Raw genomic sequence first — 56,797 nt, 5'->3', positions numbered from 1 at the left:
TCAGCCATCAAATCCGCCAACTCGAAGAACACCTCGGCGTTTCGCTGTTCATCCGCGAAGGCCGACAGATTCGCCCGACCATGGCCGCCGGCCGACTGATGCAAAGCTTGCAGCAAGCCTTCGAACTGATCGGCGAGGCCTGCGATGAGCTGCGCGATCCGTCATCCCTGGCGGTGTTGCGCCTGGCCGTTACCGCCGAGCTGGCGCAAAAATGGTTGATGAGCCGCCTCACGGATTTCTATGCGCGCTACCCGCACATCACCCTGCACCTGTACGAACAACCGATTGACGGCACGGCGCCGGGTGAAGACATCGACCTGGCGATTACCTACGGCACCGGTCCGGTGGACAGCAGTGCGTACTTCGTCAGGCCCTTGCCGGCGTTGCAGTTTTTCCCGGTGTGCAGCCCCGGCCTGTTCAATCAGGGCACGCTGAAAACGCCGAAAGATCTGGCGCGGCATTGCCTGTTGCACGACGATCAGGACGGCAAGACCTGGACGGCCTGGCTGACCAGTCATGCCGGTGATCAACGTCCCGAACGGCAGCTGTATTTCGCTCATGCCGGCCTCGCGCTGGAAGCCGCGGCCCAGGGGCAGGGCGTCGCGATGGGCGATAACCTGACGGCGCAGGAAGATTTGCTCAACGGGCGTCTGGTCCGGCCTTTCACCTCGAGCATGACTGCTCTTGGCCAATACGCACTGGTGTGCGAGCGGGTGCGGCTGGAGCGTCCGGCGGTGGCGCAGATGCTGGAGTGGTTCAACGATCAGTTGATCGATTGATGAGTTGAATTCAACTATTCCGAAATAATCATCGTTGGCGAGGACGGCGCCAGCGACCTTAGCCTGTGGTCATTCCAATCCCCGCTGACGAGGTTTGACCATGGCACGTTTGCTCGATTCCACCCCCAAACAAGACGGTTTCCGCTTGCCCGGCGAATTCGAAACCAAGTCCGGTTGCTGGCTCGGCTGGCCGGAGCGCACCGACGTCTGGCGCAACGGTGCCAAGCCCGCGCAGAAAGTCTGGGTGCAAATCGTCACCGCGATTTCCCACAGTGAACCGGTCACTGTTTGCGCCTCGGCCGCGCAATTCGCCACTGCCCGCCGCCAATTGCCGCCGCAAGTGCGCGTGGTGGAAATGACCTGCAACGACACCTGGTTTCGCGACAGCGGGCCATGCTTCGTGGTCAATGACCACAGTGGCGAAGTGCGCGGTGTCGACTTTGAGTTCAACGCTTACGGCGGTCTCGATGGCGGTTTGTACTACCCGTGGGACAAGGATGATCAGATCGCCAGCAAAATCCTCGAAATCGAACGTTTCGACCGCTATCGCGCCCCGCTGATCGCCGAGCTGGGCGGCATCCAGAGTGACGGCCAGGGCAGCATCCTCACCACCGAACAATGCCTGCTCAACCGCAATCGCAACCAGCATCTGGGCAAGGAAGAAGTCACGCGGCGCCTGACCGATTACCTCGGTGCCGAGCAAGTCATCTGGCTGCCACGGGGCTGCAAATTCGACGAAACCGACGGCCATGTCGATGACCTCGCGTGCTTCGTGCGCCCCGGCGAAGTGGTGCTGCAATGGACCGACAACCGCAATGACCCACAATGGGAAATCTATCAGGAGGCCTACGACATCCTGCGCAGCACCCGCGACAGCCGTGGCCGTGAATTGATCGTGCACAAACTGCCGCAACCGGACGTGCTGGAGTGGACTGCTGAAGAAGCCGAGGGCCTGGATCAGCAGGACAGTACACACACGCGTCAGGCCGGGACGCAAATCTGCGCGTCGTACATCAACTACTACGCCGGCAACACCTCGATCGTGGTGCCGCTGTTTGGTGATCGCAACGATCAGGCCGCCATGGCGACCCTGGCCGAACTGTTTCCGCAGCACAAGATCGTCGGCATCGAAAACTCCCGGGAAATCCTCCTTGGCGGCGGCAACGTGGCTTGCATCACCATGCCTCAGTACGCCGCGCCTGCCAGCCACAAAAAGGGAGTATGAACATGGGCCTGCACAAACTGACTCAAGCGTTAATGCTGGTGCTTGCACCCCTGTGTGTGCAGGCCGCCGACACCGCCAAACCGGTGGTCAACCTGTACATCTGGGGCGAGTACCTGGCGCCGGATACGCTGAGCAATTTCGAGAAAAAAACCGGCATTCATGTGGTGGCCGATCACTTTGATTCACTGGAAACCGTCGAAACCAAATTGCTCACCGGGCGCAGCGGCTATGACCTGGTGCTGACCGCCGGGCAACATCTGTCCAGAGCGATTCAGAGCGGCGCGATCCAGACGCTGGACCGCAAGCAAACGCCGCACTTTCAAGGCGTCGGCGAGGAGTTCCGCCAACACATGGCGGTGTTCGATCCGGGCAACCGCTACGCCGGCATTTATGCCTGGGGCACCACCGGCGTCGGTTACCAGGAAGAAGCGGTGAAGCAGCGCCTGGCCGACGCGCCACGAGACAGTTGGGCGATGCTGTTCGACCCGGCGGTGGTGTCGAAATTTGCCGATTGCGGGGTCAGCCTGCTCAACGATCCCAACGAAGTCTTCGCAGCGGTCATGAAGTACATGGGCCTGGACATCAATCGCCAGAGCCTCGATGACCTGAAACTGGCCGAGCAGCAATTGGCCAAGATCCGGCCGTACATTCGCTACTTCGACAATGACCTGAACATCAGCGACCTGGCCAACGGCAACACCTGCGTGGCGATGTCGTGGAACGGCAACGTGGCCATCGCGGCGGGGCAGGCCGAGGCGGCGAAGAAACCGTTCACGCTGAAGTACCGGATACCCAAGGAAGGCACGTTGATCTGGTTTGACGCCATGGTCATTCCCAAGGATGCGCCACACCCCGAGGCGGGGCTGGCGTTGATGGATTACCTGATGACGCCTGAAGTGATTGCGCCGATCACCGACACCATTCACTACGCCAATGCGATTACGGCCGCGGACGGGCTGGTTGATCCGGCGATTCGCGATGATCCGGGGACGTATCCGTCGGCGCAGGTGCGAGCTTCGTTGTATAGCAAGAATGACAATGGAAAGGCGTTTAACCGGGCGTTGATCCGGGCGTTTAGCCGGTTAAAGTCGGGGTTGTGACATGAGGTGAATGTGATTCCGCCATCGCGAGCAAGCTCGGCTCCTACATTGGATCTTCGGCGTTCACGAAATCCTTGTGGGAGCCGGGCTTGCCCGCGATGAACGATAACGCGGTCTACCGGCTAGGCACCCGCCACAAATACCACGCCGCCACCGTCCGGTACGGGCTCCACCCCAACCCGATCTCCACCATCTGCTTGCGCGTCGGTTGCACCTCCAGCCCCTTCATCCGCCGATAGCCCTCACGTACGCCAAAGTCATCGGCCGGCAAAATATCCGGCCGTTCAAGGCTGTAAATCAGCAACATCTCAACCGTCCAGCGTCCGACCCCGCGCAAGGTGATCAAGCGCTCGATCAACGCCTCATCGTCCATGGCCAACGCCGTCGCATAATCCGGCACCACGCCGTCCAGCGTCGCTTGGGCAATCCCCTGAATGGTCGCGATCTTGCCCGCCGAAAACCCGCAACTGCGCATCTGATCAAACCCGGTCGCCAGAATCTGCTCCGGTCGTGGAAACGCCACTGACGGAAACAACCCCAGCAAGCGACCGACAATCGCATCCCCGGCCTTGGCGTGCAGTTGCTGGTAGGCAATCGCTCGCACCAGCGACTCGTACGGATCGCGAGCCGCATGGGGTTGATGCAGGCACGGGCCGACGGCGGCGATGTGGCGCGCCCAGTCGGCGTCGAGGGACGCCAGAAATTCGGTCGCGGGCCGATAGGGATCGGGCATGGCGATCAAGCGTTCCCGGCCGTTTTCAGCAGGGCGTTGACTTCACCGTACGTAAACGCCTTGAGGTGGCTGCTGTCGAGTTGGCCGGTTTCCAGAAAACCCTTGGCCAGCCCGGCCATGGCGCCATACAAAAACTCGGCGATGCCCGAACCGGCACTCAAGCGCCGCACGCCCAAGGCTTTCAGCGTTTCGGGCGATGGCAGGCTCGCAAGCCCCAGCACGTTCACCGGCAACGTCGTGCCTTGGCACAGTGCGGCGATTTCGTACTCCGCCGACACGCCCGCCGCGAACAACCCGTCGGCCCCCGCCGCTTGATACAACGCGGCACGCTTGAGGGTCTCGGCAACACGGTCCTCGGCCGGCACCAGTCCCTTGAGGTACACATCGGTGCGCGCATTGATGAACAGCTGCACATTGCGCTGATCCGCCACCTTGCGCGCCACTTCGATCTTGCGCACCAGCAACTCGGGCGGGGACGCGCCGTCCTCGATATTGATCCCGACCGCCCCGGCGGCAATCACTGCTTCAATCACTTGCGCGACCCGCGTCAGGTCATCGGAATAACCGGCCTCGACGTCCACGGTCAACGGCACGGAAATCACTCGCGCGATGGACTCGACGGTTGAGACCAGACGGTCGAGGGGCAGGGCGTTGCCGTCCGCATAACCATGGGCCCAGGCCACCGCCGCGCTGCTGGTGGCGACGGCTTTGCAGCCCAGTTGTTCGACGATGCGCGCCCCGGTGGCATCGGCGACGTTGGTGAGGATCAACAAGCCTTCGTGGTGCAGTTGGTGGAATTGCTTGTCCATCGAATGTCCTTCCTTATGACGATTGAGGCAATCAGAACGCCAGTTGTTGGGTCATCTGCAGCGCAGCGTTTTCCAGCCGGAGCAGAAACGCCTTGCGCGGTTGTCCTCCACCATAGCCGGTCAATGAGCCGTCTGCACCGATCACCCGGTGGCACGGCACCACGATGGCCAGCCGGTTGTGCCCGTTGGCCAAACCCACTGCGCGACTGGCGCCGGGCTTGCCCAATAACCTGGCGATGCTGCCGTAGGTGCTGGTCTGGCCGTACGGGATCTGTGCCAGTGCAGCCCAGACCTGCCGGGCGAACTCGCTGCCGGGCGTGTGCAGCGCCACCGTGAATTCGTTGAGTTTGCCGGCGAAGTACTGCGCCAGTTCGGCTTCGATTTGCTGCAAGTGCGCGTTATGCCCCGGCGCGACCGCGTAGCCGTAACGGTTCTGCAGTTCTTCGACTTCACGGGTCAGTGCCGGGCGGTCGAGGAACTCCAGCAACACCAGCCCGCGACGCTCGGCCATGGCAATCATCGGCCCCAGTGGCGTGGTCAGCCGGGTGAAGAGCAGGGGTTCACTCTGTGCGGCCCGGCCCGGGGTGATGTGGAACGACTTCTGGAACGCGTCACGAAAACCGCTGAGGGATTCATAACCCGAATCGAAGGCCGCGCTGTCGATGGAATCGCCCTGTTTGATCCCGCCCAGCGCCATGCCGAGACGGCGGGTGCGCAGCCAGGCGTGAAACGTCATGCCGAAATGCTGTTTGAACCAGCGCCGCAACTTCAGCGGCTCGATGCCCTCGGCCAGCAACTGGGCGTCGGTCCAGCGCTGCTCGGGGTCGGCGTCCACCGACTTCAGCAGTGTCTGTACCCAGTCGGGCGCGATGGCGGCTGCATCCAGCGGTTTGCAGCGCAGACACGCGCGATAACCCGCCGCCATGCATTCATCGGCGTGCGCAAAGAACTCGACGTTCTCCGGTTTCGGCGAACGCGCCGTACACCCGGGGCGGCAGAAGATCCCGGTGGTTTTCACGGCCGTGAAGAACACGCCTTCGTAGGCAGTGTCGCGTTCGAGCATGGCGCGAACCATTTCGGCGTGGGGCGGCAGCACAGCGGTTTGTATGTTCATGGGCTGAGCATAAAACCCTGCGGGCGGTGACTCCACCGGAAAATCGACAGTGAATTTTTGTGGCGCTGGACTACAGTGTCCGGGTTACCGGTCATGCAACCCTTCAGGAACTGATTTCATGCATCCGTTCACGATTCAACACATTGATCACATCGTACTGCGCGTCCAGGACCTGGAGCGCAGCATCACGTTTTACGCCCAGGTATTCGGCGCTGAACTGGTCAAGCGCCGCGATGATCTGGGGCTGGTGCATCTGCGCGCCGGGACCTCGATGATCGACCTCGTCAGCCTGGACGGTGAGCTCGGACGCAAGGGCGGCGCTGCCGCGGGTCAGGAGGGGCGTAACCTCGACCATGTCTGCCTGCGCATCGAACCGTTTGATGAAGCGGCGCTTGTCAGCCATTTGCAGTCTTTTGGTCTGACGCCGGAGAAAGCGGCTAAGCGCTTTGGTGCTGAGGGTTATGGCTTGTCTCTGTATTGCTTCGACCCGGATGGCAACCAGGTCGAGCTCAAAGGGTCGTCCACTGATCAGCCTTAAGCATCCTCGAGCCGCTCTCGTAAAAACTCGATTGGGGAACACGTGAACTTCAAGGGATCAAACTGGCCACTCGATAGGATCCGATCATTTTCTGAAATATGTCGTACGTTTCTTTGATCTTTTTTGAGGCCTTCACGCGTTTAACTTGGCGTGTTTAAAAACACTTGCGGTTACGTCCCGAAGGCTACAAAACCTTGCGCCGTTACCTACGGTTCAGAGAGAATCTGCCGGCTTGTGCGCCTGTGGCTCGGGGCTTATTGTTTCCGTGTCGCTGAATATCAGTGACCGGGTTTGGTAGCCCGTTTGTCCACATGACGCATAGCGTCACCTTTTGCAGATGCTGCTTTTTGGCCTGCGTTTTAATGGTGGCCATGCGCAGGGCGTCTTCGGGCGCGCCGGATTTTCCATGTGGGCCGGTCTACCAACCTTCGTATGGCCACCACCCTTCGTTTGGTAGCGAGGGCGATGGCTCCGACAATCCCACATGGAGTTTTCATCAATGTTCAAAGTGACACCCAACCCGCCAGACACCGATTCACCCGATACCGATCCGCCAAACGCCGATTCAGTGTCCCCGTACGAAACCCTCGACCCCAAAAAACTCCACGACGCCGCCGAGCGCGCGCTCAACTTCTATCTCAATCCGGCGGCGCTCATGAACAACACCCCACGTAAACCCAGCACCATTTACATGATTGCCCCAGACGTCGACCATGAAACCTTACTGGTTCAAACGTGCGAGAACATGGCGTCGGCCAGTGTCATGGCCAGCAACGTGGCGGCCTCGCTAGAGGGGACTCATCGCAGTAACGTCCTGGCATTGCAGCAGGTCATCATGCTGGGGGAGTTGGCGGTGAATCGAATGCTGGATAACTTCGTTCCGCCTAAGTAATCGCTGCATCACGTTGGCGGGGGAGCTTGCTTCCTCGCCAACGGTGCGTGGTGGGCGAGGAAGCCCGCGTGCTCAACTCAACACCGCTTGGCGTACCAGGTCTGTTCACTGCGCAGAAATGGTTATCTTCGAACCCGGTAGCGGGATCGTGACGCTGAAGGCCATGCACCGGGATGTGATTTTCGTGATCGGTTCAGCGGAACCTCATCAGCGGTTATTGCGCAAGATGGAAAAATTCAACGCCGCTGCCACGCAAAGCCACCCAAGGTAAGGCAGCAGAATCAAGCCAGTGATCACATCCAACTGCAACGCCATCACCACCATCACCGCGACCACCAGCCAGAGCAGCATCAGGATCACCATGCTGGCGAAAACGCGATGCGCGCCGAAGAATACCGGCGTCCACAGCGTATTGAGCGCAATTTGCGCGGCCCACAAAGCCAGCACCTCCTGACTGCCAGGGATCAGGGTCAATCGGTACCCGGCCCAGGCGAGCAAAAGGTAGATCGTCGACCAGGCGACCGGAAACACCCAGTTGGGTGGGGTGAAGCCGGGTTTGACCAGCGATTCGTACCACTGGCCCGGTTTGAAAAAGAAGCCTGTGCTTGCGGCGGCACCGCAGGCTAGAAGAAAAACGAGAAAGGTCATCGGCGATCCTTGGCTGAGGTCAGTTGTCTGGGAGCTGCGAAGCCCTGTCGGCAGCATTAAAGAGATGACGCCCGGTGACGCGAAAAGTTTGGAGGGAGGGATGACATTTTTCAGACGCAAAGGAGCGAAGGGGGCGATGCCGTGCTTAAAGAACCATCGTCCCCCCGTTTGATCACGCCCGCTTCGCCATCAACAACACCGAAGCCGCCGCCGACAACAACCCCGCGCAGCACCGGTTGAAAATCCGCTTGCCACGCGGCTCGGCGAACCAGCGACGCATGTGCAATCCCATGTAGGCGTACGCGCTGATGGCGATCCATTCCAGTATCAAAAACAGCGCACCCAGCAACGCAAATTGCGGCGTCACGGCGCGGGTCGGGTCGACGAACTGGGGCAGGAACGCGGTAAAGATCAGGATGGCCTTGGGATTGCCGGCCGCCACCAGAAACTCCTGCCGCGCCAGGGCCATCACACCGACGGGTGGCCGGGTGTCAGCGCGCTCAGCGCCCGGATCGGCACGCCACAATTGCCAGGCGAGGTAAAACAGATACGCCGCGCCGACGATCTTGATTCCGTAGAACAGCATTTCGGAGGTTTGCAGCACCACGGCCAACCCGGCGGAGGCGAGGGCGATCATGCCGGCGAAGGCCAGCAACCGACCGATCCCGGCCACGCAGGAGGTGCGGTAGCCGTAGCGAGTCGAGTTGCTGACCGACAGCAGATTATTCGGGCCGGGCGCCATGTTCAGGGCAAAGCAGGCGGGCAGGAAAAGGGTGAGGGTGGCGAGGTCCATGGCGAGTCTCCGCAAACGAGAACGCCATTTTTATCATGGGCGGTGGACGGACCGCCCGGTACAGCCATGGACACAAGCCGCAGTACACTTTTATTTGGCGAACTTCCTCGCGCCTGCCACGCAGAGAATCACCGCCACGGTGACCCCGAGCATGCCGAGGCTGACCTGTTCGTGCAGCAACGTCGCCGCCAGCGCCAGGCCGAAAAACGGCTGCAGCAGTTGAAGCTGTCCCACCGCCGCAATCCCGCCCTGCGCCAATCCGCGATACCAGAACACGAAACCGATCAGCATGCTGAACAGCGACACATACGCCAGGCTCAACCAGGCCGGCATCGTGATCCCGGACAATGAAACGGGCATCCGCCACACCGTCAGCGCGACCATCAGCGGCAGCGACAACACCAAGGCCCAGCAAATCACCTGCCAGCCGCCCAGTGTTCTGGAGAGTTTGGCGCCTTCGGCATACCCCAGGCCACAGGCCAGAATCGCCAGCAGCATCAGCAAATCACCGACAGGCGACGCGGTAAGGCCTTGGGAAACGGCGAAGCCGATCACCAGCAAACTGCCCAGCACCGAGAAAAACCAGAACGCCGGCCGTGGACGTTCGCCACCGCGCAACACGCCAAACGCGGCCGTGGCGAGCGGCAACAGACCGACAAAGACGATGGAATGCGCCGACGTCACGTATTGCAACGCCAATGCCGTCAGCAGCGGAAAGCCGACTACAACTCCCAGCGCCACAATGACCAAAGGCAACAATTGACTACGCGCCGGGCGCTTTTCCTTGAACAGCCACAGCATGCACAGCGCCAGCACGCCGGCGATGGTGGCCCGGGCGACGGTCAGGAACACCGGGTCGAGTTCGAGCACAGCCACGCGGGTGGCGGGCAGTGAGCCGCTGAAGATCAGCACGCCGATGAAGCCATTGATCAGCCCGCTGGCGTGCTTGTCCAGTGTCGGTCTGTTGAGCGTTGAGGTCCTGTCCATGTGGCGTCTCCGAGGCAGGTTGCGTGAAAGGCATCTTATGAGCCAGGATTAAGAACAATCAAAAAATTGTCATGGATACACCCCACGATGCCACGCTCCCGTTACAAGTCCCTGGTGGACACCCTGGCCGCCGATATTCACGCGGGGCGCTTGCTGCCGGGCACACGCTTGCCGACGCACCGTCAGTTGGCCGCCAGCGAAGGCCTGGCGCTGGTCACGGCCAGCCGGGTGTATGCCGAACTGGAAGCGATGGGATTGGTCAGCGGTGAAACCGGGCGCGGGACCTTTGTCCGGGAGACGTCGTTGCCGCCCAGCCACGGCATCGATCAGCCGGACATTGCGCCAGGGGTGATTGACCTCAATTTCAACTATCCCGCGCTGCCGGGGCAGGCCGACCTGTTGCGCAATGCCTTGCGCCAACTCGCGTTGTCCGGCGACCTGGAATCGCACCTGCGCTACCAGCCTCACTGCGGACGGGCGCATGAGCGCGCCTCCATTGCTCGACATTTGCTTAGCCGTGGCCTGACGGTTGAAGCCGACAACGTGTTGATTGTCAGCGGCGCTCAACACGGTCTGGCAGTGACGTTGATGGCATTGCTGCGACCCGGTGACGTAATCGCGGCGGACGCGCTGACCTACTCGGGTTTCAAAGTGCTGGCCGCCACGCTGCACCTTGAAATCGTGCCCATTCCCGTCACGGAACACGGTCCGGATCTGCAGGCGCTGGAGGACCTGTGCCGCCGCCGGACAGTGCGCGCCGTCTACACCATGCCGACCCTGCATAACCCGATGGGCTGGGTGATGCCGGCCGAGCAGCGCGAACATCTGGTGTCGATTGCGCGCAAGCACGACCTGCACATCATCGAGGACGGGGCTTATGCGTTTCTCGCCGAAGACCCGCCGCCGCCCATCACTGAGTTGGCCCCGGAGCGGACGATTTACGTGTCCGGTTTTTCCAAGAACGTCGCCACCGGTTTGCGCGTTGGTTTCATTGTGGCCCCTGCGCAGAAGGTCGCCGAGCTCGAGCGCACAATCAGGGCGACCACCTGGAACACCCCGGGCGTTATGACGGCCATCGCCTGCGCCTGGCTTGAGGATGGCACCGTCACCCGGCTCGAAGCGCAAAAACGCGAAGACGCACAGGCACGACAGAAGCTGGCCGATGAGGCGCTCAGCGGACTTGCGGTGATCCGCCATCCGTCGTCCTACTTTCTGTGGCTGCCTTTGTCGGAAGACGCACGGGCAGACCAGATTGCCGTGGCGTTGATGCGTGAGCAGGTTTCTGTGTCCACCGCCGAACCCTTCGCGATTTCGCTCCATGTACCGCACGCCTTGCGGTTGGCGTTGGGCTCGGTGGACATGGACACACTTCGACAAGCACTGGTGAAAGTGAAGTGGGTGGTGGACGCGCATACGTAAAAAGTCCAAGGCCCCGGGCGATCTGGACAACAACACACCCTCAATCAAAACCATGGCCTACGCTTGTTCACAGACGCATGTTCAGTGAGCAGGGGTTGCTCCTGAGCGCGATTCAACGGCACCTACAAAAACAAGATCAGGAGACCGCTCATGTTCGCTTTGTTCCGTCGTTTCAACTACGCCGCTGCTGTGGCGATTACCGCTGCCGCACTCTCGACACCCGCCATGGCGCTGGACACCGTCAAGTTCATGGCCCCGGGTTCGGTCGGTGGCGGCTATGACCAGACCGCCCGCGAACTGGGCAAAGCCTTGATCGAGGCCAAGGTCGCTAAATCCGCCACCTTCGAAAACAAGGGCGGGGCGGGTGGAACGCTGGGGCTGGCGCAGTTTGCCAACAGCACCAAGGGTGATGGCGATGCGTTGCTGGTGGTGGGCGCGATCATGGTCGCGGGGATTGAACAGAACAAACCGCAAATCACCCTGAAGGACGTGACACCGATTGCCCGGTTGTTCACGGAGTACAACGTGATTGCAGTGCGCAAAGAGTCCGAGTTCAAAACCCTGGAAGACTTGCTCAAGGCCTTCAAGGAAAAACCGACCAGCATCACGTGGGGCGGCGGCTCCAAAGGCTCGGTCGATCACATCGGCATCGCCGAACTGGCCGGCAAAATGGACATCCCGGTGAACAAGGTCAACTACGTCGCTTTCGCCGGTGGTGGTGAAGTGGTTGCCCAGGCGCTCGGCGGGCAGATCAAGGTGATCACCGGCGGTTATGCCGAACTGGGTCAATACATCAAGAACGGCCAGTTCCGTGTGCTCGCCATCGGCGCGCCGGAGCGTGTGCCTGGCATTGATGCACCGACCCTCAAAGAGAAAGGTTACGACGTGATCATCGGCAACTGGCGCGGTGTGTACGGCGCGGCAGGCCTGAGCCCGGAGCAGCGTAAAGAACTGACCGACGCCGTTGTCGCGGCTTCCAACAGCCAATCCTGGAAGGACAACATCCAGACCAACGCATGGTCGCCGAGCGTGTTGACCGGCGATGAGTTCGGCAAGTTTGTCGCCGAAGAACACGTGCGGTTGCACGCGATGCTGGTCAACGTCGGGCTGCTGAATTGACATGGCCGGCCCGCGCAACATTGTGCCGCCACAGTTGGCGATCGGCCTTGGCCTGATCGCCATCAGCGCCGTTCTGGCGGTCGGTGCCTTCCGGTTTCCGCCCGAGATGGGCTTCGTCATTTTGGGCGCGCATGTCTATCCCTATGGGTTGGCGGTGTTCCTTGGCGTGGTCGGTTTGCTGCTGAGTTATCAGGCCGTTACCGGTGGTTTTCGCGAGCTGGCGGATCACCATGACGAATCGGCCAAAGCGCTGCCCGGCGGCAAACGGGGTGTGGCGTGGGTGACGGCGGGACTGGTGGGGGTGGCGGTGCTGATCAACCTGATCGGTTTCGTCCTCGCCGCCGGGCTGTTGTTTGTCTGTGCCGCACGCGGGTTTGGCAGTCGCCATCCACTGCGCGACCTGGCCATCGGCATTGCCCTGACGCTGCCGATTTATTGGCTGTTCAACGCCGGGCTCGGGGTTTCCCTGCCGCCCCTTGTCAACGCCTGGATCTGATCCGGGCCACAGGAGATCAACCCGGTGGATATTCTTGCAAGTCTGGCGATGGGGTTTTCCGCCGCGCTGTCACCGATCAATCTGATGTGGGGCTTTATCGGCTGTCTGCTCGGCACGGCCATTGGCGTGTTGCCCGGCATTGGGCCGGCGCTGACCGTGGCGCTGTTGCTGCCGATCACCGCCAAGGTCGATCCGACCGGGGCGCTGATCATGTTTGCCGGTATCTATTACGGCGCGCAGTTTGGCGGTTCCACGACTTCCATTTTGCTCAACACGCCGGGTGAGTCGTCCTCCATGGTCACGGCCCTGGAAGGTAACCTGATGGCCCGCAATGGCCGGGCCGGGCCGGCACTGGCCACGGCGGCCATCGGTTCATTTGTGGCCGGGACGATTGCCACGATCCTGCTGACGCTGTTTGCCCCGGTGGTTGCCACACTGGCGCTGAAATTCGGCCCGGCGGAGTATTTCGCGATTCTGGTGCTGTCGTTCACCACCGTGTCGGCGGTCCTCGGCGCGTCGATGCTGCGCGGTTTCGCCTCGCTGGGGGTGGGCCTGGCCATTGGCTTGATCGGCCTGGATTCGACCTCGGGCATTGCCCGCTACACCCTGGGGGTGCCGGAGTTGGTGGATGGCATTGAAGTGGTGTTGGTGGCAGTGGGTCTGTTCGCGGTGGGGGAAGCGTTGTACAGCCTGTTGTATCAAAAAGAAGAAGCCGGCAACCGACACCGCTTGACCTCGTTGTGGATGACCCGCGCTGACTGGAAACGTTCGGTTCCGGCCTGGCTGCGCGGCACCCTGATCGGCTTCCCGTTCGGTTCAATTCCGGCCGGTGGCGCCGAGATTCCGACGTTTCTGTCCTATTCGGCCGAACGCAAGCTGAGCAAATACCCGAAAGAGTTCGCTGGCAGTAAAGGCGAGGGCGCGATTGAAGGCGTGGCCGGGCCTGAGGCGGCCAACAATGCCAGTGCGACCGGCTCGTTGGTACCGCTGCTGACGCTGGGCATTCCGACTTCCGCCACGGCGGCCATCCTGTTGGCCGCGTTCCAGAACTACAACCTGCAACCCGGCCCGATGCTGTTCCAGACCTCGGGCGACCTGGTCTGGACCCTCGTCGCTTCGCTGTACATCGGCAACGTCATCCTGCTGGTGCTGAACCTGCCGCTGGTGGGTTTGTGGGTCAAGCTGCTGCAGATTCCGCGACCTTACCTGAACGCTGGCATCCTGGTGTTCGCCACCATCGGTGTGTACGGCATGCGTCACTCGTCGTTCGATCTTTTGCTGATGCTCGGCATCGGCTGGGGCGGAGTGCTGATGCGGCGTTTTGATTTCCCCGTGGCGCCGGTAATCGTGGGGATGTTGCTCGGGCCGATGGCTGAAAAGCAGCTGCGTAATGCGCTGTCCATTAGCGAAGGCGACTGGACAACCTTTCTCACGCAACCCATCGCCGCATCGTTCCTCGCCCTGACGTTGCTGGTGCTGATCGTCCCGCATTTGCTCCACGCCCGAGGCATCAAGCTGCACGAGGATGATTGAACCCATACGTGTCGCAATGCTTTGGGCAGTTTTCTTCAATACGCGCAGCAGGGTGCTCAGTAACTTGAGCGCTGATTTCCCTGAATTGAAGAAGGTGCGCGATGAGTCTGTTGATTTCCATGGCAACGTTTGCACTGGTGGCGTCGATAACGCCGGGGCCGGTGAACATTGTGGCGTTGAGCTCGGGCGCGCAGTTCGGCTTTCGCGCCAGTCAACGGCACGTCGCCGGGGCTACGCTGGGGTTCGTGTTGTTGCTGGTGTTGATGGGGCTCGGGCTGCATGAGGTATTGCAGGTGTGGCCGGCGCTGACGCGGGTGGTGCAATGGGCGGGCGTGGCGTTTCTGTTGTTCATGGCCTGGAAACTGGCGGCGGACGATGGCCGACTGGATGTGAACGGGTCCGCAAAGGCGCCTTCGATGGTGTACGGCGCAATCATGCAATGGCTCAACCCGAAAGCCTGGCTGGCCTGCGTGGCAGGGATGGGCGCCTTCGTCGCGGACGGTGAGGCGCGGCTGATCTGGCAGTTTGCGGCGGTGTATCTGGTGATCTGTTATGTGTCGGTGGGCTGCTGGGTGTATGCCGGAACATTCCTGCAGGGTTATTTGAATAATCCGGCAGGAATGCGCTTGTTCAATCGGGTCATGGCGCTATTGCTGGGGGCGAGTGCCGTGTATCTGCTGGTTTCCTGACCCCCGGACAACTCGCCTCAATCGAGGCCGTGCAGCAAACTGAACTCGTTTTTTGTCAGCGCAGTGAAGCGGTTGTTTCGCAGTTGGCTGATGGCATACAGCGCGCGACCTGTGCGGCCATTACCGTCGCCCAAACCGTGGAAACCCACGACAGTTGCCAGCAAATGTTTGTCGAAGTACTCATGGCCGGTGTCCAGCGTTTTCAGGTGCTGTTCCATTGCGGCGAAGCCACTGATGTTGCTGGCGTACTTCTTGTCATTGACGCCAATGCGCACGACGTCAGAGGTCGCGGGGGCAATCCGTGCGTGCACCTCTTTGATCACCGCCGGATCGGTCAGCGGTTTATTGTTGCCTGCATAGTCACGCAGGACCTGAACGATGCTCTCAACGTCATTACCGGGAGAGGTCGAACCGTTGACAATCCAGGCACCGGCCCTACGCGAATTATCCGTAAAGCCGTTCGGGTTGAACGTTGCTTCCGGCATGGCCTGGTTAAACGGCGCCTTGCCCAGATCCTGTTTCAGCACGTTTTGCTGGTAGCCCTTCATGTAATTGACGTTTTTTGCTTCGAACTGGGCATAGGTGGCCAGCGTGTCGGCATAACCTTGGGCACCCGATGCGGACCGTGCGGTGGTGTAGCCATATTGCGATTTGTCCAGGACTGCGGCGAACAGGTCATCGACCGCCGTTCGGCCTATCAATGCCTCCAGATCCTGCGCTTGCTTGAATGGGATCGCCGATTCGATGACCGCTTTATTGAACAGATGCTCAAGTTCAAGGTGGGTCGCACCCTCCGGTAATCGAATGTACTTGTCCCCCAGACGGGCGACAATCTGTTCGACCGTCTGAAGGCTGTCGTCCTTGAACAGCGCACGCCCATGGGCAACTGTGTCCAGCGACATGCGAAGCCGGGGCCCGACACCGGTATGGTCGACGGCCTTGATCAAGTTGTAGCTGTTGGCACCGGTTATGTAACGCAGTTGCTGTCTGGCGGCGTGTGCCGCGGAGAGGCCGCTGCCGCTTAGTTTTGTTACGCCCCGGCCGAGTAGCTTGGCGCCCCCCTTGAGCAGATGTGATGCACCGCTGACCGGATTGACCAGACTGACGGCGGTACCGGCCACAACTTTGGACGCAGACAACAGTTTCGATACCAGGGTCGAGGCTTTTGCACTGATCGCGACGACTTTGACGCCGATAATCGCGAAGGACACGACCAGCGCTGCGGCGTCGATGACACACCCCAGTATCGCGTTACGTTGTCTGGATGGAACACCTGAGGACAGATCCTCAATGCACCCTTTGAACGGAACGATCAGGTTCAAAATGACGTTAAAGGCGGCATCGGAACTGGCAATGGCTTGTTCGCGCGCCGTTTCGTCAAGGCTCAACGTTTTCAAGGCGGCTTTGTTGAAGTACGGGTTCTGCTTGGCAATAAAATCGCTGATTTCATTTTTCCGCTGGGAGCGGAAGTAGCGGTTCGGCGAAGTAGTGTCGGTATTGTCAGAAGGTACATTGAACTCGCCGAGTTTGTGGAAGATAACCTGAGAGCGCTGGTCGCTACGGGGTGCCAGGTTTTTATAATACGCCTCGTCGTCTATGGGTGCCTCGTGAAAGACTCTTTTTTCTGGATAGCTTTTTTCGAAGTCAATATCGACGCCTTTTAACCAATACGCTTCAGTCAGTTGTTTGTTTACGACGCATTCCATTCTGAGTGGGAAAAGTTCATAGCCACGAATTTGCGAGTCCTTTCGTGCATAGATAATGACTCCATAAGGGCCTCTTTCGCCCAATGGGACGACGCCATCAAGTCCTCCCGGCCCCCACGAATTGACTTGGTAAATCGCTAGATACCCTTCTTCGATGAACTGCCTGTCCAGGGGGCGAAGTTGCGAAAAAGCAATGTTGATCGAGGCAGATAACGCGTGGGTCATCGTATCGATATGGTCGTCAAAGACGGGCTCGTACAGTTCGGCAACGGGAGGCATGCGGACTAGGTGAGGGAAAGACTTGTAAATACTTTCTCCTGAAATCCGGTCCCAATCCTCAGTATGAAGTTCGTCCCCCATATAAAGGTCTATCACCGATACCTTTCTTCCCGCCCCTCCACCGGTACCGCGATGTTTGACCAACAACTCCTCCGGGTCGCAGTCCGATTCCCAGGATTTCAACTCTTTCAACGCAAGTGCCTTGCGATGGGGTAATGGCTTGCCGAGTTGTTTCACGGCGCTGTTGATCATATCGATGTGCTGTTGATATTCATCCATGGCCAGGGTGACAGCATCCTTACTCAGGTTGCCTTCGGCGTCCCGGGAGACAAGTCTGTTCATCAAGGCCCAGGTGATGACCGGATCGACCGATACCGTCGTCGACAGGTTTTTTACAGCCGGGCTCAATTCCGATATCCGGCCAAACCCGAGCAACTGCTGATACGTCATGCTTCGAGAAACGCCGGGAACAATCGATTCGGCAAAGTGCACGGCTTGGGTGAATACAACCCAGCCGGGCGTTCCAAGGCGTAGTTCGGGCGGCAGATCATGGACCAGATATTCCGGTGCCATGCCTCCCAGGATCAGCTCTGCCACCAGCGGCGAAAAGAGTTCATGCAGTTTGAATGTAGAAACCAAATGCTGTTCAAGTTGCGTGCGCACGTCGGCCGGACTGGCCAGCAAGTATCGTTTGGAATAGAGGTCGAAGCCGGCAAATGTGGTATTGGCCCGATCAGCAGCGGGGTCCAGGTCAAGCAGTATCGCCGCGATGACCAGTTGCTCAATAAACGGCTCTGCGGGTTTGAGGCCCGTCTCATCGGCGAACCATCCCAAGGCATCGATGTACGCTTGCCCATTGTCGGAGGCCCACACGGCGATGTCGATCAGCCGCGCCATTTGGTAACTTTGGCTGGTGGGCAATCCATCGGAAGAACCGCTTTCGAGCCTCAGCGAATCGCCAAGCAGGGCAACCAGAGAAACTTCGCCTGCGGTTTGCTCCTCGGAGACCTGGCGAATGATTGCACGGTTTTCTTCCGTGAGATTGAACGGAGAGTCTTCCGGTGAATCCAGTAGTTGCCAATAATCTTCATACGCAGGGCTGTCTGGCAGTGTCGAGTGATTGATCAAGTCGATCAGCTCTTTGGCGCTTTCTACGGTGCCAGGCAGTGGCAAGCCGTGAATGTTTAACCACTGACTGACCGCCATTTTCTCGGTGGCGGTCACCCACCCACCGGTCAACCTGGCCATACTCGCCAACAGTTGAAGGTCTTCTTCGAACGATTCAAGACCGGCGACATAGTGAGTGATGTCTGTGCGGGCAGAGAAGTAGCCGACGGTGATAACGTCAGTTTCGATGGTGCGGCTGCTGACGTTCTCATGGGTGTAATAGAGATGACCCGACTCATTGACTTGAAAAGAACTTGTCGGGGGGATGGACCGTTCAGCGCGAATCTTTAAAAAGTCGGGGTGACGAATAAGCCTGGATAGGCATATGGCGGCAGGGCGATGCAAGTTATCCAGATGAGAGTTTGCCATGCGTGTGACCGATAAGCGGTCCCACGACCAACCGATGGTTTCCATGACGTCTGCATCACTGAGGAAGTTGGCAATAACCTCGGTAATTGATTGTTTCTCTTGTTGGTTGTTGAGGTTAAAAAGGTTGTTGTATGAATTGCTCAAGTGAGAAGTTCCATCTTCTGGTGTTGGTTTCGGGTGTGACTTGGAAGAGGAGCTTAAATAAGTGGGCGCTGCGTTGTCATTTTAGTTGTATGTCTTTGTATGACTTGTGTATGGGTTTAGTGCGGTTTTAATAGTTTCCATGCAATTAGATAATGCTCTAAGTGCAGAGTGTTTTCTTAACCGCGATACTGTCCGGGTGTCGCTGCCAGGTGCTGTTTGAAGACGCGCTGGAAATGCGCCTGATCAGCAAATCCCGCTTCCAGGGCAACATCAGCAATCAACTTGCCAATGCGCAATTGATCACGAGCGAACTGGATACGCCGGTTAACCAGAAAGGCATGGGGTGTCATGCCGTAATGTTGCTTGAAGGCGCGAATCAGGTAGGACGGCGACAGTTGAGCCGCGTCGCAAATGTCTTCGAGCTTGAGTGGGTGTGTGCAGTTGTCACGAATGTAGTCGGCAGCCCGCTCCAGCTTGAAATTGGGTTCGCGCGGCGCTTGATCGACCGGGTTGAGCCGCTGTTGTACCTCGGTAAAAAACTCTACCGCCGCGCTGTGTTTGCACAACACATCCTGCAGAGGATCAACCAGTATTTCGTACAAATCGTTGAGGCCGGCGAACAGGTTGCCGTCGCGGGTGTGGGTGATGGAAAAGCGTCTGAAGGCCGAATCCTGGCTGAAACCGAGCTGATGTTGCAGATCGGTCAGCCAAGGCGTCTCGACGTACAGCATCAGGTACGACCACGGCTGGTCGTCGATCGGATTGCAGGCATGCACATCATCAGGGTTCATCAACACCACGGTGCCGGTGCTGACCTCGAACTGCGCTTGCTCGTGAAGGTAGGTGCTGCGCCCGGCGGTGATCGCACCGATGGAAAAGTGCTCATGGGAATGCCGGGTGTAGCAGACCTCGCGGCCGTCGGCGATGGAGCGGGCTTCGATGAAGGGCAGGGCATCGTCACGCCAGAAGCGGGGGGCTTTGTCAGCGTCTTTGGCAACGGTGTGCTTCATCGTCAATGTCCTCGGCAGGCCAGCAACGGAGTGTATTAGCTCTCGCCGTCAAAGGCTCGTTGAGACTTGGTGGTGTTCGAGCTTTTCAGCATTTCCGTGCGCTGGATCGGTCAGCACCATGCCCTCGGGCATGGCGTGAATCTCTTGGCCAGCCTTGCCGTAATGGGGGGGGGTAGTGATTTTTGAGTGATCGAAGATCGAACAGTAAAACTTTGCCGCCTCTTCGGCCTGAGTGTCAAACCAAAGGCAGGGAGTCAGTTTTTGCACGCGTTGCAGGGTGGCGCTCCTCTACGGGTTACTCATGCTGGGCTATCAGCGTAGTCGGCCTGGCGCTGACTGGTCGGACCGTAGATCGCAAATCTTGCCGAAGTATCGAGTCAATATGACTTGTTTGTGGGTCATAGTGACTATTTTGTGGTTTGGTCGATATGACTCTTATGCGTTCAACGTATTGATTTTAAAGGGGCCAATATCTGGCACGGCGCGTGATATTCCCAACGTACAACTGACCCGATTCAGGAGTACGACAATATGTTCGATTTTCTCAACAACCCTCTGCGCGTTCTGTACCTGTCGAGCAAAGTGCTCGGCGCCGGCCTGGTCATGCTGTTTGCCGGGATCTATGGCGCCTACCTGTACGACGGTCATATGCCCATCGCGTTGTTGGTGGCGATGCATGCCATGACCATCATCGGCCCTACATTGCTCAAGATCGGCTACGTCATGCGCTTGCTGGCCCAATACCGGTTGTCTAAAGCCCTGATCCCTGTGGTGGCTTGAAGTGAGAAAACGCTGTTACTGGTGTGGCTGCTGGCGCGATTGGCGTGGTTGCTGCCGATACCTGCGCCCATCCTTATTGCCTGATGGGCACTTTGCATCTGGGGCGCTTGTGGCGCTGGCATGATCGAGGGATCTGGCGGGTGCCGACAGCTGCTACAGGCGAACGCAGTGTCGCGGGTTTGGCGGCGGCAAAACAGCCATCAGATTGGGGTTCAAGGTGTGACCGGTGGTCGATGAACCGGTCTCGCCCGGCATTTTGCGCTTAGCTGAAGGGATAACCCAAGGCGCGCACAGGTATTTGATTGTTATGGCGACGCCCTTCAGAACACCGTGAGTCTGAGGAAATTCGCAATGCTGACCCTCAACATCAATGGCAAGGATCAGGCGCTGGATGTCCCCGCGGACATGCCGCTGCTCTGGGTCCTGCGCGATGTCGCGCACCTTACCGGCACCAAATTCGGTTGCGGCATGGCCCAGTGTGGTGCCTGCACCGTGCACGTCGATGGTGCGCCATTACGTTCCTGCATCACGCCCGCGACCGCCGTGGCCAACGGGCAAAAAATCCTCACCATCGAAGGCCTGTCCACTGATGGTTCGCACCCGGTGCAGCAAGCCTGGGCCGAACTCGACGTGGTGCAGTGCGGTTACTGCCAGTCCGGGCAAATCATGTCCGCCGCCGCATTACTGGCAAAAATTCCCAAGCCCACCGACAGCGACATCGATCAGGCGCTCTCCGGCAACATCTGCCGTTGTGGCACTTACCCAAGGATTCGTGCGGCGGTCAAACGCGCCGCCGAGATCGGTTGATGCCATGTGGAGGGAATCAGAACGATGAACAGTATCCTGGATGTCTCACGTCGCCGTTTTCTCAAGGGCAGTGTTTTGTTGGGGGGTGGGCTGGTGGTGGCGTTCGTCATCCCCGGCGCCCATCGTTTCGCCGTGGGCGCGGAGAATGAGGGCACCATTTTTGCACCCAATGCTTTCCTGCGCATTGGCAACGACAACAGCGTCACCGTACTGCTCGGCCATTCGGAAATGGGCCAGGGCATCTGGACCGGCCTGACCATGTTGATCGCCGAGGAGCTGGACGCCGACTGGACGACCATTCGCGTCGAGCATTCACCAGCCTCGGCCGCTGATTACGGTTTGGCCGGGTTTGGTGGTATGCAGATCACTGGCGGCTCGACGTCGACCTGGATGGAGTTTGACCGCTACCGGCAGGCCGGTGCAGCGGCGCGTTTGATGCTGATCCAAGCGGCGGCCAAGCGCTTCGACGTTGCGCCTTCGCAGATCCGTACCGAGTCGGGTGTGGTCATTGCCGGTGACAAGCGCGCCACCTACGGCGAACTGGCCGACGACGCCGGCAAGTTGCCGGTGCCGGATCCGGCCTCCATCAAATTAAAAGAGGCCAAGGACTGGAAGGTCATCGGCAAACCCACCAAGCGCCTGGACACACCGGAGAAAATCACCGGGCGGGCCACGTTCGGCATGGACGTGCAGTTCGACGGCTTGATGACCGCCATGGTCGCCCGCTCGCCGGTGTTCGGCGGCAGCGTCAAATCCTTCGAAGGCGCAGAAGCGCTGGCGGTACCGGGCGTGCATAAAGTGGTGCAGGTGCCCACGGGCGTGGCGGTAATTGCCGATCATTACTGGGCCGCGAAGCTGGGACGCGATGCGCTGAAAGTCGACTGGGACCTGGGGCCGAACACCGGGCTCGACAGCCAGAAGCTGCTGGAGAGTTTCCGCAAACTGGCTGCCACGCCCGGTCGTTCGGCGAGCAAGGCAGGCGATGCAACGGCGGCACTGGGCAAAGCAACGAAGAAGATCGACGTTGAATACAGCGTGCCGTACCTGGCCCATGCGCCGATGGAGCCGCTCAATTGCACGGTGAAAATCTCCGAGGACAAGTGCGAAATCTGGACCGGTACGCAGTTTCAGACACTGGATCAAATGATCGCGGGCAAGATCACCGGGCTCAAACCCGAACAGGTGGAAATCCACACCGAATTCCTCGGTGGCGGCTTCGGTCGCCGGGCCAATCCGACCTCGGATTTTGTCGCCGAAGCCGTGCAGGTTGCCAAAGCGGCGGGCGTGCCGGTGAAAACCGTGTGGTCGCGCGAGGACGACATTCGCGGCGGTTACTACCGCTCGATGTTCCTGCATCAGGCCAATATCGGCCTGGATGCCGGCGGTATGCCGATTGCCTGGAAACACGTGATGGTCGGGCAGTCGATCATGGACGGTACTGCGTTTGCGGCGACCATGGTCAAGGATGGGGTCGACAAGACTTCAGTGGAAGGTGTCGCCGACAGCCCTTATCTGGAAGACCTGGCCAATCACGAGGTGGAGCTGCACTCGCCGAAAACCGGTATCAGTGTGTTGTGGCTGCGTTCGGTCGGGCACAGCCACACAGCGTTCGTCATGGAATCGTTGATCGATGAGCTGGCCGAGGCGGCCGGCAAGGATCCGGTGGAATACCGACGAACCTTGCTCAAGAACCATCCAAGGCACTTGGGCGTGCTCAATCTGGCGGTCGAAAAAGCCAACTGGACCGCGCCGTTGCCGGACGGCCACGCCTTGGGCGTCGCGGTGCACGAGTCGTTCGGCAGCTACGTGGCGCACGTCGCCGAAGTGTCCCAGGACAACCTCAAAATCCGTGTGCACCGGGTGGTGTGCGCGGTGGACTGCGGGATTGCGGTCAACCCGATGAGCATCGCAGCGCAAATGGAATCCTGCATCACCTTCGGCCTCGGCTTCGCCTTGCACAGCAAACTGACCTTCAAGGACGGACAGGTGGTGCAATCCAATTACCACGATTATCAGGTGTTGCGGCTCAACGAAATGCCGGTGGTGGAGGTGCATATCGTGCCCAGTACCGAACGGTCCGGCGGCATCGGTGAGGCCGGCGTTCCACCCACCGCACCGGCCGTCGCCAACGCAGTGTTTGCCCTGACCGGGCAGCGCTTGCGCGAGCTGCCGCTGCAACTGTCGGGGGTGTGACATGAAACGACATCTGATGTTGGGCGCGGTGCTGTTGATTGGTCTGGCGGGCTACGCCGAAGACCTGTTTGCGGACGACAAGGAAGCGATCAAGGCATTCGATACGGTGCAGAAAGTCTTTCAAAGTCCGCGTTGCCAGAACTGCCACATTCCGGGGGATTCGCCGTTGCAGTTCGATGCCGGAACCCCGCATGCCATGAACGTGGTGCGCGGGATGGACGGCAAGGGCGCGGCCGGACTGCCCTGTGCAACCTGTCACGCCGAGGCCAATCCGCCGGCCAGTTACGGGCCGCACGCGCCACCGGGCGCGCCGCACTGGAGCCTGCCGCCCGCGTCGCACAAGATGGCCTGGATCGGCCTGCCGGCGGACAAACTGTGCGCGATGATCAAGGACCGCGCCAGCAATGGCGACCGTGATTTCGCTGCACTGATCAAACACGTCAGCGACGACAAACTGGTGCTGTGGGGCTGGAATCCTGGTGAGGGCAGGGCCCCGGTGCCGGTGCCGCACGACATTTTTGTCACGCAATTCAAGCTGTGGGCCGAGGCGGGTGGCCCTTGTCCGGTGCTGGGTAGCTGACCGGCGGTCCGTTAACAGGGAGTCAATGCAGGTATGGCCGACTCTAAAGACCATACCCGCCACTGGAGTGAGTCATGTTGATCCCAGGCAAACCGGTGAAAAACGGCGTTCGCGCTGATCCATTGCGTTCGCCACAACAGGAGCGTCAATTACTGCGCGACCTGGCCCACAAGGCTGAGCAAGAGCTGATGGGCGTGCAGATGGCGAGCATGGATGAGTTGACGCTGCTGCCCAACCGCCACGGTTTCACCGTATTGGCCCAACAGGGGCTGGACGCCTGCCAGCAACTGGACAAACCGACGACGCTGTTGCATTTCAAGCTCGATGAGCTCAAGCACATCAACTATCTGTATGGCCGCGCCGAGGGCGACCGTGCGCTGAAAACCTTCGCGGATGTGCTGCGAATCGCGTTTCGCGAAAGCGATGTGGTCGGCCGGCTCGGCAGCGACAAATTCGTTGCCTTGCTGCTGGGTTCAAGCATTGTGGATATCGCCGCTATCCGGGCGCGACTCGAAGAAATACTCGCTGAGCGTAACGCCACGGTGCATCGCCGTTCTGACCTGCACTTCAGTCTCGGACAGATCGAATGTGAGCAGCAGTTGCATCAGTGCGCGGAAGAACTGCTGGCTGTGGTCGATGAGGCCATGCGCGCTGGAAAATCGCTGTCAATTCAGGGTTGAGCGATACTTTGCAAGTCCGCGGCTACGTGCTCGGCGGTACGCAATAAGTGACCATCGTCTCTGAACCGTCCGATCAGCTGTAACCCGATCGGTAGACGACCTTCGACGCGATTCAAGGGAAGGTTGATCTGCGGCCAGCCAAACGCTCCCCAGAACTTGATGAAGTCTGACGGTCCGGTGCTTTCAAGGCCGACAGGCGCGACCATCCCGCAGGAGGCGCCGAGCATGGCGTCGAAGGGTTGGCAATGCTCTTCCAAAACTGGTGCAAGTCGGGCCAGACGTGCCTTGGCAGCTGACTCCTGTTCCCAGCTGGTCGCCGCCGCTCGCTCGAACATGGCCAATGTCGAAGGGCTCAATTGAGTCCGGTGCCGTTGAAATTCCTTTGCCAGCGAACGGGCGCCTTCGCAGTCATTGATCAGTTGATGGTCGTCGAACACCCCGGCAAATTCATCGGGTAGCCGGACGTCGCTCACTTGATGGCCGGCGTTTCTTAGCTGATCCGCAGCCTGTTCCAGAGCTTGAGCCACTTGCGGGTCCACTTGATCCCAGCGTGATGTGCGGCAGAAACCCAATCGCAGTGGACGCCGCTCGACGTCAGGTACGACGAAACCAGGGATCAGCACTCGCGCCACCAACTGCAGATCGCGCACCGATCGACCATACCAACCCACGGTGTCGAAGCTCGGCGCCAGCGGTTTTACCCCTTCCAGCGACACCAGTCCCAGCGACGGCTTGAAGGCAAAGAGGCCGCAGTAGGACGCCGGCTTGAGCAATGAGCCAGCGGTCTGGGTGCCCAGCGCCAATGCAAAGAAACCCGCTGCCATCCCTGCAGCCGAACCCGCGCTGGAACTGCCTGGCGTGCGAGCGAGGTCATGGGGGTTGCGGGTTGGACCGGTCTGCATATAGGCAAACTCGGTGGTGTGGGTCTTGCCCATGATCAGCGCGCCGGCCTGGCGCAGCAGTGTAACGACGTGGGCATCCCGGGACGGTTGATGGCCGGTATAAATGGGTGAGTGAAATTGCGTGGGGTACTCAGCGGTGTCGAAGATGTCCTTGATGCCCACGGGCACGCCGGCCAGCAGCCCTTGACCCTTGTTCTGCGCGGCATCGGCGCGTACCTGTCGGGCGTCGAACGAGACGAAGGCCTGAATATCCGGTTCCTGCGCAAGAATGCGCTCGATCATCGATTCTGCAATGGCGAGAGGCGTCGTCTCACCGTTGATCACCGACTCGCTGAGACGCGTGGCGTCCGGGGCGAGGCGGGTCATTTGGCAAACAACTGACTGATGTCCTTGAACGCCTTGAACTCCAGCGCATTCCCGCACGGGTCGAAGAGGAACATGGTGGCTTGTTCGCCCACCAGGCCCTGAAAGCGAATGCCCGGTTCGATCACAAACGCCGTGCCCAGCGCGGTCAGCCGCTGCGCCAGTGCTTCCCATTCATTCATGCTCAAGACCACGCCGAAATGCGGGACAGGCACGTTATGGCCGTCCACGGCATTGGTGTGCGCGGATTCCTGAGAAGCGTTTTTCGGCGCGAGGTGAATCACCAGTTGATGGCCGAAAAAGTTGAAATCGACCCAGTGATCGCTGGAACGACCCTCTTCCAGGCCAAATACCTCACCGTAAAAATTTCGCGCGGCGGTCAGGTCATACACCGGGATCGCCAAGTGGAAAGGGGACAATTGCATCGATCAAGCCTCGGATGGTCGTTGTGTGACGCTGAGTTTAGCGCTGTGCTTTTTGATTAAAAGACGATAGTTTTTGCGTCGAGCTCAAATTATTTCGATCAATCAGGGGCGATCATGCTGCGCGAACTCAAGACGTTCATTGCCGTGACGCAGTACGGCACCTTTGCGGCGGCCGGGATGCACATTGGCCTCACGCAGTCGGCGGTCAGCGCGCAAATGCGCAATCTGGAGCAGGCGCTGGGTATCCGGTTGTTCGACCGTACGGGGCGCCAGGCGATTCTTAATGCGGCGGGGCAACGGGCGTTGCCGATGGCCAGGGAGATGCTGGAAACGTTCAGCCGCATGGCAGTCAGTGATGACGTCAGTGAATACCGAGGCGAGTTGAAGATTGGTGCTGTGGCCACGGCTCAGACCGGGTTGTTGCCCCAGGCGTTGTTGCGCTTGAGGCAGCAGGCACCGCTGCTGGAGCCGAAACTGGTGCCGGGCGTGTCGCTGAATCTGTTGAGTCAGGTGGACACCAGTGAGGTGGACCTGGCCATTTTGATCAAGCCGCCGTTTGAGCTGCCCAAGGAGTTGTCGGCGCAGGTGATTCGCCGGGAACCGTTCGTGCTGATCGTTCCGATGGACCTTGAGGGCGATGACCCATTACACATCCTCGCCAGTCATCCGCATGTGCGCTATGACCGCAACTCGTTCGGCGGACGTCTGGTGACACGGTTTCTGCGTGAACAGCAGATTGACGTGCACGTGGCGCTGGAGCTGGATGAACTGGAAGCCATTGTGAAAATGGTTGAGTGTGGGTTGGGCGTGTCGCTGCTGCCGGAAGCGGGATTGTGGCTGGAGTATGGGGCGAAGGTCAGGATCATTCCGTTGGGTGAGTTGACGTTTTATCGGGAGATCGTGCTGCTGCAGCGTTATAGCCAGCGTACGCAGCCGATCCAGCAACTGTTCGCCCAGTGCCTAAACACAAATCCCGTGTAGGAGTGAGCCTGCTCGCGATAGCGGCCTAACATTCAAAACAGATGTCGACTGATACACCGCTATCGCGATCAGGCTCACTCCTACAGTGGGATCGCATGGTTTCTGGAATCGCAGGCAAAAAAAACCCGCCAGATCGGCGGGTTTTTCACGACTAACCGAAGATCACTCTTCGATGTTGCCCATGGCGGTGGTGTTGAAGCCGCCGTCTACGTACATGATTTCGCCGCTGATGCCGGACGCCAGGTCCGAGCACAGGAAGGCGCCGGCATTGCCGACTTCGTCGATGGTGACGTTGCGACGCAGCGGGGTTTGCGCTTCGTTGGCAGCCAGCATCTTGCGGAAGTTCTTGATGCCGGAAGCGGCGAGGGTGCGGATCGGGCCAGCCGATACGCAGTTGACGCGGGTGCCGTCCGGGCCCAGGGAACCGGCCAGGTAACGTACGCCAGCTTCCAGCGAAGCCTTGGCCATGCCCATGACGTTGTAGTTCGGCATGGTGCGCTCGGCGCCCAGGTACGACAGGGTCAGCAGGCTGCCATTGCGGCCTTTCATCATTTCGCGGCCGGCTTTGGCCAAGGCCACAAAGCTGTAGGCGCTGATGTCGTGAGCGATGCGGAAACCTTCACGGGTGGTGGCTTCGGTGAAGTCGCCGTCCAGTTGGTCGCCCGGAGCGAAGCCGACGGAGTGCACGATGCAATCCAGGCCGTCCCACTTCTTGCCCAGTTCAACGAAGACCTTGGCGATTTCTTCATCGCTGGCCACGTCGCACGGGAAGCACAGGTCAGGGTTGGAACCCCAGCTCTGGGCGAACTCTTCGACACGACCCTTGAGTTTGTCGTTCTGATAAGTGAAGGCAAGCTCAGCGCCCTCGCGATGCATGGCGGCAGCGATGCCGGATGCGATGGACAGCTTGCTGGCGACACCGACGATCAGTACGCGCTTACCGGCGAGAAAACCCATGTGTTGCTCCTCTCTTTCAGGTTATTACGCAGTGGCTGGTGCCAGGAAAGCGGCTTCCAGCAACTGCTGTGTATACGGATGTTGGGGGGCGGCAAAGATACTTTGCGCGTCTCCCTGTTCGACCACTTGGCCATGCTTGACCACCATCAGCTGGTGGCTCAGCGCTTTGACGACAGCCAGGTCATGGCTGATAAACAAATACGTCAGGTTGTACTTGGTTTGCAGTGAACGCAGCAGCTCCACCACTTGGCGTTGGACGGTGCGGTCGAGGGCCGACGTCGGCTCGTCCAGCAAAATCAACGCCGGTTTTAGCACTAATGCCCGGGCAATGGCGATTCTCTGCCGTTGCCCGCCGGAAAATTCGTGGGGGTAGCGGTGCCGGGTTTCCGGATCCAGACCTACCTCCTTCAATGCCGCAATAATCGCCTGTTCCTGCTCCGCCTCGGTGCCCATCTTGTGGATCCGCAGGCCTTCGCCAACGATCTGGCTCACGCACATCCGCGGGCTCAGGCTGCCGAACGGGTCCTGAAACACCACCTGCATCTCGCGGCGCAACGGTCGAACTTCGTTCTGCGTCAGGCAGTCTAGCTGCTTGCCTTCAAAACGGATCGTGCCTTTGCTGCCGATCAACCGCAAAATCGCCAGGCCGAGCGTCGATTTGCCCGAACCGCTTTCACCCACGATCCCCAAGGTCTGCCCCTGAGGCAGGCTGAAATTGATCCCGTCCACCGCTTTGATGTGGTCAACGGTCTTTTTCAGCAGGCCTTTCTTGATCGGGAACCAGACTTTCAAGTCCTCGACTTGCAGCAATGGCGGCCCGATAACATTGGTCGCCGGCGTGCCGCTGGGCTCCGCTGCCAGCAGTAACCGAGTGTACGGATGCTGCGGCGCGCGGAACAACTCTTCGCACGATGCCTGTTCGACGATGCAACCGCGCTGCATGACACATACGCGATGTGCAATTCTTCGCACAAGGTTCAAATCGTGGCTGATCAGCAGCAGTGCCATGCCCAGACGGGCCTGTAATTCCTTGAGCAATTCGAGGATTTTCAGCTGAACGGTCACGTCCAGCGCGGTGGTCGGCTCGTCGGCGATCAGCAATTCCGGCTCATTGGCCAAGGCCATGGCGATCATTACCCGCTGGCGCTGGCCACCGGACAATTCGTGGGGCAGGGCTTTCAGGCGTTTTTCCGGCTCGGGAATCCCGACCATCTCCAGCAGTTCCAGGGTGCGCTTGGTCGCCACTTTGCCGATCAGGCCCTTGTGGATGCCCAGCACCTCGTTGATCTGCTTTTCGATGGAATGCAGCGGGTTGAGCGACGTCATCGGCTCCTGGAAGATCATCGCGATCCGGTTGCCGCGGATGTGGCGGATCGTCTTCTCTCCCATGTTCAGCAGGTTGTGCCCGGCGTACTCGATGGTGCCGGTCGGGTGCCGCGCGATCGGGTAGGGCAGCAGCCGCAGGATCGAGTGGGCCGTGACCGACTTGCCGGAACCGCTTTCACCGACCAGCGCCAGGGTTTCGCCGCGGCGGATGTCAAAGCTCACACCTTCGACCACGCGCTGAGCACGCTCGCCGATACCAAACTCGACGGACAGGTCGCGCACTTCGATCAGATTGTCCTGATTCATTTCACTTCCTCGGGTCGAAGGCATCGCGAGCGGACTCGCCGATAAACACCAGCAAACTCAACATCAATGCCAGCACCGCAAACGCGCTGATGCCGAGCCATGGGGCTTGCAGGTTGGATTTGCCTTGGGCCACCAGCTCGCCCAGCGACGGCGCGCCGGGCGGCAAGCCGAAGCCGAGGAAATCCAGCGCGGTCAGGGTGCCGATGGCGCCGGTCAGGATGAATGGCATGAAGGTCATGGTCGAGACCATGGCGTTGGGCAGGATGTGGCGGAACATGATCGCGCCGTTCTGCATCCCCAGCGCCCGCGCCGCGCGCACGTATTCGAGGTTGCGCCCGCGCAGGAACTCGGCGCGCACCACATCCACCAGGCTCATCCACGAAAACAGCAGCATGATCCCCAGCAACCACCAGAAGTTTGGCTGCACGAAACTGGCGAGGATGATCAGCAGATACAGCACCGGCAACCCGGACCAGATTTCCAGGAAGCGTTGCCCGGCGAGATCCACCCAGCCGCCATAAAAGCCCTGCAAGGCCCCGGCAATCACGCCGATGATCGAACTGAGAATGGTCAGGGTGAGGGCGAACAACACCGAAATCCGGAAACCGTAAATCACCCGCGCCAACACATCGCGCCCCTGATCGTCGGTGCCCAGCAGGTTATCCGTCGACGGCGGCGCCGGGGCCGGGACTTTCAGGTCGTAGTTGATGCTTTGATAGCTGAACGGAATCGGCGCCCACAGCACCCAGGCGTCCTTGGCCTTGAGCAGTTCGCGGATGTACGGGCTCTTGTAGTTGGCTTCCAGCGGGAATTCGCCGCCGAAGGCGGTTTCCGGGTAGCGCTTGAGCGCCGGGAAGTACCAGCCGTTGTCGTAATGCACCACCAGCGGTTTGTCGTTGGCGATCAGCTCGGCGCCGAGGCTCAGGCCGAACAGCAGCAGAAACAGCCACAGCGACCACCAGCCACGCTTGTTGGCCTTGAACAGTTCGAAGCGACGTCGATTGAGCGGGGACAGGTTCATCTCAATGCTCCCGGCTTTCGAAGTCGATGCGCGGATCGACAAAGGTGTAGGTGAGGTCGCCGATCAGTTTCACCACCAGGCCGAGCAAGGTGAAGATAAACAGCGTGCCGAACACCACCGGGTAATCGCGATTGATCGCCGCTTCAAAACTCATCAGCCCGAGGCCGTCGAGGGAGAAAATCACTTCCACCAGCAACGAGCCGGTAAAGAAAATCCCGATGAATGCCGACGGGAATCCGGCGATCACCAGCAACATGGCGTTGCGGAATACATGGCCGTACAGCACGCGATGGCGGGTCAGACCCTTGGCCTTGGCGGTGACCACGTACTGCTTGTTGATCTCGTCGAGGAAGCTGTTTTTGGTCAGCAGGGTCATGGTCGCGAAGTTGCCGATCACCAGCGCCGTCACGGGCAAGGCCAGGTGCCAGAAGTAGTCGAGGATCTTGCCGCCCATGCTCAGTTCGGCAAAATTATTCGAGGTCAGCCCACGCAACGGGAACCAGTCGAAATAGCTGCCGCCGGCGAACACCACGATCAGCAGGATCGCAAACAGGAACGCCGGAATCGCATAGCCGACGATGATCGCCGAACTGGTCCAGACATCGAAGTGGCTGCCGTGCCGCGTCGCCTTGGCGATCCCCAGCGGGATCGACACCAGGTACATGATCAGCGTGCTCCACAACCCGAGGGAGATCGATACCGGCATCTTTTCCTTGATCAGGTCGATCACCTTGGCATCGCGAAAGAAGCTGTCGCCGAAGTCCAGCGACGCATAGTTCTTCACCATGATCCACAAGCGTTCCGGCGCCGATTTGTCGAAGCCGTACATGTGCTCGATTTCTTTCACCAAGGCGGGGTCCAGGCCCTGCGCGCCGCGATAGGCGGAACCGGCCACCGACACTTCGGCACCGCCACCGGCAATGCGGCTGGTGGCGCCTTCAAAACCTTCGAGCTTGGCGATCATCTGCTCCACCGGCCCGCCGGGCGCAGCCTGGATGATCACGAAGTTGATCAGCAAGATGCCGAACAAGGTTGGAATGATCAGCAGCAGTCGCCGAAAAATATACGCCAGCATCTGATTACTCCGTGCCCGCAGGGTCGGCTTGCAGTTTGGTTTCGACTTCTATCGCCGGTGTCGCGTCTGGCTTGACCCACCAGGTGTTGATGCCGATATCGTACTTGGGGGAGATTTTCGGATGACCGATGTGGTTCCAGTACGCCACGCGCCACGTCTTGATGTGCCAGTTGGGGATCACGTAATAACCCCATTGCAGCACGCGGTCCAGTGCGCGGGCATGGGCCACCAGACTTTTGCGTGAATCGGCGTTGATCAGTTGCTCGACCAATTGGTCCACCACCGGGTCCTTGAGGCCCATGGAGTTGCGGCTGCCGGGTTTGTCAGCGGCGGCCGACATCCAGAATTCACGCTGTTCGTTGCCGGGTGAACTGGACTGCGGGAAGCTGCCGACGATCATGTCGAAGTCCCGTGAGCGCACGCGGTTGATGTACTGCGAGACGTCGACGCGGCGGATCACCAGGTCGATCCCGAGGTCGCTGAGGTTGCGCTTGAACGGCAGCAGCACGCGCTCGAATTCGGTCTGGGCCAGCAGGAACTCGATGGTCACCGGTTTGCCGGTGGCGTCGACCATTTTGTCGTCGACGATCCGCCAGCCGGCCTCTTGCAACAGGTGATAGGCCTGGCGCTGGTGGTCGCGAATCATGCCGCTGCCGTCAGTCGTCGGGTTCTCGAAGGCTTCGCTGAACACTTGCTCGGGGATCTTGCCGCGAAACGGATCGAGGATCGCCAGTTGATCGGCATCCGGCAGGCCGGTGGCGGCCATTTCCGAGTTCTCGAAATAGCTGCGGGTGCGCGCGTAGGCGCTGTTGAACAACTGTTTGTTGGTCCATTCAAAGTCCAGCAACAAGGTCAGGGCCTGGCGCACGCGCACGTCCTGGAACACCGGGCGACGCAGGTTGAACACGAAACCCTGCATGCCGGTGGGGTTGCCGTTGGGGATCTGTTCCTTGATCAGCCGGCCTTCGGTAACGGCCGGGACGTTGTAGGCGTTGGCCCAGTTCTTCGCAGTCATCTCCAGCCAGTAATCGAACTGCCCGGCCTTGAGTGCTTCGAGCGCCACGGTGTTGTCGCGGTAGTAATCGGTGGTCATCACATCGAAGTTGTAGAACCCGCGATTGACCGGCAAGTCCTTGCCCCAGTAATCCTTGACCCGCTCATAGCGAATCGAGCGTCCAGCCTTCACTTCGCTGACTTTGTACGGGCCGCTGCCCAACGGCATTTCCAGGTTGCCCTTGTTGAAATCGCGGTTGGCCCACCAGTGTTTGGGCAATACCGGCAACTGGCCGAGGATCAGCGGCAGCTCTCGGTTGTTGGAGTGCTTGAACTTGAACAGCACGGTGAGCGGGTCTTCGGCGACCGCTTCCTCGACGTCGTTGTAGTAACCGCGATACAGCGGGGCGCCGTCCTTGGTCAGCATCTGGAAGCTGAACACCACGTCTTCGGCGCGAATCGGATGGCCGTCGTGGAAGCGCGCTTCAGGGCGCAGGTAGAAACGCACCCAACTGTTGTCCGGGGCTTTCTCGATCTTGCCGGCCACCAGGCCATATTCGGTGAACGGTTCGTCCAAACCTTGCCGGGCGAGGGTGTCGTAGATCATGCCGATATCGTCGGCCGGCACGCCCTTGCTGATAAACGGGTTGAGGCTGTCGAAGCCACCGAAACCGGCCTGGCGAAAGATCCCGCCCTTGGGTGCATCCGGGTTCACGTAGTCGAAATGCTTGAAGTCGGCCGGGTACTTCGGCGGCTCGTTGTAGAGGGTCACCGCGTGTTGCGGGGCGGCGCAGGCCAGCCCGGCGAACAGCAGTCCGCTGGCCTGCAACAGCAGGGTGCGTACGGGTTTCATTGATCTTTCTCCGAAGACTTCAGCCACCACGCGCTCAGGCCCAGGGTGTAGGGCGGCGTGGTCACAAAGGCGAACCGGTTGCGGTAGGCCAGGCGATGATAATTGAGGTACCAGTTGGGAATGATGTAGTGCTGCCACAGCAGCACGCGGTCAAGGGCTTTGCCGGCGGCGACTTGTTCGTCGCGGCTCTGGGCGGCGAGCAGTTGTTCGAGCAAGTGATCGACCACCGGGTTGGCGATACCGGCGTAGTTTTTACTGCCCTTGACGCCAATCTGGCTGGAATGGAAATACTGCCATTGCTCCAGACCCGGACTGAGGGTCTGGTTGAGGGTCATCAAGATCATGTCGAAGTCGAACTGATCGAGGCGCTGTTTGTACTGGGCGCGGTCAACGGTGCGCAGTCGTGCGTCGATGCCAATGCTCGCGAGGTTTTCGACGTAGGGCTGGAGGATGCGCTCCAGGTTCGGGTTGACCAGCAGGATCTCGAATCGCAGGGGTTGCCCGACGGCATTCTGCAATCGCTGGCCATTGAGCTTCCAGCCGGCCTCAGCGAGCAGCCCAAGGGCTTTGCGCAGGGTTTTCCGGGGGATGCCGCGACCGTCAGTGTGCGGCAGGCTGAACGGCTCGGTGAAGAGCTTGGCGGGTAACTGCTCGCGATAGGGCTTGAGCATCAGCCATTCGTGCCCGACCGGGAGCCCGGTGGCTTCGAATTCACTGTTGGGGTAGTAACTCATCGCGCGCTTGTAGGCGCCGCTGAACAGCGTGCGGTTGGTCCACTCGAAATCGAACATCAACCCCAGGGCTTCGCGGACTTTGGTCTCGGCGAAAGTCGGGCGTCGGGTGTTCATGAACAGGCCCTGACTCTGGGTCGGGATCTGATGCGGGATCTGCGCCTTGATCACGTCGCCGCGGCGTACGGCCGGGAAGTTGTAGCCGTTGTCCCAGTTCTTCGCCTGATGCTCGATGTAAACGTCGAACTCGCCGGCCTTGAACGCTTCGAAGGCGACGTCGCTGTCGCGGTAGAACTCGACTTCCATGCGATCGAAGTTGTACTTGCCGCGATTGACCGCCAGGTCCTTGCCCCAGTAATCCTTGACCCGTTCGAAAACGATCTGCCGTCCGGGCGTTACTGATGTGATGCGATACGGCCCGCTGCCCAGAGGCGGCTCGAAGGTGGTGGCCTTGAAGTCGCGACCTTTCCAGTAATGTTGCGACAGGACCGGTAATTCGCCGAGGCGCAGGATCTGCAATGGGTTGCCGGCGCGCTTGAACACAAAACGAATGCGTTGCGGGTTAAGGATGTCGACCCGCGCGACTTCCTGAAGGCTGGTGCGGTACTGCGGATGCCCCTCCTTGAGCAACAAGCGGTAGGAGAACGCGACGTCGTAAGCGGTGATCGGCGAACCATCGTGGAACCGCGCTTCGGGCCGCAGGTTGAACACCACCCAACTGCGGTCCTCGCTGTATTCCACCGATTGCGCGATCAGGCCATAACTGGAGGTCGGTTCGTCGCCGGACGGTGCGTACTGGCCGGTGCCGACCATCAGTGGCTCATTGAGCTCGTTGATGCCGTACTGCAGGAAGTTGGGGGTGGAAACCGGGCTTGAGCCCTTGAAGGTATAAGGATTGAGCGTATCGAAGGTGCCAAACGCCATCACCCGCAACGTACCGCCCTTGGGCGCTTGCGGGTTGACCCAGTCGAAGTGGGTAAATCGGGCCGGGTACTTGAGCGTGCCGAACTGCGCATAACCGTGGCTTTCGCTGATCGTCGCGCTTGCGGGGGAGCTGAAGGCCAGGCTGATCAGGAGCAGGAGGAGGGGACGCTTCAAGTCAGAGATCCGATCCAGGCGGCTTGGGCATTGTGGCCCGTACAGTAACAGCTTGTATCGACAGGAAAAAGACAGGGGGTTAATGCAGGGTTAATTGAACTTGCGGGCCCATGTGGCAGCTGGCGAAGCCTGCGTCCGACTGCGCAGCAGTCGTAAACTGGTGACCACTATTTTCCTGAATCACCGCGCCGCCTGAATTGACGACTGCTGCGCAGTCGGACCCAGGCTTCGCCAGCGGCTACAGGGCATAGTGAAAACCTTCAGGCGAAAAAGAGCCCCTGAATTCAGGGGCTCTTTTTAGCGTGGCGAAGACACCACCAGCATCTGCCCAGGCTTCAACGCCTGGCCAACACGCGGGTTCCAGCGCTTGAGGTGCTGCATCTCGACGTTGAAGCGCTTGGCGACGATGTACAGCGAATCGCCTTGCTGGACCTTGTATTGGGTCTGCGGCTTCTTTTTGTCGGCTTTGCTGTTGGCGGCGACGACCGTGTTGACGCGACCGTTGCTGCGCTTGGTCGTGTCCTGCATCACCAGGGTCTGCCCCGTCTTGAGGTGCTTGCCCGTCAACTTGTTCCAGCGTTGCAAGTCTTCGACGTCGACTTTATTGGCCTTGGCGATCGTGCCGAGGTTGTCGCCGCGTTTGACCCGGTAAGTGGTGCGCTTGACGCTGGCGAGTTGAACATCGTCTGCGCCTTCAAAGACCGGTTTGCGAGGCTTCTTGCTGATCAATTCTTCCGGACGCATGGTCGACAGGCTGGTGGTCAGCAACTGCGCCTTGGACGTTGGCACCAGCAAGTGCTGGGGGCCATCGAGCGTGGTGCGCTGTTTGAACGCCGGATTGAGCTGGAACAGTTCGTCTTCGTCGATGTTGGCAACCTCGGCAACCTTGGACAGGTCCATGCGCTGGTTGATTTCGACGACCTGGAAGTACGGTTCGTTGGCGATCGGGCTGAGGTTCACACCATAGGCTTCGGGCGACAGGACCACTTGCGACAAGGCCAGCAGCTTCGGCACGTAAGCCTGGGTTTCCGCTGGCAGCGGCAGGTTCCAGTAATCGGTCGGCAGGCCGAGCCTTTCGTTGCGCTCGATGGCCCGGCTGACGGTGCCTTCACCGGCGTTATAGGCGGCGAGGGCGAGCAGCCAGTCACCGTTGAACATGTCGTGCAGGCGGGTCAGGTAATCCATGGCCGCGGTGGTCGAGGCGGTAATGTCGCGTCGGCCATCATAGGCACGGGTCTGGCGCAGGTTGTAGTAACGCCCGGTGGAAGGGATGAATTGCCAAAGACCCACCGCGTCGGCCCGGGAATAGGCCATCGGGTTGTAGGCGCTTTCAATCACTGGCAGCAGCGCCAGTTCCAGCGGCATGTTGCGTTCTTCAAGGCGTTCGATGATGTAGTGAATGTAGAGGCTGCCGCGCTCGCCGGCGTTTTCAAGGAACGACGGGTTACTGGCGAACCACAGTCGCTGTTGCTCGATACGCGGGTTGACGCCCAGGCCGTCCTGCAACTGGAAGCCCTGGCGCATGCGCTCCCAGACGTCCTGCGGTACTTGCGGCGAGGGTTTTTCGCTGAGCCAGATCGGTTTCTGTTTGGCGCGAGCGGCGATATTCGGGGTATGTGCCGCGTCGGTCTGCGGCACATGGCTGGAACAGCCCGCCAGAGTGGCGGACACAGCCACCGCGATGGCTTGAGCCAAGCGGGTCAATGCGTCTGAATTGATGGCTTTACGAATAGATGACGACATTGGCTGGAAGTAAGTTCCGGGCAAAAATGTCGGCCGATTCTAGAAAGGGTACCCCCTGCGGTCAACCATTCAGAATTTTCATTGCAATAGCATGACGGCCTAGAACGTATCTTTCCAAGCCCGCAACGCAGCAAAAACCGCACTCGGAGCCCGGTTATCGGGACCATTCCGTTCGTCCACTTTTTCTTTAACAGATGTTTCATCAACCCTTAAAAACGGGTTGGTGAGCTTTTCCAGGGCCAGGGTCGACGGCAGGGTCATGATTCCGGCTGCGCGTTGTTGGGTCACTTTGGCGAGGCGCTCGGCGGTGTCGGGGTTTTCTGGCTCGACCGCTGCGGCAAACTTGAGGTTGCTCAGGGTGTATTCGTGGGTGCAATACACCAGCGTATCTTCGGGCAATGCCGCCAGGCGTGCCAGCGAGGTGTGCATCTGTTCCGGCGTGCCTTCGAACAAACGGCCACAACCGGCGGCAAACAGGGTGTCACCGCAGAACAGCAAGCCATGGTGGTAGTAGGCAATGTGCCCCAGGGTATGGCCGGGGACGGCGTACACGTCGAAGTCCCAGCCGAGCACGCTGACCCGGTCGTTGTCCTTGAGCGCGACGTCCCGCGCCGGGATGGATTCGCTGGCGGGGCCGTAGACTGTTGCGTCTGTCGCTTTTTTCAGCTGCTCGACGCCACCGACGTGGTCATGGTGGTGATGAGTGATCAGAATATCGCTCAATACCCAACCCGGATGCGCCGCAAGCCAGGCCTGCACGGGCGCGGCATCGCCCGGATCGACCACGGCGCAGCGCTGGGTGCGGTGGTCTTGTAACAACCAGATGTAGTTGTCGGTGAAGGCGGGCAGGGCACTGATCTGTATCATCGTCGGATTCGCCAAGCGGAAAACAATGGCGCATCTTAGAACTTCCTGGCGCGTTGGAGAATGCAATGACCGATAAAGCGTTCGCTCAGGCTGATCCCGAGTGGCTGACATTGATCAGCGCGGCCCGTGAATGGCTGTCCGGCCCTATCGGGCAATTTTTGCTGGACGAAGAACGACGCATGCTCGAAGACGAGTTGGGGCGTTTCTTCGGCGGTTACCTGGTGCATTACGGTCCTTCGGCCCAGACGCCACCGTCTGCTCCGCAAGTACAGCGCAATGTGCGCCTCGGTGCGCCATTGCCCGGTGTCGAGATCGTGTGTGAAGAGCAAGCCTGGCCGTTGAGCGAGCACGCCGCTGACGTCGTGGTGTTGCAGCATGGGCTGGATTTCTGCCTGTCGCCCCACGGTTTGCTGCGCGAAGCGGCGAGCAGCGTGCGGCCCGGCGGGCATTTGCTGATCATCGGCATCAACCCCTGGAGCAGTTGGGGCCTGCGCCATGTGTTCGCCCATGACGCCCTGCGCAAGGCGCGCTGCATCTCGCCGTCACGCGTCGCCGACTGGTTGAACCTGCTGGGTTTCGCGCTGGAGAAACGCCGCTTCGGGTGCTATCGTCCGCCGCTTGCGTCACCCGCCTGGCAAGCTCGTCTGGCCGGTTGGGAGCGCAAGGCCGGTGACTGGCAACTGTCGGGCGGCGGCTTCTATTTGTTGGTGGCGCGCAAGATTGTCGTGGGTTTGCGTCCGCTGCGTCAGGAACGACGCGAACCGATGGGCAAGCTGATTCCCTTGCCGATGGCCAAGGTCAATCGCCGTCGCATCGACCCGTAATACCTTTTATTTTCCCGGCCGGGTCAGTCCCGGCCTCGGGCATCGTCGATCACGAATCGGCGAGCCACCGCATTTTCTGGATAGATTGGCATGAGCGATAGCGTAGAACTCTTCACCGACGGCGCCTGCAAAGGCAACCCGGGCCCTGGCGGCTGGGGCGCACTGCTGGTGTGCAAAGGCGTTGAAAAGGAACTGTGGGGCGGCGAAGCCAATACCACCAACAACCGCATGGAGCTGATGGGTGCGATTCGTGGCCTCGAAGAGCTCAAGCGCTCCTGCGACGTGCTGCTGGTGACCGACTCACAGTACGTGATGAAAGGCATCAACGAATGGATGGACAACTGGAAGAAGCGCGGCTGGAAAACAGCGGCGAAAGAGCCGGTTAAAAATGCTGATTTGTGGAAGCTGCTGGATGAGCAGGTCAATCGCCACAACGTCACCTGGAAATGGGTGCGTGGGCACATCGGTCACCACGGTAACGAGCGGGCTGACCAGTTGGCCAACCGGGGCGTGGATGAAGTGCGCGGCTACAAACAGGCATAAATCTACACTGATCGTTCCCTTGTTCCGCGTGGGAACGATCAATCCCTGCAGGAGCGAGCTTGCTCGCGATAGGCAAAACGCGGTGTCTCTGAAAGACCTGAGCGAGCGTGTTAACATCGCCGCTTTTGCACGATTGACCCGTTGAGAGCTGAGCACTGATGGCCACCAGATCCGTTGTACTCGATACCGAAACCACCGGCATGCCGGTGACAGACGGCCACCGGATTATCGAAATCGGTTGTGTCGAGTTGATCGGTCGGCGCCTGACCGGTCGGCATTTTCACGTTTACCTGCAGCCGGATCGCGAGAGTGACGAAGGCGCCATTGGCGTCCACGGCATCACCAACGAATTCCTGGTGGGCAAGCCGCGTTTCACCGAAGTGGCCGATGAGTTTTTCGAGTTCATCAAAGGCGCGCAGCTGATCATCCATAACGCGGCGTTCGACGTTGGTTTCATCAACAACGAATTCGCCCTGATGGGCCAGCACGAGCGTGCGGACATCACACAACACTGCTCGATCCTCGATACCCTGATGATGGCCCGGGAACGTCACCCTGGGCAGCGCAACAGCCTCGACGCCTTGTGCAAACGGTATGGCGTCGACAACTCGGGCCGTGAACTGCACGGCGCGTTGCTCGACTCCGAGATCCTTGCCGACGTTTACCTGACCATGACCGGTGGCCAGACCAGCCTGTCGCTGGCCGGTAATGCGTCAGACGGTAATGGCTCCGGCGAAGGCGCGGACAACTCCGCCACCGAAATCCGCCGCTTGCCAGCCGACCGCCCACGCGCCCGAATCATCCGCGCCAGCGAAGATGACCTGGCCCAGCATGTCGCACGTCTTGAAGCCATCGCGAAAGCCGCCGGTGCCCCGTCACTGTGGCAGCAACTGGCGGACGCCAAGGCCCAGGCCTGATTTGTAGCAGCCTTGCGGTGCTCGTCAGCTGCTACGGGGCGTGTTTGGGCTGCCGGTGACCCAGTTTGGGGCATCGCCACTCGCCACATTCGCCTCAACCCTCTACCCTGAGGGTATTGGCAGGCCACGGTCTGCCGCCTCAGGACACTGAGCCCCATGTATAAAGATTTGAAATTCCCGGTCCTGATTGTCCACCGCGACATCAAGGCCGACACCGTCGCCGGTGATCGCGTGCGGGGCATCGCCCGGGAGCTTGAACAGGAAGGCTTCAGCATCGTTTCGGCGGTGGATTACGCCGAAGGGCGGCTAGTCGCGTCGACCCATCACGGCCTCTCCTGCATGTTGATTGCCGCCGAAGACCCCAGCGCCCACTCGCATTTGTTGCAGAACATGGCCGAACTGATTGGCCTGGCGCGAGTGCGGGCGCCGGACCTGCCGATTTTTGCCCTCGGCGAACAAGTGACGCTGGAAAACGCGCCGGCCGATGCCATGGCCGAGCTCAATCAACTGCGCGGGATTCTTTACCTGTTCGAAGACACCGTGCCGTTCCTGGCCCGGCAAGTGGCCCGGGCTGCGCGCAAGTACCTGGACGGTTTGTTGCCACCGTTTTTCAAGGCACTGGTGCAACACACCGCCGACTCCAATTATTCCTGGCACACCCCGGGCCACGGCGGTGGCGTGGCGTATCACAAGAGCCCGGTAGGGCAAGCGTTTCACCAGTTTTTCGGGGAGAACACCCTGCGTTCGGATTTGTCGGTGTCGGTGCCCGAACTGGGCTCTCTACTCGATCACACCGGTCCGCTGGCCGAGGCGGAAGCGCGCGCTGCGCGCAATTTTGGCGCCGATCACACCTTTTTCGTGATCAATGGCACCTCGACCGCCAATAAAATCGTCTGGCATTCCATGGTTGCGCGCGATGACCTGGTGCTGGTGGATCGCAACTGCCACAAGTCGGTGTTGCATTCGATCATCATGACCGGCGCGATCCCGTTGTACCTGTGCCCGGAACGCAATGAACTGGGGATCATCGGCCCGATTCCATTGAGCGAATTCAGCCGCGAATCAATCCAGGCCAAAATCGACGCCAGCCCGCTGACCAAGGGCCGGGCGCCCAAGGTCAAACTGGCGGTGATCACCAACTCGACCTACGACGGCCTCTGCTATAACGCCGAGTTGATCAAGCAGAACCTCGGCAACAGTGTCGAGGTGTTGCATTTCGACGAGGCCTGGTACGCCTACGCGGCGTTTCACGAGTTCTTCGCCGGACGCTACGGCATGGGCACCTCGCGCAGCGAAGATAGCCCGCTGGTGTTCACCACGCATTCCACGCACAAGTTGCTGGCCGCATTCAGCCAGGCCTCGATGATTCATGTTCAGGACGGTGGGGCGCGGCAACTGGACCGCGACCGTTTCAATGAAGCGTTCATGATGCACATCTCCACCTCGCCGCAGTACAGCATCATTGCCTCGCTGGACGTGGCCTCGGCGATGATGGAAGGCCCGGCCGGGCGTTCGCTGTTGCAGGAAATGTTCGACGAGGCCCTGAGCTTTCGTCGCGCCCTGGCTAACCTGCGGCAACACATCGCGGCGGATGACTGGTGGTTTTCCATCTGGCAGCCGCCGTCGGTGGAAGGCATCGACCGCGTGGTCACCGAAGACTGGCTCTTGCAGCCCGATGCCGACTGGCACGGCTTTGGCGGTGTCACCGACGATTACGTGTTGCTCGATCCGATCAAAGTCACCTTGGTCATGCCCGGGCTAACCGCGGGCGGTGCGCTCAGCGAGCGCGGGATTCCGGCGGCAGTGGTCAGCAAATTTCTCTGGGAGCGCGGGCTGGTGGTCGAGAAGACCGGGCTGTATTCGTTCCTGGTGTTGTTTTCCATGGGCATCACCAAAGGCAAATGGAGCACGCTGTTGACCGAGCTGCTGGAGTTCAAGCGCAGCTACGACGCTAACGTCAGCCTGGCCAATTGCCTGCCCTGTGTGGCACAACAGAGTGTCGGGCGCTATCAAGGCATGGGCCTGCGCGATTTGTGCGATCAACTGCACGCCTGTTATCGCAGCAATGCCACGGCCAAACACCTCAAGCGCATGTACACCGTGCTGCCGGAAATCGTCATGAAGCCCGCTGACGCCTATGATCATCTGGTACGGGGCGAGGTAGAGGCGGTGTCGATCGATGCCCTGGACGGGCGGATCGCTGCGGTGATGCTGGTTCCGTATCCGCCAGGCATTCCGCTGATCATGCCGGGTGAGCGGTTCACCGAGTCGACCCGGTCAATCATCGACTATCTTTCATTTGCAAGGACGTTTGATAGCAGTTTCCCAGGATTCGTCGTCGATGTGCATGGATTGCAACACGAAGACGAGGGCAATGGACGGCACTACACCGTCGATTGCATCAAGGAATGAGGACCTTTCCCAGTATGCAACCTGTCATTAATCCCAAGTACCCCGGCCTGTCGGTGCGTGTCGCCGATGACGGCTTTGCGGCCTATATCTGGGGCAGTGATTTCAGTTTTGAAGTTGCCGCCTATGGTGCTGCCGAAATCGGCAAACCAGTCGAACAGTGGTTGATTACGCCGATCACCCCTTATCGAAAGTGCTACGGCATCGACCCGGAAGAATTCAGCAGCTTTCGCGATGCCGCCGACAGTGCGATTTTCATGGCGTACCTCGACGATGAGCCGGTCGGTCATCTGGTGGTCAGCACCAATTGGAATGGCTTTGCCCATATCGACGAGCTGGCGGTGCATGCACCGGCGCGGCACCACGGGGTGGCCAAAGCCTTGCTGGACGTGGCTCAGTTCTGGAGTCGCAAGAAAAAACTGCCGGGCATCATGCTCGAAACCCAAAACAACAACCTCGGCGCCTGCCGGCTCTATGAGCGTTGTGGTTACGTGATTGGCGGGATGGATCATCTGCGCTATCGCGGAATCGATCCGAACACTGCCGAAGTGGCGCTGTTCTGGTATCGCTTGTTCGATAATGCGCTGGAACACCCGATCAGTTCGCCAGCATCGCCGCGGCTTGTTCCGTGACAATGTCCAGCAGGGTCTGAATGGCGGCGGCTGGCTCGCCGTTTTTCAGGGTCAGGGCGTAGAGGCTGACTGGCACCGCCGGGGCCAGCGGACACACATCCAGTCCACTGGTTTTGGCGCCCAGGGCGGTAAACGGGTCGACAATCGCCAGGCCTTCACCGGCCTCGACCATGCTGCGCATCATCTGATGCGTCTGCACTCGAATATGCACAACCGGGGCTGGACGCAACGCCTGCAATTTGTTCTCCAGGGCACGGCTCAGCGGATCGTGGCCTTCGAGGCCGACCATCGACTGGCCCGCCAGATCCTGCAATGAAATGTATTTCTGCTTGGGTTGCAGCCAGCCATGGGGCGCCAACAGCTGGAGCTTGCCTTGGGCAATCACCTGGCAATGGATGTCGGCGTGATCGGGATCGTGCAGGCTCAACCCCAAATCGCTTTCGCGCAACAACAGGGATTTTATGATTTCGCGGGTTGGTTGGCTCAGCAGGCTGCAAGGCGCATCGGGCAGGCGACGGCGCAGCGTGGCGATGCTCTGGGGCAACAAGTGTTGGGCGAGCGGCGGAGTGCAGATGATGCGCAGGGGCGGTGCCTGATACTGCTTGAGGCTGGCGGCCAAGCGTTGAACAGGCTCCAGCGCTTCGTAGATGTGGGCGATTTGTGCCTCTAGCTCCCGCGCTTCGCGGGTCGCCTGCAAGCGCCCGCGCACGCTGGAGAACAGCATGAAACCCAACTGACCCTCGGCCTCGCGCAAAATGCCTTCAACCTCGGTCACCGGCAACTGCAGCCATTCGGCGGCGGTGCCCAGGTGACCGGTCTGCACAAGCGCGTGGATCACTTCGATATGGCGTAAACGCATGCGTGAAGTCCATGTTCAGCAGGTGAGGGAATCAGTGACTGAATCCTAACTCAAGTGCGCGCATATGACTTCTGCTCATAACGCGGGGTTATGAAGCGACGTTGGCTTCCGGCACGCTACCGACGAATTTGTTGGGTTCACGCACGATGGTCACGTCCGATTGAACCAGCAGAAACTGGTTGTCATCGAGTTTCCTGACGCGATCGCCAATGGCCAGTTTGTAGGTGGTGACAGGCTCCGAGCCGCCGAGGCCGTCCGCCGACGGGGTGGATTCCTCGAACTCATGCACGGAATAAACGCGGCCTTCCGCATCTCTTGCATGGAACTGACCGACAAGTACTGCTGCCATCTGTTTAGAACCTCTGGAGATAATTCACTCAATTTTCGGTTCTGTAGACCGTGGTTGGGCGAAGTAAGTTTTCCTACAAGAAAAAAATAGTCAGGGGCGGTGAAATTCAGAGCCCGCTGGGTGATTCGTCATCTATACCTACAAGTTCTCTCCATCGGACAGTCGAGACATCTTCCATGAGTAACGTCTATACGATCGCCGTCGTGGTCGGCAGCTTGAGAAAGGCATCGATCAATCGCAAGGTAGCATTGGCCCTGGCTGACCTCGCACCGGCCAATCTCAAGCTACAAATCGTCGAAATCGGCGACTTGCCGCTCTACAACGAAGACATTGATGGTGCTTCACCGCCGGCAGCCTACAGCACTTTCCGGCAACAAGTACGTTCATCCGACGCAGTGCTGTTCGTCACCCCGGAATACAACCGCTCGGTACCCGCGCCGTTGAAGAATGCCATCGACGTGGGATCGCGGCCCTATGGCCAGAGCGCCTGGAGCGGAAAACCGGGTGGGGTGATCAGTGTTTCGCCCGGCGCAGTCGGTGGATTTGGTGCCAACCACCACTTGCGCCAGTCCATGGTGTTTCTGGATGTGCCGTGTATGCAGCAGCCGGAAGCCTATCTGGGCGGGGCGGGTTCGGCGTTTGACGAGGCGGGTAAATTGTCCGAGTCTGTGAAGCCGTTCCTGCAGAGCTTCATCAATGCCTATGGCAAATGGGTCGAACAACACAAAAAAGTCTGAAAGCACCGTTCTCCCCTGTAGGAGTGAGCCTGCTCGCGATGGCGGTGTGTCGGCCAAATCAATGCCAACTGACACACCGCTATCGCGAGCAGGCTCACTCCTACGGGGATTAGGGGGAGGGCAGCAATCGGCCGCAGATCATCGACTCGATCTCCGCCAGCCACGCAGCCGTTTGTGCCGCCGCCGGTTGCACAGTCACGCAGTAACGCCGGCCACCCCAGGCGGTGATCAACCAGGCATCGATGGTTGTATCTGACGGATGCTCAGGCAAATCACTACACGCGGCAAACGCTTCGCGCCATTTCTGCGACAACTCCTGGAACACCCGTCGGTGGTGTTTGGGTTCGGCGATCTGGTGTTCAAGGGTCATCCATTCATAGTCGAACAACGGCTGATCAGCATCCGTCGGGTCGCAGGTCATGCGGATCAAGCGTTTGATTCGCACCTGCCAATCCAGATGCGTGGGTCGTACGACCTGTTCATCGATGTGCTGTAACAGATTGTCCAGGCAGTGGCGGACATACCCTGACAGCAGCGCTTCCTTGCTCGGAAAATAATCGTACAACGTCCCGATGGCGACGCCAGCTTCCAGCGCCACCGCTCGGGTGGTCAGCCCGGACCAGCCATCGCGCCGCCAAATCCGAACAAACGCCTCGTAAATCGCTTCCACGGTGAAGATCGCCCGGGCCTGACTCGGCCGTTTCAGCGGTTTGGCGCGGGGATTGAGGGTGGGCGCACTGCCCCTGGTGTTTCCGAACCCGCTCTTCATCGGCTGCCACTACTCTGGTGCTACCCGCCACTCACTCGCAGCAGGAGTCTGAAAGATGCAAAGTCCGAGCACGGTAACACGGCTGATCACCCGCAAAAACGCCCTCGACCAGAGTCGAATCGAACAGGAGCAGCGCAGTCTCGTTCCTGCCGAAGGGGAGGTGATTCTGAAAATCGACCGCTGTGCGCTGACCACCAACAACATCACCTACGCCGCTTATGGCGATTCGATGAACTACTGGGGGTTCTTTCCTACAGGGCTTGAGGAATGGGCACACATTCCGGCGTGGGGATTTGCCGATGTGATCGCGTCAACTGTGGAGGGGGTCGCGGTCGGAGAACGCTTCTACGGCTACTTTCCGATTGCCAGTCATCTGTGGATGCGTCCCGAGCGCGTCACCGACCGAGGTTTCTATGACGCCGCCGAACACCGGCAGGCATTGACTTCGGCCTACAATCAGTACACCCGGTGCAGTTGGGATCCGTACTACAGCCCCGACACCGAAAACCTGCAGATTTTGCTGAAACCGCTGTTTCTGACGTCGTCGATGCTGGCGGATTTCCTGCAAGACAATCAGTTTTTCGGTGCGACCCGGCTGGTATTTTCCAGTGCTTCGAGCAAAACCGCCTATGGCACCGCCGTGTGCCTGGAAAACCACCCCAACATTGAACGGGTTGCGCTGACTTCGGCCGGCAACAAGACCTTCGTCGAAGCGCTCGGTTGTTATGAGCGCACGGTGTCGTACGCCGAACTGGCGAGCCTGGCCAATGATCGTCCCACGCTGTACGTGGATTTTTCCGGCGACCTGGGTTTGCGTGACCGGGTGCATCAGCATTTCGCCGGGCAACTGGTGTACAGCTGCTTCGCCGGTTCCGCGCAAAGCACCGACGAGGCACAACTGAGCGCCATTGAAGGGCCGCAACCGGTGTTCTTTTTCGCCCCGGTCCAGCTGCGCAAGCGCAACGCAGAGTGGGGAGCGGAACGGGTCAGTCAACATATCGGCGAGGGGTTGCAGCGGTTTTATGGGCAAGTGACCGCGCCTGCCAATCCACTGCTGGAGGTGGTGGAGAGTGACGGTTATGAGGCGGCGCAGACGGTGATCACACGGCTGTTCAACGGCCAGGTCGCGCCAATGCAAGGCCATGTCATCCGACTGTAACCCTCCTGTTGTAGCCGCTGACGAGCAGCGCGAGGCTGCTACACGAGCCTCGCGCTGCCCATCAACTGTTACGGGATCGTGGTGTGTCGAAATTGGGGCTTTACTCTGGTCGAGCGTTGCGGCTGAATCGCGGTTTGTTTTTCCGCGCAAGGTTGCTTTGCATGCTCATCGCCTCACTCATTTTCCTGCTGACCATCACTCTGGTGATCTGGCAACCCAAAGGCCTGGGCGTGGGCTGGAGTGCGGTATTCGGTGCCGTGCTGGCGCTGATTTTCGGTGTCGTGCACCTGAGCGACATCCCGATCGTGTGGCAGATCATCTGGAATGCAACCGGCACGTTCGTGGCGCTGATCATCATCAGTTTACTGCTGGATGAGGCGGGTTTCTTTGCCTGGGCTGCGTTGCATGTGGCTCGTTGGGGGCGGGGCAGCGGGCGCAAACTGTTTGCTTATATGGTGTTGCTGGGGGCTTTGGTCTCGGCTTTGTTCGCCAATGACGGCGCGGCGCTGATCCTCACGCCCATCGTGATTTCCATGCTGTTGGCGCTGCGGTTCTCCCCGGCGGCGACCCTGGCGTTCGTGATGGGCGCCGGTTTCATCGCCGACACCGCGAGCCTGCCGCTGGTGGTGTCGAACCTGGTGAACATTGTTTCCGCCGACTTCTTCCACATCACGTTCAACCGTTACGCGGCGGTAATGATCCCGGTCAACCTGGTGAGCGTCGCGGCCACATTGGCGATGCTGCTGTGGTTCTTCCGTCGCGACATTCCGAAGGACTATGACCCCGAACAACTGGAGCTGCCCGCCACGGCGATCCATGACAAGGCGACGTTTTATGCCGGTTGGGTGGTGTTGGTGATCCTGCTCGTGGGCTGTTTTGCCTTGGAACCACTGGGTATTCCAATCAGCGCCATTTCCGCGGTGTGCGCCGCGTTGTTGCTGGGTATCGCCGCGCGCGGCCACAAGATTTCCACGCGCAAGGTGATGAAAGAAGCACCGTGGCAGATCGTGATTTTCTCGCTGGGCATGTATTTGGTGGTGTATGGCCTGCGCAATGCCGGCCTGACCGGGTATCTGGCGGGATGGCTCGATGGCTTTGCCCATTACGGCGTATGGGGTGCGGCCATGGGCACGGGCGTGCTGACGGCGATTCTGTCTTCGATCATGAACAATTTGCCGACGGTGCTAATTGGTTTGCTGTCGATCGATGCCAGTCAGGCCAGTGGTGTGGTGAAGGAGGCGATGATTTACGCCAACGTCATCGGCAGCGACCTGGGGCCGAAAATCACGCCGATTGGCAGTCTGGCGACGTTGTTGTGGCTGCATGTGCTGGAGCGCAAGAGCATCCGGATCGGGTGGGGGTATTACTTCAAGGTCGGGGTGGTGTTGACGGTGCCGGTTTTGCTGGTGACGTTGGCGGCGTTGGCATTGCGGTTATCCGTTTAGACCGAGTTGGCTTCATCGCGAGCAGGCACTACAAAACCTCAACCATTACCCGGCACATTCGGCCAAAGATTCGCCACCAGAAACAACCGCTCCGCTTCCTCCCAGTCCCCCTCGGCATTTTCGGTCAGGCGCACCAACAACTGCGCCGGCGCCAACGGCTCCAGAGTACCGAGCCACGCATTCAATTGCTCGACGCTCCAGGTCTGCTCCGCAGGATAATGCGCCGGCGCCAGCCAGGCATGGCGGGGCAGGGGCTGCCAGCGACCGAAAGGGCGCTGCACGACAAAATCCGCCCAGTCCTTCTGATGCAGCCAGCTACCGCGCAAATGCTGCGGATGCGCGCCGCCGGGCGGTTCGGCCTGTCCCGGCCACGGATACAGCAGGTAACCGCCGAGCCACAAGTGGGCGCTGAACTGCTGGATATCCAGGGCCGCCAGCACTTCGCGGCTTTCGACGCGGGCAGAAATGGGCAATTGATGCTGAGCCAGGTGCGCCAGTTTTCGGTCCAGTCGATCATGGCAGCCGGGGCCGAGCCACTGCGCGGTGTCGTGTCCGTCGCCATGTTGCGGCCCCAGATAGAGCTTGATCGCCAGTTCCAGGTGATGCACGCCGTCGCGATCACGCAGCAGCATGTCCAGTTCGCCCAGCGTGTGGCCTTCACGGCGAATCGGCAGGTTGGCGGCGATCAACTCGATTCCCGGCGCGTGACGCACCGCGTACTGCCAAAGCCGCTCGTAATACAGGCCCAAGCGCCGGGTTCGGGCCTGGGACAGCCAGTGCAGCAAGTCATAACTGTCACGGTCCAGTTGCCGCAACCAGCGTTCCAGGCGTTGCGGTTCTTGCACCCATTCACTGCCGGCCAGCGGATGCCGCTGCGGCCAGGGCGTATCAACGAGCATCGGCGGCGCGAGGATGACCCAGGCCAGGTCGCGCACTTCGGGGTGGCGCAACTGATGGGGCAACGAGAGCAAATCGGGAAATAGGATCATCTTGCGAGCATAGCCCTAAACATGAGTACACCCTTGTGGCTGAAAGGATTTTGTCTATCCCGCGCTTTCGCCCATAATCGTCTTTTTCGCCGTCCTTGCAGGAACCCCATGGAGCAATTTCGTAATATCGGCATCATCGGTCGCCTGGGCAGTTCCCAGGTGCTGGATACCGTCCGCCGACTGAAACGGTTTCTGCTCGATCGTCACTTGCACGTGATCCTCGAAGACACCATCGCCGAAGTCCTTCCCGGTCATGGCCTGCAAACCTCGTCCCGCAAGATGCTCGGCGAAGTGTGTGACATGGTGATTGTGGTCGGCGGCGACGGCAGCCTGCTGGGCGCCGCTCGCGCGCTGGCCAAGCACAACATACCGGTACTCGGCATCAACCGTGGCAGCCTCGGTTTCCTCACCGATATTCGCCCTGATGAGCTGGAAGTCAAAGTCGCCGAAGTGCTCGATGGCCACTACCTGGTGGAAAATCGCTTCCTGCTGCAAGCCGAAGTCCGCCGGCACGCCGAAGCCATCGGTCAGGGCGATGCCCTCAATGATGTGGTGCTGCACCCCGGCAAATCAACGCGAATGATCGAGTTCGAACTCTACATCGACGGCCAGTTCGTCTGCAGCCAGAAGGCCGACGGCCTGATCGTCGCGACGCCCACCGGTTCGACGGCCTATGCGCTGTCGGCGGGCGGACCGATCATGCACCCCAAGCTTGACGCTATTGTGATTGTGCCGATGTACCCCCATACCTTGTCGGGCAGGCCGATTGTGGTCGATGGCAACAGTGAGCTGAAAATCGTCGTGTCCAAAGATATGCAGATCTACCCGCAAGTCTCCTGTGACGGGCAGAACCACTTCACCTGCGCGCCGGGTGACACCATCACCATCAGCAAAAAAGCGCAGAAGCTGCGGCTGATCCATCCGCTTGACCACAACTACTACGAAGTCTGTCGGACCAAGCTCGGTTGGGGCAGTCGATTGGGTGGTGGAGGCGACTGATGCTCGATCCCGCGCGTAGCTACGACCTGATCGGTGACGTGCACGGTTGCGCTCTGACCCTTGAGCACTTGCTCGACCGGCTCGGTTACCACAAACAAGGTGGCGTCTGGCGGCATCCGTCGCGCATGGCCGTGTTTGTGGGCGACATCATTGATCGCGGCCCGCGGATTCGCGAGGCGCTGCACATCGTGCATGACATGGTCGAGGCCGGCCAGGCGCTGTGCATCATGGGCAACCATGAATTCAACGCGCTGGGCTGGAGCACGCCGGCGCCACCGGGCAGCGGCAAGCAGTTCGTCCGTGAACACACGCCGCGCCATGCCCGGTTGCTGGGTGAAACCCTGACCCAGTTCGAAGACCATCCCGGTGACTGGCATGACTTCCTGCAATGGTTCTACGAGATGCCGTTGTTCGTCGATGCCGGGCGCTTCCGGGTGGTGCATGCGTGCTGGGATTCGGGCCTGATCGAGCCGTTGCGCGGATTGTTTCCCAACGGTTGCGTCGATGAGCATTTCCTCCAGGCCTCGGCCGTGCCGGGCAGTTTCGCCTGCACCGTGTTCGACCGGTTGCTGCGCGGCACCGACATGCGCTTGCCCGATGGCTTGACCATGACCAGCGGCGACGGTCTGGTGCGTTCGTTCTTCCGCACCAAATTCTGGGAGGACGACCCGCAAACCTACGGAGACATTGTGTTCCAGCCCGACGCATTGCCTGAGCCCGTGGCCAGGACGCCACTGTCGTCCACGGAAAAAAATACCTTGCTGCGCTATGGCGTCGACGAGCCACTGTTGTTCGTCGGCCACTACTGGCGCAGCGGCAAACCGGCGCCGATTCGCCCGAACCTGGCCTGCCTGGATTACAGCGCCGTGCTCTACGGCAAACTGGTCGCCTACCGGCTGGATCAGGAAACCCGGCTCGATCCGCATAAATTTGTCTGGGTCGATGTCGAACGGCCGGAGGTGCTGCAATGAGTGTGGTTGCCGTTTTACGCCTGCCGCTGGCGGTGGATTTGAGCGGGTTCGTCAAACTGCTGCAGCGCATGCAGGTGCCGCACCGCGTCAGCGAGGAGGCGGGCGAGCAAGTGCTGTGGGTGCCGTCCAACATCAGCGAAGACGTGCGTTCGCTGTACGAACGTTTTCCGGCCGGTGATCCCGATCAGCAGCTCGACATTCCGGCAGCGCAAACCACTCGGCGCCCCGGTTTCGTCGAGCAACTGCGTTACGCCAGGGCGACCGCGGCGATTTTGCTGCTGAGTATCCTGGTGGGTGCGGTGACGCTGCTGGGCGAAAACCTCGACACGATGCGCTGGCTGACCTTCCTCGATTTTCGCGTGGTCGGCGAGTACATCCGTTTCGTACCGTTGGCCGACAGCCTGGCGGCAGGGCAGTGGTGGCGCCTGATAACGCCGATGCTGATCCACTTCGGCATCCTGCACCTGGCCATGAACGGCATGTGGTACTGGGAGCTGGGCCGGCGCATCGAATCGCGTCAGGGCAGCATCAACCTGATCGGCCTGACGTTGCTGTTCAGCCTCGTCTCAAACTATGCCCAGTATTATTTCAGTGGTCCGACCTTGTTCGGTGGCTTGTCCGGCGTGCTGTACGGCCTGCTCGGGCATTGCTGGATCTTCCAGTTGTTGTCGCCGAACCCGGCTTATCGCCTGCCGCGCGGCGTGCTGGTGATGATGCTGGTGTGGTTGGTGCTGTGCCTGTCCGGGCTGGTCTCGATGATCGGCTTCGGTGAAATTGCCAATGCGGCGCACGTCGGCGGGTTGCTCGTCGGATGCCTGACCGGTTTGTTGGGTGGTTTGTACAACCGCCGTAAACTGGCCGCCTAAATCAGTTTATGTAGTAAAGAGCGCGGAGACCCTGATGTCCTCTTTTAACGAAATGATCCAAAACATCACCCCCGAGATCTACCAGAGCCTGAAACTGGCGGTGGAAATCGGCAAATGGTCCGACGGTGGCAAACTCACCGCCGAACAACGCGAACTGTCGCTGCAAGCGATGATTGCCTGGGAAATCCAGAACCTGCCCGAAGACCAGCGCACCGGTTACATGGGCCCGCAGGAATGCAGTTCGAAGTCGATCAGCGTACCGAACATTTTGTTCAAATCGGATGCCATCCATTGATCGAGATTGGCCGCGGTGCAATCAGTAAAATGTCGTCGCGTCTTGACGGGTCCGACGTGCAATATGCGTTTCGCCTGGGCGATGTCGAGGTGCCGGTCAATCCAATGATCGGCACCACCGTACGCCTGGAATACCTGGGGGCGATCTTTTGCTCCCATTGCGGGCGCAAGACCAAAACCAGTTTCAGCCAGGGCTATTGCTACCCGTGCATGACCAAACTGGCGCAGTGTGACATCTGCATCATGAGCCCCGAGCGTTGCCACTACGACGCTGGCACCTGCCGTGAGCCGGAGTGGGGCGAGAAGTTCTGCATGACCGACCACATCGTGTACCTGTCCAACTCGTCGGGGGTGAAAGTCGGGATTACCCGCGCCACCCAGCTGCCGACCCGCTGGATCGATCAGGGTGCCCGTCAGGCGTTGCCGATCATGCGCGTGTCGACCCGCCAGCAGTCGGGTTTCGTCGAAGACCTGTTCCGCAGCCAGGTGGCGGACAAGACCAACTGGCGCGCCTTGCTCAAGGGCGAAGCGGTGTCGGTGGACCTGGCCGAAGTGCGTGATCAACTGTTCGACAGCTGCGCCGAGGGCCTGCAAACCCTGCAGGAACGATTTGGCCTACAAGCGATTCAGACCATTGCCGACGTAGAAACCCTCGAAATCCGCTATCCGGTCGAGCAATACCCGGCCAAGATCGTCAGCTTCAACCTGGACAAGAATCCGATTGCCGAAGGCACGCTGTTGGGAGTCAAGGGCCAATACCTGATCTTCGACACCGGCGTGATCAATATTCGTAAATACACGGCTTATCAGCTCGCCGTGCATCAGTAAGGACTCCAGCATGCGCACCGAACAACCGAAGATGATTTACCTGAAAGACTATCAGGCGCCCGAGTACCTGATCGACGAGACGCACCTGACCTTCGAGTTGTTCGAGGACCACAGCCTGGTCCATGCGCAACTGGTGATGCGCCGCAATCCCGAGCGCGGCCCTGGCTTGCCGCCGCTGGTACTGGACGGTCAGCAGCTGGAACTGCTGTCGGTCACCCTGGCTGATCGCGAGCTGAGCGAAAGCGACTATCAGTTGACGGACAATCACCTGACCCTGCACCCGACCAGCACCACGTTCACGGTCGACACCAGCGTGCGGATTCACCCGGAAACCAACACCGCGCTGGAAGGCTTGTACAAATCCAGCGGCATGTTCTGCACCCAGTGTGAGGCCGAAGGCTTTCGCAAGATCACCTATTACCTCGATCGCCCGGACGTGATGAGCAAGTTCACCACCACGGTCGTCGCCGAGCAGCACAGCTATCCGGTGCTGCTGTCCAACGGCAACCCGATTGCCTCGGGCCCTGGCGAAGACGGCCGGCACTGGGCGACTTGGGAAGACCCCTTCATGAAGCCGGCGTACCTGTTTGCGCTGGTGGCCGGTGATTTGTGGTGCGTTGAAGACACCTTCACCACCATGACCGAGCGTTCCGTGGCACTGCGCATCTACGTCGAGCCGGAAAACATCGACAAGTGCCAGCACGCCATGAACAGCCTGAAGAAGTCGATGCGCTGGGATGAAGAGGTTTACGGTCGCGAGTACGACCTGGACATCTTCATGATCGTCGCGGTCAACGACTTCAACATGGGCGCCATGGAGAACAAGGGCCTCAATATCTTCAACTCCAGCGCCGTGCTGGCTCGCGCCGAAACGGCGACCGACGCTGCGCACCAGCGCGTCGAAGCCATCGTCGCCCACGAATACTTTCACAACTGGTCGGGCAACCGCGTGACCTGCCGCGACTGGTTCCAGCTGTCGCTCAAGGAAGGCTTCACCGTGTTCCGCGATGCCGGATTCTCCTCGGACATGAACTCGGCCACGGTCAAGCGCATCCAGGACGTGGCTTACCTGCGCACACACCAGTTCGCCGAAGACGCTGGTCCCATGGCCCACGCCGTGCGCCCGGACAGCTTCATCGAGATTTCCAACTTCTATACCCTGACCGTGTACGAAAAGGGTTCGGAGGTGGTCGGCATGATTCACACCTTGCTCGGGGCCGATGGCTTCCGCAAAGGCAGTGACCTGTATTTCGACCGCCACGACGGCCAGGCGGTGACCTGCGACGACTTCATCAAGGCGATGGAAGACGCCAATGGTGTCGACCTGACGCAATTCAAGCGCTGGTACAGCCAGGCGGGTACACCGCGCTTGGTAGTGAGCGAGTCCTACGACGCGGCGGCGAAAACCTACAGCCTGACCTTCCGTCAAAGCTGCCCGGCGACCCCGGACAAGGTTGAAAAACTGCCGTTCGTGATTCCTGTGGAATTGGGCCTGCTGGACGCCAAAGGCGCGGCGATTGCCTTGCGCCTGTCCGGCGAAGCCAGCGCTCAGGGCACATCGCGGGTGATCTCGGTGACCGAGGCCGAGCAGACGTTCACCTTCATCGACATCGCTGAACAGCCGTTGCCTTCATTGCTGCGTGGTTTCTCCGCGCCGGTGAAACTGAGCTTCCCGTACAACCGCGATCAACTGATGTTCCTGATGCAGCATGACAGCGATGGTTTCAACCGCTGGGATGCCGGTCAGCAACTGTCGGTGCAAGTGCTGCAAGAGCTGATTGCCCAGCATCAGGCGGGGGAAACGCTGGTGCTGGATCAGCGCCTGATTTCTGCTTTGCGCACGGTGTTGTCGGACGAGACGCTGGACCAGGCCATGGTTGCGGAAATGCTTTCGTTGCCGGGTGAGGCGTACCTGACTGAAATCAGCGAAGTGGCTGATGTCGATGCGATTCACATTGCCCGTGAGTTTGCTCGCAAGCAATTGGCTGAAGGGTTGTTTGAGGCATTGTGGCTGCGTTATCAGGCTAATCGTGACCTGTCGAAGAAGACCCCTTATGTGGCCGAAGCCGAGCACTTTGCTCGTCGCGCGTTGCAGAACATTGCGCTGTCGTACTTGATGCTCAGCGGCAAGCCGGAAGTGTTGGCGGCGACGCTTGAGCAGTTCGAGGCGAGCGATAACATGACCGAGCGCCTGACGGCGTTGGCGGTGCTGGTCAATTCGTCGTTTGAAGCAGAAAAGGCCAAGGCACTGGCGAGTTTTGCCGAGCACTTCAAGGACAATCCGCTGGTCATGGATCAGTGGTTCAGTGTTCAGGCGGGCAGTGCGTTGCCGGGTGGTCTGGAGCGTGTGCGTCAGTTGATGCAGCATCCGGCCTTCAACATGAAGAACCCGAACAAGGTACGCGCGCTGGTCGGTGCGTTTGCCGGGCAGAACCTGATCAACTTCCATGCGGCGGATGGTTCAGGGTATCGCTTCCTGGCGGATCTGGTGATCGAGTTGAACGGGTTTAACCCGCAGATCGCTTCCCGGCAGTTGGCGCCGCTGACTCGCTGGCGCAAGTATGATGATGCGCGTCAGGCATTGATGAAAGGCGAGCTGGAGCGGATTCGTGCTTCGGGTCAGTTGTCCAGCGATGTGTTTGAAGTCGTGAGCAAGAGTCTGGCCTGAGTCTGGTTTTTTCTCCCTCAGGGTTCACTCGGACCCTGTGGGAACTGACTTTTCTGCTTTGACTGCCTACTGATGTACACCGTCCAAAACTGTAGGAGTGAGCCTGCTCGCGATGGCGTCCTGACAGACGACCATTCTCTTCCTCGGTGTACATATCCATTTCTGCGGTAACGGCCACTTGTGGTTTCGCCCTTACGGCGAGGCACTTTTTTCAAACGCCCTCCGTGTCAGGCTACCTGTCGCCCTTGTTGATTGACTCACTCATGCAAGAGGGCGAAGGTGTTTAGCAATGTCCAAGCGCTATAACGA

At 59.8% G+C, this 56,797-nt stretch carries 52 protein-coding genes and 1 pseudogene (1 of these 53 cut by a window edge); 30 read left to right on the top strand and 23 right to left on the bottom strand.

All coding sequences use genetic code 11. From position 1 onward, the window contains the following. The 3 genes from H8F22_RS00265 to H8F22_RS00255 all read left to right on the top strand — a co-directional run. On the top strand, window positions 1-779 hold the 3' portion of the coding sequence (locus H8F22_RS00265) for a LysR substrate-binding domain-containing protein (RefSeq protein WP_027923355.1). The gene continues 106 nt to the left of window position 1, outside the view; the window shows 779 of its 885 coding nt (coding positions 107-885); its start codon lies off the left edge, out of view; the stop codon is at window positions 777-779. 100 nt (window positions 780-879) lie between these two features. Further along, a complete protein-coding gene (aguA, locus tag H8F22_RS00260; RefSeq protein WP_027923356.1) occupies window positions 880-2,004 on the top strand; it encodes an agmatine deiminase in 1,125 nt (374 codons plus the stop codon). A 2-nt stretch (window positions 2,005-2,006) separates the two neighbouring features. Then, window positions 2,007-3,104, top strand: coding sequence for an extracellular solute-binding protein (locus H8F22_RS00255; protein WP_027923357.1), 1,098 nt, complete (start codon window positions 2,007-2,009; stop codon window positions 3,102-3,104). A gap of 115 nt (window positions 3,105-3,219) precedes the next feature. Here the strand turns inward: H8F22_RS00255 and H8F22_RS00250 are convergent, their stop codons facing one another. Genes H8F22_RS00250 through H8F22_RS00240 form a run of 3 tightly spaced genes read right to left on the bottom strand, consistent with a single transcriptional unit; the run spans window position 3,220 to window position 5,760 of the window. Continuing rightward, window positions 3,220-3,837, bottom strand: coding sequence for a DNA-3-methyladenine glycosylase family protein (locus H8F22_RS00250; protein ID WP_027923358.1), 618 nt, complete (start codon window positions 3,835-3,837; stop codon window positions 3,220-3,222). Window positions 3,838-3,842: 5 nt separating this feature from the next. Further along, window positions 3,843-4,646 (bottom strand): isocitrate lyase/PEP mutase family protein, encoded by an 804-nt coding sequence (locus H8F22_RS00245; RefSeq protein ID WP_194939580.1) that lies wholly within the window; start codon window positions 4,644-4,646, stop codon window positions 3,843-3,845. Window positions 4,647-4,677: 31 nt separating this feature from the next. Next, entirely contained in the window at window positions 4,678-5,760 is a 1,083-nt protein-coding gene (locus H8F22_RS00240; RefSeq protein WP_194939579.1) for a bifunctional transcriptional activator/DNA repair enzyme AdaA, read from the bottom strand. Window positions 5,761-5,878: 118 nt separating this feature from the next. Between H8F22_RS00240 and H8F22_RS00235 the strand changes: the two genes are divergently transcribed. Then, window positions 5,879-6,298, top strand: a complete 420-nt coding sequence (locus H8F22_RS00235) for a VOC family protein (protein ID WP_194939578.1) — start codon at window positions 5,879-5,881, stop codon at window positions 6,296-6,298. Window positions 6,299-6,797: 499 nt separating this feature from the next. Further along, window positions 6,798-7,190 carry a DUF6124 family protein gene (locus H8F22_RS00230; RefSeq protein ID WP_123435643.1) on the top strand — a complete coding sequence of 131 codons (393 nt, stop codon included), beginning with the start codon at window positions 6,798-6,800 and terminating at the stop codon, window positions 7,188-7,190. 207 nt (window positions 7,191-7,397) lie between these two features. Here the strand turns inward: H8F22_RS00230 and tspO are convergent, their stop codons facing one another. The 3 genes from tspO to H8F22_RS00215 all read right to left on the bottom strand — a co-directional run bounded on the left by tspO (window position 7,398) and on the right by H8F22_RS00215 (window position 9,618). After that, entirely contained in the window at window positions 7,398-7,838 is a 441-nt protein-coding gene (gene tspO, locus H8F22_RS00225) for a tryptophan-rich sensory protein TspO (protein ID WP_027923363.1), read from the bottom strand. 172 nt (window positions 7,839-8,010) lie between these two features. Further along, window positions 8,011-8,631 (bottom strand): LysE family translocator, encoded by a 621-nt coding sequence (locus H8F22_RS00220; protein ID WP_059180971.1) that lies wholly within the window; start codon window positions 8,629-8,631, stop codon window positions 8,011-8,013. 90 nt (window positions 8,632-8,721) lie between these two features. Continuing rightward, the gene (locus H8F22_RS00215) at window positions 8,722-9,618 is read right to left on the bottom strand and encodes a DMT family transporter (protein ID WP_194939577.1); all 897 of its coding nucleotides are present in this window, start codon (window positions 9,616-9,618) and stop codon (window positions 8,722-8,724) included. Window positions 9,619-9,705: 87 nt separating this feature from the next. Here H8F22_RS00215 and H8F22_RS00210 point away from each other — a divergent pair, with 87 nt between their 5' ends. From H8F22_RS00210 to H8F22_RS00190, 5 genes are all read left to right on the top strand, one after another. Further along, window positions 9,706-11,037: an aminotransferase-like domain-containing protein gene (locus H8F22_RS00210; RefSeq protein WP_194939576.1), complete on the top strand. Its 1,332-nt coding sequence runs from the start codon at window positions 9,706-9,708 to the stop codon at window positions 11,035-11,037. A 150-nt stretch (window positions 11,038-11,187) separates the two neighbouring features. Beyond that, window positions 11,188-12,156: a tripartite tricarboxylate transporter substrate binding protein gene (locus H8F22_RS00205; RefSeq protein WP_027923367.1), complete on the top strand. Its 969-nt coding sequence runs from the start codon at window positions 11,188-11,190 to the stop codon at window positions 12,154-12,156. A gap of 1 nt (window position 12,157) precedes the next feature. Then, window positions 12,158-12,652 (top strand): tripartite tricarboxylate transporter TctB family protein, encoded by a 495-nt coding sequence (locus H8F22_RS00200; protein ID WP_027923368.1) that lies wholly within the window; start codon window positions 12,158-12,160, stop codon window positions 12,650-12,652. Window positions 12,653-12,676: 24 nt separating this feature from the next. Continuing rightward, window positions 12,677-14,185 (top strand): tripartite tricarboxylate transporter permease, encoded by a 1,509-nt coding sequence (locus H8F22_RS00195; protein ID WP_027923369.1) that lies wholly within the window; start codon window positions 12,677-12,679, stop codon window positions 14,183-14,185. Window positions 14,186-14,286: 101 nt separating this feature from the next. Then, window positions 14,287-14,874 (top strand): LysE family translocator, encoded by a 588-nt coding sequence (locus H8F22_RS00190; RefSeq protein ID WP_027923370.1) that lies wholly within the window; start codon window positions 14,287-14,289, stop codon window positions 14,872-14,874. 17 nt (window positions 14,875-14,891) lie between these two features. Here the strand turns inward: H8F22_RS00190 and H8F22_RS00185 are convergent, their stop codons facing one another. From H8F22_RS00185 to H8F22_RS00175, 3 genes and pseudogenes are all read right to left on the bottom strand, one after another. Continuing rightward, window positions 14,892-18,539, bottom strand: coding sequence for a hypothetical protein (locus H8F22_RS00185; protein WP_194939575.1), 3,648 nt, complete (start codon window positions 18,537-18,539; stop codon window positions 14,892-14,894). Window positions 18,540-18,715: 176 nt separating this feature from the next. Next, window positions 18,716-19,549 (bottom strand): AraC family transcriptional regulator, encoded by an 834-nt coding sequence (locus H8F22_RS00180; protein ID WP_059180968.1) that lies wholly within the window; start codon window positions 19,547-19,549, stop codon window positions 18,716-18,718. Window positions 19,550-19,657: 108 nt separating this feature from the next. After that, window positions 19,658-19,825: pseudogene (locus H8F22_RS00175) on the bottom strand (VOC family protein); the annotation flags it as partial. 255 nt (window positions 19,826-20,080) lie between these two features. On the opposite strand from H8F22_RS00175, the gene H8F22_RS00170 reads away from it, so the two are divergent. The 5 genes from H8F22_RS00170 (at window position 20,081) to H8F22_RS00150 (ending at window position 24,589) form a co-directional block, all read left to right on the top strand. Further along, window positions 20,081-20,329: a hypothetical protein gene (locus H8F22_RS00170; protein WP_027923373.1), complete on the top strand. Its 249-nt coding sequence runs from the start codon at window positions 20,081-20,083 to the stop codon at window positions 20,327-20,329. Between the two features lie 351 nt (window positions 20,330-20,680). Further along, window positions 20,681-21,136 carry a (2Fe-2S)-binding protein gene (locus H8F22_RS00165; protein ID WP_027923374.1) on the top strand — a complete coding sequence of 152 codons (456 nt, stop codon included), beginning with the start codon at window positions 20,681-20,683 and terminating at the stop codon, window positions 21,134-21,136. A gap of 24 nt (window positions 21,137-21,160) precedes the next feature. Beyond that, window positions 21,161-23,329 (top strand): xanthine dehydrogenase family protein molybdopterin-binding subunit, encoded by a 2,169-nt coding sequence (locus H8F22_RS00160; protein ID WP_027923375.1) that lies wholly within the window; start codon window positions 21,161-21,163, stop codon window positions 23,327-23,329. Window position 23,330: 1 nt separating this feature from the next. Continuing rightward, the gene (locus H8F22_RS00155) at window positions 23,331-23,909 is read left to right on the top strand and encodes a hypothetical protein (protein ID WP_059180966.1); all 579 of its coding nucleotides are present in this window, start codon (window positions 23,331-23,333) and stop codon (window positions 23,907-23,909) included. Between the two features lie 74 nt (window positions 23,910-23,983). Beyond that, a complete protein-coding gene (locus H8F22_RS00150; RefSeq protein WP_027923377.1) occupies window positions 23,984-24,589 on the top strand; it encodes a GGDEF domain-containing protein in 606 nt (201 codons plus the stop codon). Here H8F22_RS00150 and H8F22_RS00145 read toward each other — a convergent pair. Both H8F22_RS00145 and H8F22_RS00140 read right to left on the bottom strand, forming a co-directional pair. Then, a complete protein-coding gene (locus tag H8F22_RS00145) occupies window positions 24,580-25,857 on the bottom strand; it encodes an amidase (RefSeq protein WP_194939574.1) in 1,278 nt (425 codons plus the stop codon). The genes H8F22_RS00150 and H8F22_RS00145 overlap by 10 nt on opposite strands. Beyond that, window positions 25,854-26,279 (bottom strand): VOC family protein, encoded by a 426-nt coding sequence (locus H8F22_RS00140; RefSeq protein WP_194939573.1) that lies wholly within the window; start codon window positions 26,277-26,279, stop codon window positions 25,854-25,856. Before H8F22_RS00140 ends, H8F22_RS00145 begins: the two co-directional genes overlap by 4 nt. A gap of 114 nt (window positions 26,280-26,393) precedes the next feature. Between H8F22_RS00140 and H8F22_RS00135 the strand changes: the two genes are divergently transcribed. Then, on the top strand, window positions 26,394-27,260 hold the full coding sequence (locus H8F22_RS00135) for a LysR family transcriptional regulator (protein ID WP_194939572.1): 867 nt from the start codon (window positions 26,394-26,396) through the stop codon (window positions 27,258-27,260). A gap of 162 nt (window positions 27,261-27,422) precedes the next feature. On the opposite strand, the gene fabI is transcribed toward H8F22_RS00135, so the two are convergent. From fabI to gloB, 8 genes are all read right to left on the bottom strand, one after another. Continuing rightward, on the bottom strand, window positions 27,423-28,217 hold the full coding sequence (gene fabI / locus H8F22_RS00130; RefSeq protein WP_027923381.1) for an enoyl-ACP reductase FabI: 795 nt from the start codon (window positions 28,215-28,217) through the stop codon (window positions 27,423-27,425). Between the two features lie 24 nt (window positions 28,218-28,241). Next, on the bottom strand, window positions 28,242-29,849 hold the full coding sequence (locus H8F22_RS00125; RefSeq protein ID WP_194939571.1) for an ABC transporter ATP-binding protein: 1,608 nt from the start codon (window positions 29,847-29,849) through the stop codon (window positions 28,242-28,244). Window position 29,850: 1 nt separating this feature from the next. Next, on the bottom strand, window positions 29,851-30,870 hold the full coding sequence (locus H8F22_RS00120; protein ID WP_027923383.1) for an ABC transporter permease: 1,020 nt from the start codon (window positions 30,868-30,870) through the stop codon (window positions 29,851-29,853). Window position 30,871: 1 nt separating this feature from the next. Next, a complete protein-coding gene (locus H8F22_RS00115; protein WP_027923384.1) occupies window positions 30,872-31,945 on the bottom strand; it encodes a microcin C ABC transporter permease YejB in 1,074 nt (357 codons plus the stop codon). A 4-nt stretch (window positions 31,946-31,949) separates the two neighbouring features. Next, on the bottom strand, window positions 31,950-33,791 hold the full coding sequence (locus H8F22_RS00110; RefSeq protein WP_027923385.1) for an extracellular solute-binding protein: 1,842 nt from the start codon (window positions 33,789-33,791) through the stop codon (window positions 31,950-31,952). After that, a complete protein-coding gene (locus tag H8F22_RS00105; RefSeq protein WP_194939570.1) occupies window positions 33,788-35,620 on the bottom strand; it encodes an extracellular solute-binding protein in 1,833 nt (610 codons plus the stop codon). Before H8F22_RS00105 ends, H8F22_RS00110 begins: the two co-directional genes overlap by 4 nt. Window positions 35,621-35,917: 297 nt before the next feature. After that, window positions 35,918-37,363 carry a transglycosylase SLT domain-containing protein gene (locus H8F22_RS00100; RefSeq protein WP_059180962.1) on the bottom strand — a complete coding sequence of 482 codons (1,446 nt, stop codon included), beginning with the start codon at window positions 37,361-37,363 and terminating at the stop codon, window positions 35,918-35,920. A 99-nt stretch (window positions 37,364-37,462) separates the two neighbouring features. Continuing rightward, complete coding sequence (gene gloB / locus H8F22_RS00095; RefSeq protein WP_194939569.1) at window positions 37,463-38,230, bottom strand: hydroxyacylglutathione hydrolase; 768 nt, start codon at window positions 38,228-38,230, stop codon at window positions 37,463-37,465. A gap of 65 nt (window positions 38,231-38,295) precedes the next feature. Here gloB and H8F22_RS00090 point away from each other — a divergent pair, with 65 nt between their 5' ends. The 5 genes from H8F22_RS00090 to H8F22_RS00070 all read left to right on the top strand — a co-directional run bounded on the left by H8F22_RS00090 (window position 38,296) and on the right by H8F22_RS00070 (window position 43,555). After that, entirely contained in the window at window positions 38,296-39,054 is a 759-nt protein-coding gene (locus H8F22_RS00090) for a methyltransferase domain-containing protein (protein ID WP_027923389.1), read from the top strand. 90 nt (window positions 39,055-39,144) lie between these two features. After that, window positions 39,145-39,597 (top strand): ribonuclease HI, encoded by a 453-nt coding sequence (gene rnhA, locus H8F22_RS00085; RefSeq protein WP_008028618.1) that lies wholly within the window; start codon window positions 39,145-39,147, stop codon window positions 39,595-39,597. Window positions 39,598-39,755: 158 nt separating this feature from the next. Then, entirely contained in the window at window positions 39,756-40,514 is a 759-nt protein-coding gene (gene dnaQ, locus H8F22_RS00080) for a DNA polymerase III subunit epsilon (RefSeq protein WP_027923390.1), read from the top strand. Between the two features lie 156 nt (window positions 40,515-40,670). After that, the gene (locus H8F22_RS00075; protein WP_194939568.1) at window positions 40,671-42,926 is read left to right on the top strand and encodes an Orn/Lys/Arg family decarboxylase; all 2,256 of its coding nucleotides are present in this window, start codon (window positions 40,671-40,673) and stop codon (window positions 42,924-42,926) included. A 14-nt stretch (window positions 42,927-42,940) separates the two neighbouring features. Then, window positions 42,941-43,555, top strand: coding sequence for a GNAT family N-acetyltransferase (locus H8F22_RS00070; RefSeq protein ID WP_027923392.1), 615 nt, complete (start codon window positions 42,941-42,943; stop codon window positions 43,553-43,555). Here the strand turns inward: H8F22_RS00070 and H8F22_RS00065 are convergent. Together H8F22_RS00065 and H8F22_RS00060 are read right to left on the bottom strand one after the other, a co-directional pair. Next, window positions 43,521-44,414 (bottom strand): LysR family transcriptional regulator, encoded by an 894-nt coding sequence (locus tag H8F22_RS00065; RefSeq protein ID WP_027923393.1) that lies wholly within the window; start codon window positions 44,412-44,414, stop codon window positions 43,521-43,523. The two genes, H8F22_RS00070 and H8F22_RS00065, sit on opposite strands and share 35 nt — an antisense overlap. Window positions 44,415-44,502: 88 nt before the next feature. Further along, window positions 44,503-44,763 carry a hypothetical protein gene (locus H8F22_RS00060; protein WP_194939567.1) on the bottom strand — a complete coding sequence of 87 codons (261 nt, stop codon included), beginning with the start codon at window positions 44,761-44,763 and terminating at the stop codon, window positions 44,503-44,505. Window positions 44,764-44,939: 176 nt separating this feature from the next. Between H8F22_RS00060 and H8F22_RS00055 the strand changes: the two genes are divergently transcribed. Further along, on the top strand, window positions 44,940-45,500 hold the full coding sequence (locus H8F22_RS00055; RefSeq protein WP_027923395.1) for an NADPH-dependent FMN reductase: 561 nt from the start codon (window positions 44,940-44,942) through the stop codon (window positions 45,498-45,500). A gap of 109 nt (window positions 45,501-45,609) precedes the next feature. On the opposite strand, the gene H8F22_RS00050 is transcribed toward H8F22_RS00055, so the two are convergent. Then, window positions 45,610-46,269: a TetR/AcrR family transcriptional regulator gene (locus H8F22_RS00050; protein WP_194939566.1), complete on the bottom strand. Its 660-nt coding sequence runs from the start codon at window positions 46,267-46,269 to the stop codon at window positions 45,610-45,612. Between the two features lie 55 nt (window positions 46,270-46,324). On the opposite strand from H8F22_RS00050, the gene H8F22_RS00045 reads away from it, so the two are divergent. Together H8F22_RS00045 and H8F22_RS00040 are read left to right on the top strand one after the other, a co-directional pair. Continuing rightward, window positions 46,325-47,428, top strand: coding sequence for a DUF2855 family protein (locus tag H8F22_RS00045; RefSeq protein WP_059180958.1), 1,104 nt, complete (start codon window positions 46,325-46,327; stop codon window positions 47,426-47,428). 161 nt (window positions 47,429-47,589) lie between these two features. Beyond that, a complete protein-coding gene (locus H8F22_RS00040; RefSeq protein ID WP_027923398.1) occupies window positions 47,590-48,873 on the top strand; it encodes an arsenic transporter in 1,284 nt (427 codons plus the stop codon). A 38-nt stretch (window positions 48,874-48,911) separates the two neighbouring features. Here H8F22_RS00040 and H8F22_RS00035 read toward each other — a convergent pair whose 3' ends face one another. Next, window positions 48,912-49,862 (bottom strand): DUF1853 family protein, encoded by a 951-nt coding sequence (locus H8F22_RS00035; RefSeq protein ID WP_059180957.1) that lies wholly within the window; start codon window positions 49,860-49,862, stop codon window positions 48,912-48,914. Window positions 49,863-49,970: 108 nt separating this feature from the next. On the opposite strand from H8F22_RS00035, the gene H8F22_RS00030 reads away from it, so the two are divergent. The 6 genes from H8F22_RS00030 to pepN are packed head-to-tail and all read left to right on the top strand — an operon-like array spanning window position 49,971 to window position 56,488. Next, entirely contained in the window at window positions 49,971-50,861 is an 891-nt protein-coding gene (locus tag H8F22_RS00030) for an NAD(+) kinase (protein WP_027923400.1), read from the top strand. After that, window positions 50,858-51,832, top strand: a complete 975-nt coding sequence (locus H8F22_RS00025) for a metallophosphoesterase (protein ID WP_371258947.1) — start codon at window positions 50,858-50,860, stop codon at window positions 51,830-51,832. The genes H8F22_RS00030 and H8F22_RS00025 overlap by 4 nt, the downstream gene beginning before the upstream one ends. After that, window positions 51,829-52,698: a rhomboid family intramembrane serine protease gene (locus H8F22_RS00020; RefSeq protein WP_027923402.1), complete on the top strand. Its 870-nt coding sequence runs from the start codon at window positions 51,829-51,831 to the stop codon at window positions 52,696-52,698. The genes H8F22_RS00025 and H8F22_RS00020 overlap by 4 nt, the downstream gene beginning before the upstream one ends. A gap of 34 nt (window positions 52,699-52,732) precedes the next feature. After that, window positions 52,733-52,993: a YeaC family protein gene (locus H8F22_RS00015; protein WP_027923403.1), complete on the top strand. Its 261-nt coding sequence runs from the start codon at window positions 52,733-52,735 to the stop codon at window positions 52,991-52,993. Next, a complete protein-coding gene (locus H8F22_RS00010) occupies window positions 52,990-53,820 on the top strand; it encodes a DUF2797 domain-containing protein (protein ID WP_027923404.1) in 831 nt (276 codons plus the stop codon). Before H8F22_RS00015 ends, H8F22_RS00010 begins: the two co-directional genes overlap by 4 nt. A 10-nt stretch (window positions 53,821-53,830) precedes the next feature. Then, on the top strand, window positions 53,831-56,488 hold the full coding sequence (gene pepN / locus H8F22_RS00005; RefSeq protein ID WP_194939565.1) for an aminopeptidase N: 2,658 nt from the start codon (window positions 53,831-53,833) through the stop codon (window positions 56,486-56,488). Window positions 56,489-56,797 lie beyond the last annotated feature (309 nt).

The organism is Pseudomonas mucoides (assembly GCF_015461845.1).
GTDB classification, from domain to species: Bacteria; Pseudomonadota; Gammaproteobacteria; order Pseudomonadales; family Pseudomonadaceae; genus Aquipseudomonas; species Aquipseudomonas mucoides.
Note: the sequence above shows the minus strand (reverse complement) of the source record. Positions and strands in the feature narration are given on the sequence as shown.

Excerpts from the sequence above, each read along its gene's own strand:
- H8F22_RS00115 (WP_027923384.1), bottom strand. The coding sequence starts at position 31,945 with ATGCTGGCGTATATTTTTCGGCGACTGCTGCTGATCATTCCAACCTTG.
- H8F22_RS00180 (WP_059180968.1), bottom strand. The coding sequence starts at position 19,549 with ATGAAGCACACCGTTGCCAAAGACGCTGACAAAGCCCCCCGCTTCTGG.
- H8F22_RS00240 (WP_194939579.1), bottom strand. The coding sequence starts at position 5,760 with ATGAACATACAAACCGCTGTGCTGCCGCCCCACGCCGAAATGGTTCGC.
- H8F22_RS00020 (WP_027923402.1), top strand. The coding sequence starts at position 51,829 with ATGAGTGTGGTTGCCGTTTTACGCCTGCCGCTGGCGGTGGATTTGAGC.
- H8F22_RS00045 (WP_059180958.1), top strand. The coding sequence starts at position 46,325 with ATGCAAAGTCCGAGCACGGTAACACGGCTGATCACCCGCAAAAACGCC.
- H8F22_RS00250 (WP_027923358.1), bottom strand. The coding sequence starts at position 3,837 with ATGCCCGATCCCTATCGGCCCGCGACCGAATTTCTGGCGTCCCTCGAC.
- H8F22_RS00145 (WP_194939574.1), bottom strand. The coding sequence starts at position 25,857 with ATGACCCGCCTCGCCCCGGACGCCACGCGTCTCAGCGAGTCGGTGATC.
- H8F22_RS00155 (WP_059180966.1), top strand. The coding sequence starts at position 23,331 with ATGAAACGACATCTGATGTTGGGCGCGGTGCTGTTGATTGGTCTGGCG.
- dnaQ (WP_027923390.1), top strand. The coding sequence starts at position 39,756 with ATGGCCACCAGATCCGTTGTACTCGATACCGAAACCACCGGCATGCCG.
- H8F22_RS00245 (WP_194939580.1), bottom strand. The coding sequence starts at position 4,646 with ATGGACAAGCAATTCCACCAACTGCACCACGAAGGCTTGTTGATCCTC.
- H8F22_RS00255 (WP_027923357.1), top strand. The coding sequence starts at position 2,007 with ATGGGCCTGCACAAACTGACTCAAGCGTTAATGCTGGTGCTTGCACCC.
- H8F22_RS00110 (WP_027923385.1), bottom strand. The coding sequence starts at position 33,791 with ATGAAACCCGTACGCACCCTGCTGTTGCAGGCCAGCGGACTGCTGTTC.
- H8F22_RS00055 (WP_027923395.1), top strand. The coding sequence starts at position 44,940 with ATGAGTAACGTCTATACGATCGCCGTCGTGGTCGGCAGCTTGAGAAAG.
- H8F22_RS00050 (WP_194939566.1), bottom strand. The coding sequence starts at position 46,269 with ATGAAGAGCGGGTTCGGAAACACCAGGGGCAGTGCGCCCACCCTCAAT.
- H8F22_RS00040 (WP_027923398.1), top strand. The coding sequence starts at position 47,590 with ATGCTCATCGCCTCACTCATTTTCCTGCTGACCATCACTCTGGTGATC.
- H8F22_RS00060 (WP_194939567.1), bottom strand. The coding sequence starts at position 44,763 with ATGGCAGCAGTACTTGTCGGTCAGTTCCATGCAAGAGATGCGGAAGGC.
- H8F22_RS00190 (WP_027923370.1), top strand. The coding sequence starts at position 14,287 with ATGAGTCTGTTGATTTCCATGGCAACGTTTGCACTGGTGGCGTCGATA.
- H8F22_RS00200 (WP_027923368.1), top strand. The coding sequence starts at position 12,158 with ATGGCCGGCCCGCGCAACATTGTGCCGCCACAGTTGGCGATCGGCCTT.
- H8F22_RS00070 (WP_027923392.1), top strand. The coding sequence starts at position 42,941 with ATGCAACCTGTCATTAATCCCAAGTACCCCGGCCTGTCGGTGCGTGTC.
- H8F22_RS00015 (WP_027923403.1), top strand. The coding sequence starts at position 52,733 with ATGTCCTCTTTTAACGAAATGATCCAAAACATCACCCCCGAGATCTAC.
- gloB (WP_194939569.1), bottom strand. The coding sequence starts at position 38,230 with ATGATACAGATCAGTGCCCTGCCCGCCTTCACCGACAACTACATCTGG.
- H8F22_RS00100 (WP_059180962.1), bottom strand. The coding sequence starts at position 37,363 with ATGTCGTCATCTATTCGTAAAGCCATCAATTCAGACGCATTGACCCGC.
- pepN (WP_194939565.1), top strand. The coding sequence starts at position 53,831 with ATGCGCACCGAACAACCGAAGATGATTTACCTGAAAGACTATCAGGCG.
- H8F22_RS00205 (WP_027923367.1), top strand. The coding sequence starts at position 11,188 with ATGTTCGCTTTGTTCCGTCGTTTCAACTACGCCGCTGCTGTGGCGATT.
- H8F22_RS00125 (WP_194939571.1), bottom strand. The coding sequence starts at position 29,849 with ATGAATCAGGACAATCTGATCGAAGTGCGCGACCTGTCCGTCGAGTTT.
- H8F22_RS00160 (WP_027923375.1), top strand. The coding sequence starts at position 21,161 with ATGAACAGTATCCTGGATGTCTCACGTCGCCGTTTTCTCAAGGGCAGT.
- aguA (WP_027923356.1), top strand. The coding sequence starts at position 880 with ATGGCACGTTTGCTCGATTCCACCCCCAAACAAGACGGTTTCCGCTTG.
- H8F22_RS00235 (WP_194939578.1), top strand. The coding sequence starts at position 5,879 with ATGCATCCGTTCACGATTCAACACATTGATCACATCGTACTGCGCGTC.
- H8F22_RS00165 (WP_027923374.1), top strand. The coding sequence starts at position 20,681 with ATGCTGACCCTCAACATCAATGGCAAGGATCAGGCGCTGGATGTCCCC.
- H8F22_RS00170 (WP_027923373.1), top strand. The coding sequence starts at position 20,081 with ATGTTCGATTTTCTCAACAACCCTCTGCGCGTTCTGTACCTGTCGAGC.
- H8F22_RS00065 (WP_027923393.1), bottom strand. The coding sequence starts at position 44,414 with ATGCGTTTACGCCATATCGAAGTGATCCACGCGCTTGTGCAGACCGGT.
- H8F22_RS00120 (WP_027923383.1), bottom strand. The coding sequence starts at position 30,870 with ATGAACCTGTCCCCGCTCAATCGACGTCGCTTCGAACTGTTCAAGGCC.
- H8F22_RS00215 (WP_194939577.1), bottom strand. The coding sequence starts at position 9,618 with ATGGACAGGACCTCAACGCTCAACAGACCGACACTGGACAAGCACGCC.
- H8F22_RS00150 (WP_027923377.1), top strand. The coding sequence starts at position 23,984 with ATGTTGATCCCAGGCAAACCGGTGAAAAACGGCGTTCGCGCTGATCCA.
- rnhA (WP_008028618.1), top strand. The coding sequence starts at position 39,145 with ATGAGCGATAGCGTAGAACTCTTCACCGACGGCGCCTGCAAAGGCAAC.
- H8F22_RS00230 (WP_123435643.1), top strand. The coding sequence starts at position 6,798 with ATGTTCAAAGTGACACCCAACCCGCCAGACACCGATTCACCCGATACC.
- H8F22_RS00075 (WP_194939568.1), top strand. The coding sequence starts at position 40,671 with ATGTATAAAGATTTGAAATTCCCGGTCCTGATTGTCCACCGCGACATC.
- H8F22_RS00090 (WP_027923389.1), top strand. The coding sequence starts at position 38,296 with ATGACCGATAAAGCGTTCGCTCAGGCTGATCCCGAGTGGCTGACATTG.
- H8F22_RS00035 (WP_059180957.1), bottom strand. The coding sequence starts at position 49,862 with ATGATCCTATTTCCCGATTTGCTCTCGTTGCCCCATCAGTTGCGCCAC.
- H8F22_RS00140 (WP_194939573.1), bottom strand. The coding sequence starts at position 26,279 with ATGCAATTGTCCCCTTTCCACTTGGCGATCCCGGTGTATGACCTGACC.
- H8F22_RS00210 (WP_194939576.1), top strand. The coding sequence starts at position 9,706 with ATGCCACGCTCCCGTTACAAGTCCCTGGTGGACACCCTGGCCGCCGAT.
- H8F22_RS00220 (WP_059180971.1), bottom strand. The coding sequence starts at position 8,631 with ATGGACCTCGCCACCCTCACCCTTTTCCTGCCCGCCTGCTTTGCCCTG.
- H8F22_RS00030 (WP_027923400.1), top strand. The coding sequence starts at position 49,971 with ATGGAGCAATTTCGTAATATCGGCATCATCGGTCGCCTGGGCAGTTCC.
- tspO (WP_027923363.1), bottom strand. The coding sequence starts at position 7,838 with ATGACCTTTCTCGTTTTTCTTCTAGCCTGCGGTGCCGCCGCAAGCACA.
- fabI (WP_027923381.1), bottom strand. The coding sequence starts at position 28,217 with ATGGGTTTTCTCGCCGGTAAGCGCGTACTGATCGTCGGTGTCGCCAGC.
- H8F22_RS00135 (WP_194939572.1), top strand. The coding sequence starts at position 26,394 with ATGCTGCGCGAACTCAAGACGTTCATTGCCGTGACGCAGTACGGCACC.